General features: G+C 43.9%; 47 protein-coding genes and 1 riboswitch (2 of these 48 only partly in view). Of the genes, 14 read left to right on the top strand and 33 right to left on the bottom strand.

The annotated features are described in order from the left end of the window. From SRRS_RS03050 to SRRS_RS03030, 5 genes are all read left to right on the top strand, one after another. On the top strand, window positions 1–727 hold the 3' portion of the coding sequence (locus SRRS_RS03050) for a M20 family metallopeptidase (RefSeq protein WP_371366118.1). It extends 446 nt beyond the left edge of the window; the window shows 727 of its 1,173 coding nt (coding positions 447–1,173); its start codon lies beyond the left edge, outside the window; its stop codon occupies window positions 725–727. 24 nt (window positions 728–751) lie between these two features. Then, entirely contained in the window at window positions 752–949 is a 198-nt protein-coding gene (locus SRRS_RS03045; protein WP_371366117.1) for a DUF3311 domain-containing protein, read from the top strand. Continuing rightward, window positions 949–2,418, top strand: coding sequence for a sodium:solute symporter (locus tag SRRS_RS03040; protein ID WP_371366115.1), 1,470 nt, complete (start codon window positions 949–951; stop codon window positions 2,416–2,418). The genes SRRS_RS03045 and SRRS_RS03040 overlap by 1 nt, the downstream gene beginning before the upstream one ends. Window positions 2,419–2,498: 80 nt before the next feature. Beyond that, window positions 2,499–3,416: a glutaminase A gene (gene glsA / locus SRRS_RS03035; RefSeq protein WP_371366113.1), complete on the top strand. Its 918-nt coding sequence runs from the start codon at window positions 2,499–2,501 to the stop codon at window positions 3,414–3,416. A gap of 171 nt (window positions 3,417–3,587) precedes the next feature. Beyond that, complete coding sequence (locus SRRS_RS03030) at window positions 3,588–4,898, top strand: hypothetical protein (protein ID WP_371366112.1); 1,311 nt, start codon at window positions 3,588–3,590, stop codon at window positions 4,896–4,898. A gap of 85 nt (window positions 4,899–4,983) precedes the next feature. On the opposite strand, the gene SRRS_RS03025 is transcribed toward SRRS_RS03030, so the two are convergent. From SRRS_RS03025 to hutH, 5 genes are all read right to left on the bottom strand, one after another. Continuing rightward, window positions 4,984–7,263 carry a xanthine dehydrogenase family protein molybdopterin-binding subunit gene (locus SRRS_RS03025; protein ID WP_371366110.1) on the bottom strand — a complete coding sequence of 760 codons (2,280 nt, stop codon included), beginning with the start codon at window positions 7,261–7,263 and terminating at the stop codon, window positions 4,984–4,986. Between the two features lie 26 nt (window positions 7,264–7,289). Then, window positions 7,290–8,132, bottom strand: coding sequence for a xanthine dehydrogenase family protein subunit M (locus SRRS_RS03020; RefSeq protein ID WP_371366109.1), 843 nt, complete (start codon window positions 8,130–8,132; stop codon window positions 7,290–7,292). 5 nt (window positions 8,133–8,137) lie between these two features. After that, entirely contained in the window at window positions 8,138–8,605 is a 468-nt protein-coding gene (locus SRRS_RS03015; RefSeq protein ID WP_371366107.1) for a (2Fe-2S)-binding protein, read from the bottom strand. A 109-nt stretch (window positions 8,606–8,714) separates the two neighbouring features. Then, entirely contained in the window at window positions 8,715–10,355 is a 1,641-nt protein-coding gene (locus SRRS_RS03010; protein WP_371366105.1) for a BCCT family transporter, read from the bottom strand. Window positions 10,356–10,716: 361 nt separating this feature from the next. Then, window positions 10,717–12,234, bottom strand: coding sequence for a histidine ammonia-lyase (gene hutH, locus SRRS_RS03005; protein WP_371366103.1), 1,518 nt, complete (start codon window positions 12,232–12,234; stop codon window positions 10,717–10,719). Between the two features lie 335 nt (window positions 12,235–12,569). Between hutH and SRRS_RS03000 the strand changes: the two genes are divergently transcribed. Then, window positions 12,570–13,958, top strand: a complete 1,389-nt coding sequence (locus SRRS_RS03000) for a sigma-54 interaction domain-containing protein (RefSeq protein ID WP_371366101.1) — start codon at window positions 12,570–12,572, stop codon at window positions 13,956–13,958. Window positions 13,959–14,149: 191 nt separating this feature from the next. Here SRRS_RS03000 and SRRS_RS02995 read toward each other — a convergent pair whose 3' ends face one another. From SRRS_RS02995 to SRRS_RS02970, 6 genes are all read right to left on the bottom strand, one after another. After that, the gene (locus SRRS_RS02995) at window positions 14,150–14,524 is read right to left on the bottom strand and encodes a YmaF family protein (protein WP_371366099.1); all 375 of its coding nucleotides are present in this window, start codon (window positions 14,522–14,524) and stop codon (window positions 14,150–14,152) included. Window positions 14,525–14,657: 133 nt separating this feature from the next. After that, window positions 14,658–15,452 (bottom strand): sugar phosphate isomerase/epimerase family protein, encoded by a 795-nt coding sequence (locus tag SRRS_RS02990; protein WP_371366097.1) that lies wholly within the window; start codon window positions 15,450–15,452, stop codon window positions 14,658–14,660. Beyond that, window positions 15,421–16,539 (bottom strand): ABC transporter ATP-binding protein, encoded by a 1,119-nt coding sequence (locus SRRS_RS02985; RefSeq protein WP_371366095.1) that lies wholly within the window; start codon window positions 16,537–16,539, stop codon window positions 15,421–15,423. The genes SRRS_RS02990 and SRRS_RS02985 overlap by 32 nt, the downstream gene beginning before the upstream one ends. 34 nt (window positions 16,540–16,573) lie before the next feature. Continuing rightward, on the bottom strand, window positions 16,574–17,392 hold the full coding sequence (locus SRRS_RS02980) for a carbohydrate ABC transporter permease (RefSeq protein WP_371366093.1): 819 nt from the start codon (window positions 17,390–17,392) through the stop codon (window positions 16,574–16,576). Continuing rightward, window positions 17,382–18,299, bottom strand: coding sequence for a carbohydrate ABC transporter permease (locus tag SRRS_RS02975; protein WP_371366091.1), 918 nt, complete (start codon window positions 18,297–18,299; stop codon window positions 17,382–17,384). The genes SRRS_RS02980 and SRRS_RS02975 overlap by 11 nt, the downstream gene beginning before the upstream one ends. Before the next feature lie 141 nt (window positions 18,300–18,440). Further along, complete coding sequence (locus SRRS_RS02970; protein ID WP_371366089.1) at window positions 18,441–19,742, bottom strand: ABC transporter substrate-binding protein; 1,302 nt, start codon at window positions 19,740–19,742, stop codon at window positions 18,441–18,443. Window positions 19,743–20,375: 633 nt separating this feature from the next. Then, window positions 20,376–20,473, top strand: a riboswitch (SAM riboswitch). An 80-nt stretch (window positions 20,474–20,553) separates the two neighbouring features. Here SRRS_RS02970 and SRRS_RS02965 point away from each other — a divergent pair. Together SRRS_RS02965 and SRRS_RS02960 are read left to right on the top strand one after the other, a co-directional pair. Then, window positions 20,554–21,696 (top strand): PLP-dependent aspartate aminotransferase family protein, encoded by a 1,143-nt coding sequence (locus tag SRRS_RS02965; RefSeq protein ID WP_371366087.1) that lies wholly within the window; start codon window positions 20,554–20,556, stop codon window positions 21,694–21,696. A 305-nt stretch (window positions 21,697–22,001) separates the two neighbouring features. Beyond that, a complete protein-coding gene (locus SRRS_RS02960; protein WP_371366085.1) occupies window positions 22,002–22,802 on the top strand; it encodes an alpha/beta hydrolase in 801 nt (266 codons plus the stop codon). A 69-nt stretch (window positions 22,803–22,871) separates the two neighbouring features. Here the strand turns inward: SRRS_RS02960 and SRRS_RS02955 are convergent, their stop codons facing one another. From SRRS_RS02955 to SRRS_RS02945, 3 genes are all read right to left on the bottom strand, one after another. After that, complete coding sequence (locus SRRS_RS02955) at window positions 22,872–24,185, bottom strand: hemolysin family protein (protein ID WP_371366083.1); 1,314 nt, start codon at window positions 24,183–24,185, stop codon at window positions 22,872–22,874. Between the two features lie 519 nt (window positions 24,186–24,704). Continuing rightward, on the bottom strand, window positions 24,705–25,886 hold the full coding sequence (locus tag SRRS_RS02950) for a GGDEF domain-containing protein (protein ID WP_371366082.1): 1,182 nt from the start codon (window positions 25,884–25,886) through the stop codon (window positions 24,705–24,707). A gap of 293 nt (window positions 25,887–26,179) precedes the next feature. Beyond that, window positions 26,180–27,625 carry a sodium:solute symporter family protein gene (locus tag SRRS_RS02945; RefSeq protein ID WP_371366080.1) on the bottom strand — a complete coding sequence of 482 codons (1,446 nt, stop codon included), beginning with the start codon at window positions 27,623–27,625 and terminating at the stop codon, window positions 26,180–26,182. Window positions 27,626–27,968: 343 nt separating this feature from the next. Between SRRS_RS02945 and SRRS_RS02940 the strand changes: the two genes are divergently transcribed. After that, window positions 27,969–29,804 carry an APC family permease gene (locus SRRS_RS02940; protein WP_371366078.1) on the top strand — a complete coding sequence of 612 codons (1,836 nt, stop codon included), beginning with the start codon at window positions 27,969–27,971 and terminating at the stop codon, window positions 29,802–29,804. Window positions 29,805–30,007: 203 nt separating this feature from the next. Here the strand turns inward: SRRS_RS02940 and SRRS_RS02935 are convergent, their stop codons facing one another. From SRRS_RS02935 to SRRS_RS02850, 18 genes are all read right to left on the bottom strand, one after another. Further along, window positions 30,008–31,351 (bottom strand): SLC13 family permease, encoded by a 1,344-nt coding sequence (locus SRRS_RS02935; RefSeq protein ID WP_371366076.1) that lies wholly within the window; start codon window positions 31,349–31,351, stop codon window positions 30,008–30,010. A gap of 100 nt (window positions 31,352–31,451) precedes the next feature. After that, window positions 31,452–31,595 (bottom strand): hypothetical protein, encoded by a 144-nt coding sequence (locus SRRS_RS02930; RefSeq protein ID WP_371366074.1) that lies wholly within the window; start codon window positions 31,593–31,595, stop codon window positions 31,452–31,454. A gap of 14 nt (window positions 31,596–31,609) precedes the next feature. After that, window positions 31,610–32,767 carry a sodium ion-translocating decarboxylase subunit beta gene (locus SRRS_RS02925; RefSeq protein WP_371366072.1) on the bottom strand — a complete coding sequence of 386 codons (1,158 nt, stop codon included), beginning with the start codon at window positions 32,765–32,767 and terminating at the stop codon, window positions 31,610–31,612. 100 nt (window positions 32,768–32,867) lie between these two features. Next, complete coding sequence (locus SRRS_RS02920) at window positions 32,868–33,257, bottom strand: biotin/lipoyl-containing protein (RefSeq protein WP_371366071.1); 390 nt, start codon at window positions 33,255–33,257, stop codon at window positions 32,868–32,870. 28 nt (window positions 33,258–33,285) lie between these two features. Then, window positions 33,286–33,585: a hypothetical protein gene (locus tag SRRS_RS02915; protein ID WP_371366069.1), complete on the bottom strand. Its 300-nt coding sequence runs from the start codon at window positions 33,583–33,585 to the stop codon at window positions 33,286–33,288. 24 nt (window positions 33,586–33,609) lie between these two features. Further along, window positions 33,610–35,139, bottom strand: coding sequence for an acyl-CoA carboxylase subunit beta (locus SRRS_RS02910; RefSeq protein ID WP_371366067.1), 1,530 nt, complete (start codon window positions 35,137–35,139; stop codon window positions 33,610–33,612). A 106-nt stretch (window positions 35,140–35,245) separates the two neighbouring features. Further along, window positions 35,246–36,430, bottom strand: coding sequence for a CaiB/BaiF CoA transferase family protein (locus SRRS_RS02905; RefSeq protein WP_371366065.1), 1,185 nt, complete (start codon window positions 36,428–36,430; stop codon window positions 35,246–35,248). A 127-nt stretch (window positions 36,431–36,557) separates the two neighbouring features. Further along, on the bottom strand, window positions 36,558–37,316 hold the full coding sequence (locus tag SRRS_RS02900) for a LytR/AlgR family response regulator transcription factor (RefSeq protein WP_371366063.1): 759 nt from the start codon (window positions 37,314–37,316) through the stop codon (window positions 36,558–36,560). Between the two features lie 13 nt (window positions 37,317–37,329). After that, window positions 37,330–39,012: a LytS/YhcK type 5TM receptor domain-containing protein gene (locus SRRS_RS02895; protein WP_371366061.1), complete on the bottom strand. Its 1,683-nt coding sequence runs from the start codon at window positions 39,010–39,012 to the stop codon at window positions 37,330–37,332. A gap of 190 nt (window positions 39,013–39,202) precedes the next feature. After that, a complete protein-coding gene (locus SRRS_RS02890; RefSeq protein ID WP_371366059.1) occupies window positions 39,203–39,730 on the bottom strand; it encodes a 2-oxoacid:acceptor oxidoreductase family protein in 528 nt (175 codons plus the stop codon). Between the two features lies 1 nt (window position 39,731). After that, the gene (locus tag SRRS_RS02885; RefSeq protein WP_371369701.1) at window positions 39,732–40,553 is read right to left on the bottom strand and encodes a 2-oxoacid:ferredoxin oxidoreductase subunit beta; all 822 of its coding nucleotides are present in this window, start codon (window positions 40,551–40,553) and stop codon (window positions 39,732–39,734) included. A 28-nt stretch (window positions 40,554–40,581) separates the two neighbouring features. Further along, window positions 40,582–41,715 (bottom strand): 2-oxoacid:acceptor oxidoreductase subunit alpha, encoded by a 1,134-nt coding sequence (locus SRRS_RS02880; protein WP_371366057.1) that lies wholly within the window; start codon window positions 41,713–41,715, stop codon window positions 40,582–40,584. 16 nt (window positions 41,716–41,731) lie between these two features. Next, window positions 41,732–41,914, bottom strand: coding sequence for a 4Fe-4S binding protein (locus tag SRRS_RS02875; protein WP_371366055.1), 183 nt, complete (start codon window positions 41,912–41,914; stop codon window positions 41,732–41,734). Between the two features lie 101 nt (window positions 41,915–42,015). Beyond that, entirely contained in the window at window positions 42,016–43,437 is a 1,422-nt protein-coding gene (locus tag SRRS_RS02870) for a DASS family sodium-coupled anion symporter (RefSeq protein ID WP_371366053.1), read from the bottom strand. Between the two features lie 156 nt (window positions 43,438–43,593). Then, window positions 43,594–44,730, bottom strand: coding sequence for a metallo-dependent hydrolase (locus SRRS_RS02865; RefSeq protein ID WP_371366052.1), 1,137 nt, complete (start codon window positions 44,728–44,730; stop codon window positions 43,594–43,596). A 21-nt stretch (window positions 44,731–44,751) separates the two neighbouring features. Beyond that, the gene (locus SRRS_RS02860) at window positions 44,752–45,705 is read right to left on the bottom strand and encodes a hydroxymethylglutaryl-CoA lyase (protein ID WP_371366050.1); all 954 of its coding nucleotides are present in this window, start codon (window positions 45,703–45,705) and stop codon (window positions 44,752–44,754) included. Window positions 45,706–45,760: 55 nt separating this feature from the next. Further along, a complete protein-coding gene (locus SRRS_RS02855) occupies window positions 45,761–46,954 on the bottom strand; it encodes a CaiB/BaiF CoA transferase family protein (protein WP_371366048.1) in 1,194 nt (397 codons plus the stop codon). A gap of 34 nt (window positions 46,955–46,988) precedes the next feature. Next, on the bottom strand, window positions 46,989–48,428 hold the full coding sequence (locus tag SRRS_RS02850) for a DASS family sodium-coupled anion symporter (protein WP_371366047.1): 1,440 nt from the start codon (window positions 48,426–48,428) through the stop codon (window positions 46,989–46,991). A gap of 320 nt (window positions 48,429–48,748) precedes the next feature. Between SRRS_RS02850 and SRRS_RS02845 the strand changes: the two genes are divergently transcribed. Then, the gene (locus tag SRRS_RS02845) at window positions 48,749–50,617 is read left to right on the top strand and encodes a sigma 54-interacting transcriptional regulator (protein WP_371366045.1); all 1,869 of its coding nucleotides are present in this window, start codon (window positions 48,749–48,751) and stop codon (window positions 50,615–50,617) included. Window positions 50,618–50,698: 81 nt separating this feature from the next. On the opposite strand, the gene SRRS_RS02840 is transcribed toward SRRS_RS02845, so the two are convergent. Beyond that, window positions 50,699–51,115, bottom strand: a complete 417-nt coding sequence (locus SRRS_RS02840; RefSeq protein WP_371366044.1) for a cupin domain-containing protein — start codon at window positions 51,113–51,115, stop codon at window positions 50,699–50,701. A 512-nt stretch (window positions 51,116–51,627) separates the two neighbouring features. Here SRRS_RS02840 and SRRS_RS02835 point away from each other — a divergent pair. From SRRS_RS02835 to SRRS_RS02820, 4 genes are all read left to right on the top strand, one after another. Continuing rightward, the gene (locus SRRS_RS02835; protein WP_371366042.1) at window positions 51,628–52,254 is read left to right on the top strand and encodes a TetR/AcrR family transcriptional regulator; all 627 of its coding nucleotides are present in this window, start codon (window positions 51,628–51,630) and stop codon (window positions 52,252–52,254) included. Window positions 52,255–52,342: 88 nt separating this feature from the next. Next, complete coding sequence (locus SRRS_RS02830) at window positions 52,343–53,623, top strand: TolC family protein (protein WP_371366041.1); 1,281 nt, start codon at window positions 52,343–52,345, stop codon at window positions 53,621–53,623. A gap of 152 nt (window positions 53,624–53,775) precedes the next feature. Next, window positions 53,776–54,936 carry an efflux RND transporter periplasmic adaptor subunit gene (locus tag SRRS_RS02825; protein ID WP_371366039.1) on the top strand — a complete coding sequence of 387 codons (1,161 nt, stop codon included), beginning with the start codon at window positions 53,776–53,778 and terminating at the stop codon, window positions 54,934–54,936. Between the two features lie 14 nt (window positions 54,937–54,950). Next, window positions 54,951–57,671, top strand: the 5' portion of a protein-coding gene (locus SRRS_RS02820) for an efflux RND transporter permease subunit (RefSeq protein WP_371366037.1). Its footprint extends 423 nt past the window's final position; 2,721 of the gene's 3,144 nt are visible here — the first part of the coding sequence; the start codon lies at window positions 54,951–54,953; its stop codon lies off the right edge, out of view.

Here is a 57,671-nt window from a genome sequence, read left to right as displayed (position 1 = left end):
GGGCGCGCTGAAAGGCGTGGACCGGGTCATGGGTTTACATCTTATGAGCCATATTCCGGCTGGAAAAATTGGTGTGATTTATGGTCCGGCCATGGCTGCCTCCGATACCTTTGATGCAACAATTCAAGGAATAGGCGGGCACGCTTCCCAGCCGCAGTTAACCATTGATCCAATCGCTATCGGAGCCCAAGTTGTAACCAACCTGCAGCACATTGTAGCCAGAAGAACTGATCCGATGGAAAAATTAGTTATCTCTGTGACAAAGTTTCATAGTGGAACTGCTTATAATGTGATTCCGGACACAGTTAGCCTGAGTGGCTCTGTGCGAAGTTTCAGTAAGGAAATGCGTCAGGCTGTTCCCGATTTACTGGAAAAAATCATTCGCGGGATTACGGAAACGCATGGTGCTTCCTATAAATTTGAGTATCATCACGGGTATGATTGTGTCATCAATGATGAAAAAGTCACCGGGATCGTCGAAAAAACAATTGAAAATATCTGGGGCAAGGAGGCTGTTGCAACTGTTGCGCCTTTAATGGGCAGTGAAGACTTTTCTTTCTATGCCAATGAAGTCCCGGGATGTTATGTTTTTGTGGGAACAGGAAATCAGGAGAAAGGATTCGTTTATCCGATGCACCATCCCAAATTTACAGTTGATGAAGATTCGCTGGCCATGGGAGTAACATTGTTCGTACATACCGCATTTGCGCTTTTAGCTGACGATTGATCGATAAGGAGGATGCAATTAATTATGCAATGGATTCATTTATTATCATTGATACCTGTGATAGCTATTGTTGGGGGCATTTACTTTGTGAATCGAGTTACTCCCTATGTACTAGGGCTGCCATTTCTGCTGTTTTGGCAAGTGTTATGGGTTGTTCTTACCGCAGTTATAATGTCTATTGTGTACCGGTTTGATCCAGCAGTACGGAAGGAGAAGGACTAATGGATAAGATGCAAGCACTTATTATAATTTTTGCCTTCCTACTTTTCTCCTTGTACTTAGGGATCCGCTCCAAAAAAGGGAAAGAAATGAGTTTGGAACAATGGAGCGTGGGCGGCAGAGGATTCGGAACCATTTTTATCTTTTTGCTTATGGCGGGAGAAATATATACCACCTTTACTTTTCTCGGTGCCAGTGGCTGGGCTTACGGCCGCGGCGGTCCCACCTATTATATTCTCGGCTATGGTGCCCTCATGTATGTAATCGCGTATTATTTACTACCGCCCATCTGGCGCTATGCCAAAGAGCATAGCTTAGTTTCCCAATCCGATTTTTTCGTCAAAAAATACAACAGTCCCATGTTAGGTGTATTGGTAGCCTTCGTTGGCGTTGTCGCTATGGTGCCGTATTTAGTGCTCCAGTTAACAGGCTTAGGTATTATTGTTTCTGAAACCTCTTATGGCTTGATATCTTCCTCTACAGCCATCTGGCTTGGCGTATTTTCGGTAACCGTGTATGTTATGATTTCCGGGATTCACGCCTCGGCCTGGATTTCGGTAGTAAAAGATTCTCTCATCCTTGCTGTGGCACTCTTTTTAGGAATCTATCTTCCCTACCATTACTATGGAGGCATTCAGCCCATGTTCGAATCGGTGAATGCGGCAAAACCGGGATTCTTGGCGCTGCCGGAAAAAGGGCTAAGTACCCATTGGTTCGCCTCCACTGTGTTCTTAACAACTCTCGGAGCTTGGCTGTGGCCGCATTCCTTTGCCTCCGTTTTTTCTGCCAAAAATGCAAACGTGTTCCGCAAAAATGCGACTATTATGCCTGTGTATCAATTAATGTCTGTATTAATCTTTCTTGTGGGCTTTACGGCAATTGGTCAGATTCCGGGATTGACCGGCGCGGCTGCTGATCTTTCCTTAATTAAACTTTCGATGAAAACCTTCGATCCCTGGGTTGTCGGTATTATAGGTGCTGCCGGCTTATTGACCGCATTGGTTCCGGGTTCGATGATCCTCATGGCAGCGTCGACGTTGTTAGCGAAAAACGTGTATAAAGTTTTTGTACCTTCTGTTAGTGACGAACAAGTCGGGAAAATTGCCAAAGGCTTAGTTCCTTTTGTTGCCTTGATTGCCGTATATTTTACTCTGCAAGGCGGCAGCGCAATCATCGTATTGCTGCTGATGGGATATAGTTTTGTAACCCAGCTGGCGCCGGCGGTGTGTTGCAGTCTGTTAAAGAATAACCCGGTTTCGAAACAGGCGGCTATTGCCGGTATCCTGGCTGGTATCGCGGTCGTTGCGTATGTTACTATCACCAAAACGACGATGAGTACGCTGTTTCCGACTTGGCCGCAGGCAGTTCAGGACTGCAATGTGGGAATTATTGCCCTGATGGTAAATATTGGGGTTACTGTTTTGGTAAGTTTGGTGACAAAACGGCAACCAGCCACTGCTACCGAGAGTTAGCCAGACTTTCCTTTTCCGGGTGGAATACAGTCTGTTAAAGACGGATTTTAGCTTACTTACTGGCAGAGGAGGATATCGTAATGCAAGCGCTTTTGAGCAATCTGCTCGCCCAAAACAGAGCATTGACTGCACAGGGAATGGTAGCCAATTATATACCGGAGCTGGCAAAAGTTGACCCGCAGTTATTGGGAATTTGTGTAATGGATATTGATAACAATGAATATTCGGTAGGCGACTATGATGTTTCATTTACTATCCAAAGCATTTCTAAGATCATAACGTTTATTTGCGCGCTCATGGATTGTGATTTTGATAAAATATTCCAAACTATTAGTGTAGAGCCTACTGCAGACGGATTCAATTCTATCGCCAGCTTAGAAATAAAAAATATGCACAAACCGCTAAATCCAATGATTAATGCCGGAGCCATTGCTACTATCCCTTTTGTTCAAGGGGCGACCTATACGGAAAAGTTCAACCGAATTTTTGATTTTATGAAAACCATGACCGGTAATCCCGCCCTCTCCATAAATCAACAAGTGTATCGGTCGGAGTCTCTTACCGGTAATCGAAACCGTGCTTTGGCTTACTATATGAAAAGTACGGGTATTATTGATGGAGATGCAGAAGAACTGCTGGACGTATATTTTCGGCTTTGTTCTGTTAATGTTACTTGCAAAGATCTTGCTGCTATGGGGGTTGTCCTTGCTAATAATGGGATCGTACCGAAAAGTAATCATCGTATTGTCAGTAAAAAAATATGCCATATCGTCAAAGCCGTAATGTCTACTTGCGGTTTATATAATGAATCAGGTACCTTTGCCGCGCATGTTGGTATTCCTGCTAAAAGCGGGGTAGGCGGAGGAATAATAGCCGTCGTACCCAAAAGCATGGGTATCGGCGTGTTCAGCCCGGCGCTGGACGATAAGGGCAACAGTATTGCAGGAATGAAGATACTGGCCGATCTATCCCAAGAATTAGATTTGTATATTTATTGACACTTTTTACGTAGTGTGATGCTAGCAAAGGGATTTTGGCCAAGTGCCAAAATCCCTTTGTTGGTTAGTTAAAACAATAATTTTCCCATTTTTATGTTGTAAGAGGGTTATGTTTTAGTAAAATAGTATATGATAGACAAGTTATTATTACAAAACTGAGGGAGTAGTAGTATGGCGCATCGAATTGGCATAATCGGCCCAACCCAGTCGGTAGAACGTATTCTGGCAGTGGCCCAAAACTTTGACCATGGCATTCAATTTATTCCGTTTACTTTCGAGGACGAGAATGAAATTATACCTATTTTGCAAGAAAATCAGGCAAAGGTAAAGGGGTGGCTTTTTTCCGGGCCGGTTACCTACGTCATTGCTAAAAAGTTTTTGGCTTCTGACGATAATTTAGCTTATTGCCAGCCTACGGGAGCTGGATTTTATATGAGCTGTCTACAAGTAGCGTTTGACAATAAGGTAATTTTTCAGCGCCTCTCTGTAGATATTTTTGAATCTTTGATGGATATCGAACGCTACCTCGAGGAAACCGGTATTCCGTGGCATGATGTGTATATTAAGTATTATAATAGCCGCTACAATCCGGAAGATATCATTGATTTTCATCGGCGTTTATGGCAGGAAGGAAAGATCGATGGGGCCATCACCGCGCTGCGTACAGTTTTTCATGCACTTCAGAAACAAGGCGTGCCCGTTTATGTGCTTACCTTGACGGAACAGGAAATTTATCAGTCCCTGAAAATAATTACGGAAAAAGTAAAGGCATCCTATTTTAAAAATACTCAAGTGGGTTTGGTAATTATTGAAATTGGCCAGTATGATGAGATCATTGAGAAGGCTAAGACCCCGTATATTCTCCAAGAGTTAGAATTGAAGCTGAAGGGGGTTTTACTGCCTCTTTGTAAAGAATTGGACGGATATCTGTTAGATAAGGGAAATGGCGTGTATGAAATTTTTAGTTCGCGTGGAGCCGTTGAGCAAGAAATAAACATGTTGCAGGATACCATTCAACAACTTGATATAGCTATTGATTTTGATGTTCCGGTTACCGCCGGTATCGGGTATGGTGAAACCGTTTTTGCTGCTGAAATTAACGCCCATCGCGCACTTCGCAACTCCAGAGGAAAAGCCGGTGGCGGGATCGTCATTGTGCAAGATGACGGGATCATTATTGAAGCGGTTAACCAGGAAAATGAATTAAGCTACTCTTATTACTCTAATGACGCCGAGTTATTGGAAAAACTGCACCGGGCAGCGGTAGGAATCAAGACTTACAAAAAAATTGAGACAACCATACGGCGAATGGGGTGGGATACCTTTACGGTGGCCCAATTGGCCGGGCAATTATCGGTGACTCAACAGAATATCCGCAGGGTCATTACCGGTCTTTGTGACGCTGGTTTGGTGAAGTATGTTGGTGAAGAATTTGCCACAGCCAAAGGCAGACCGGGGAAATTATATCGGCTAATTTTATAACAGGAAAAAGACGGCATGTTTTGCATGCAAAGAGAAAGCTGCCTTAGCTATCGATAAAGCGATAAGCTAAGGCAGCTTTTTCTTGTTAATTGGCCTGCCGTATTCTAAGCGCGGCCATAATCTTCTCGGGAGTAACCGGCAATGCGGTCAGATTGGTGTCAAGCGCATGATTGATGGCATTTACTGTTGCGGCAGTAATCGGGATTGTTGCAATCTCACCCACACTTTTGGCGCCATAAGGCCCATACTCTCCACCATTTTCAATCAAGATAACTTTAACAGGCGGCATATCCGGCGCATTAATCAAATGATATTTGCTAAAGCGGCTGCCGCGGGCAATACCGGTTTTTTCATCATAATCAAGATCTTCGGAAATTGCCATACCTAATCCCATTTGTATGCCACCGTGGATCTGCCCCTCGACAAACCCCGTGTTAATTGCCTGACCGACATCATGTACCGCTACGACATCGGTAACTTTGACAAAACCGGTGAAGGTATCAACCGCGACTTCCACAAAATTGACGGCATAAGAGCCGGGGTTGGCCGGTGACTGATAGGTGACGGTCCGGATAAGCTCAACCTGATTTTTTTGCTGAATTGTGGCCGCCATTTGACCATAACTCATGCCTGTCTCCGGTTTACAGCCAGGCCAAATCCTGGCGTTTTCCAGCGTTACCTCATCCTCATGGCAGGTAAATATCTTCGCTGCTTCTTTGATAAATAATTCGCGCAGTTCCTCGGCCGCCCGCATGGCGTTAGCGCCGCAGACATGAATCACCCGGCTGGCTTGGCAGCCAATGTCGTACGGACTGATATCGGTATCGGCTTCCGGCGCTTCGATCATATCCAGCGAAATATCCAGGACTTCGGCGACAATCTGCTTCATGGCAGTTACCGTACCATTGCCCAAGTCATGTAAACCGGCGTTAAGCATAATGCTGCCGTCTTCCAGCATGCGAATCGTCATGGTACCAAATTCCTGATAAGCGCCGTAATAACCGTTAACATGGGTGGCGCAGGCCATCCCCACACCGGTTCGCCAGCGTCCTGTCTGCTTGGGTTTGTTCCATTTTCGGGTCCAGCCAAAAACCTCCGTACCTTTGCGCACACAATCAATAATTCTGGCATCTCCCAGATTTGGCCCGCCTGTCGGATCGTTATCATAGGGATGCACCAGGTTTCTCAGCCGAAGCTCAACAGGATCCATCTTCAATCGCCTTGCCGCATTATCCAGATTGATTTCCGTAATTGTCTGCACCTGTGGTGACCCATAGCCCCTGGCCGCACCCGCTATAGCCGTATTGGTGTGAACAGCAATGGCCTGGTAATGCTGATTAGGAATGCGATATAACCTAAACAATTTTTTCGCCATGGCATAACAAATAGCACGCCCATTGGATGTATAAGCGCCGGTGTCAACAATCTGGTTCATATCCCGCGCCAGAATCTTGCCTTCAGGAGTGACGACCGTTTTCACATAGCCGACCGTCTTAGTTCTGGTCCGGGTAGCTACTATGCTTGCCCACCGGTCAAATTCTATTTTTACCGGCCTATTCAAATCTTTAGCAAAATAAGCGCAGTAAGTTTCCAGGGTAATTTCCTGTTTGCCGCCAAAGGAACCGCCAATAGGAGTTTTAATAACCCGAACTTTATGGTAAGGCACGCCTAATACCTTGGCTACAATAAGGCGCACCGAATATACAATCTGACAGGGGCTGTATACCGTCATTCTTCCCCGATGGTCCGGTACGGCAATACACACATGGTTTTCCATAGCGGCATGATGAATTTTGGGCGTCTCTACCCGATCCTCAACCACAAGATTCTTACCACCACTATGCATAACAGGTTTAACATCACCACAGCCGGCTTCCATTGTAAAAAACGGATTGCCGCTGTCATGAAGCTTAACCTCTCCCCTAAGTGCCGCCTCCGGGTCTATAACGACAGGTAATGGATCAAACCTGGCTTTAATCAGACCGGCCGCTGTCCTGGCGGCCTCTTTCGTCTCGGCGACTACCGCCGCAACTGTGTCCCCCACATAACGTACCACTTCGGGAAAAAGTTCCTGGTCTTCGTTGGCGTTCTGTCCGGCAAACCATATTTGCGCGTTATATTTTATCCGGGTTGAGTTATCGCGTGTATATATTCTTACAACCCCGGGTACAGCCATAGCCTCTGCCGTGTCAATGCTCCTGATCCGGCCATGTGGAACCGGGCTGAATACTAATTGAGCATACAGCATTCCCTCCACAGCCCTGTCCCCGGTATACCGGATTTGCCCGCTTGCCTTTGCCGGACCATCATCGATGGGGATTGACCTGCCGACATATTTGAAATTGCGCGCAGGTTTTTCGTCCATCCTACTACCTCCTAACATGTTTAATTCTATTTACACGCATTAAACAGCGCTTCGGTCAGGTCATAAGCCAGCCCCTTTACTGCCGCCCGTTTATAAGGATGGGAAGCCCGGCCTGTTATCATCTCATCTACCGTTTGGATAAGCAATTTTGCTAAATCATCGGCAAAATATTCATCAACCACCCGTTGGCTAAAAAATTGCTGCAGAGCAAACGGACATACCGGTACTCTGCCGATAGCCCCCATGGCTGCCTTGCCGGCGATAATCACCTTCTCACTGCTGTGATAAGTAATACTCGCGGCCAGACTTAGCTTGGCAATCGTCACTTGTGACCGGCTGCCAATTTTCACAAAGGCGCTGCGGTGCTCAGGAGGAGTGGGAATCACAATTTCAGTGATAATTTCTTTTTCCTCAAGCCCTAGCAAGGTCTCCGCCAGTGTCAATTGGCGCGGCCCGTTTAGGCCGTCCGTTTGAATGATGGCATCCAGGGCGGCCAGCACCGGCAAACTGTCTCCTGCCGGCGAGCCGCTTGCAATATTGCCGCCGATGGTTGCCCGGTTCCTAATTTGTACGGAACCCACCCGTCCTGCCGCCTGTGCCAGAGCACTGGCTTTTTCTTGAATCACCGGACTTGCTGCAAGACAGGCAAACGGGGTACCGGCGCCAATCCGTATTTCTGTGCCCAAATTCTTGATATATCTTAAATCTGCGACTTGTGAAAGATCAACCACTAATTCCGCATTTCGTCCCGCATTATTATTGATAAAATCAGTGCCGCCGCTGATAAAAACAATTTTTGCACAGGTATGCCTGATTTCCTGTAAAACGTCCCTGAGCCTCAAAAAACCTGTAATCCTATAGCCGGACATCCGGGTTAGCCTCCATTCAATTCGTTAGCGGCAGCCTTAACTGCCTTGATAATATTTATATAACCGGTACACCGGCAAAGGTTCCCGGCAAGCGCTTCTTTGATTTCCGCTTCCGTCGGGTTGGTATTTTTCATCAGCAGCGCCTTGGTACTCATAATCATGCCGGGCGTGCAGTACCCACACTGTACCGCACCGTTATCGACAAAGGCTTGTTGTATAGTATCCAGTCCGCCGTCAGGCGCCAAGCCTTCAATTGTCAGTATTTCGGCATCTCTGGCCTGATACGCAAGTATCATACAGGAATTGACGGCTTCCCCGTTCATAATAACCGTGCAAGCACCGCATTCTCCTTCACCGCAGCCTTCTTTAGCACCTGTTAGCTTCAGTTTCAGCCGCAGCATATCAAGCAGTCTTTCCTGCGGTTCAACCTCAAGAATATGCATTTTTCCGTTTACAGTAACATTAATCAACATTTTTTCACCTCTTCCTTTGCCACTGCTGCTTCCTCCGGGATGTCCAACAACCGGAAAACAGCCCGGCAATCATGTATTTGATTGCCGGGCTACTCAGACAACGCTAGGGTTACGCCTTAACGTTACTGCCAGCAGAATCTTTCCTATCCTCCTCTTCCTGGAGATGAACCGGAACATTAATTTTTTCCGCAGTTTCCGGGTAATAGGTTACATCATACTTCTTATGGTTAATAAGGATCGAAATAATGGAATACACTTGGGCAATGGCATAGAACAGAATCGGTATGCCGGCTACGGTTGCAATCATTTTGGTTGCATCGATACCGGAAATTTTGCCACCGGAACCAGCAGTCAGGGTAATAAGCGCCATGCCACCCATCAGCACGCCCCATACAACCTTCATGTAGGAAGGGGGCTCCGGATCATCCTTGGTATTGCCGGTAGTGTTCATGGCAGCTACCGTGGTTGTCATGGAATCGGCCATGGTACTAAAGGAAGTAATAATAGTACCTAACATAACCCAGCTAAGCACCGTTGACAGCGGCAGGTTCTGCAAATAAGCAAAAAGGGAAGCTTCCAGACCGCCTTGCGGCTGATTAATAATTGTCCAAAGGCCTTTGTACTGCCATTCGAAGAATACGGCTGATCCGCCAAAAATCCAGAACCATACCATACCGAAAATCGAAGTAGCTACAAGGTTACAAAGTATAAACTCACGGATGGTCCGGCCATAAGCCACCCGGGCAAAAAACATCCCGCTCATTGGCGCGTAAGCAAGCCAGATTGCCCAGTAATATATAGTCCACCAACGCGGCCAGTCAGACTGGTCGATTGGACTGAGGAACAACGATTTGGTGAAAAAGTTCTGCAAATAATCACCCAGTGATGCTGTACCCAATTTTAGAATAAACGCTGTCGGGCCAAAGAAAAGTACAAATATCAGCAAAAAAATAAAGATACTTGTATTAATTTTAGCCATAATGCTAATGCCGCGTTTAATACCGCTAATACTTAACGCAACGGCGGCTATTGTCGCGATAACTATAACAATTGACCAGATCTGAGGCCCGGTAGTAATACCGGCCAGAATATGGAGACCACTGCCGATTTGCATGGCAAGAACACCCATAACGGCGGCCACACCGCCCACAATAGCAAACAGGCACAAATTATCAAGCAACGTACCAATAAAACCAAAGGAGCGCTTTTTGAAAATCGGATATAAAGTTGAACCCTGCGTATACGGAAGTTTGAGATTATAATGGACCAAACCTACTGCCAGTCCGGCCAGTGTATACATGGCATAAGGTGTCAGCGTCCAATGCAGCGTAGCGGTCGATAAGGAAAATATGGCTGCTTTTTCACTATAGGGATCAATCCCCAATACCTTCGGCGGCGTACAAAAGTGATAAAGCGGTTCAGCAATACCCCAAAATAAAATTCCAATGGCAATACCGCATTTCAATGTAAGCACAAACCAACTCCAGGTAGAATACTCGGGTTTGGCTTCCGGCCCGCCCAGTCGTATATCGCCATAGCGGGTAAACATTAGATAAAAGCAAAACAATACGGCACACATGCCGAACAGGTCAAACAGCCAGCCAAGATTTTGAATCGCGCCTTCAACCAGCGCGTTTTCGGCGTTATAGAATTGTTGCGGAATGGTAACTGCGGCAATAACGCAGGCAACAATAATCGCTGTCATCGGGCCAAAGATTTCCCAACGGATTTTTTTCTTTCCAGAAATCACAAATTGTTTACCTCCTTGTTTGATCTTCAAACATTATCGTGAACTTTTAAGCCTACCTAGGACAAAGGCTTCACAGGAACGCCAGCAAAAGGCTTAGCGGCCTCCTTGAAAATCTCATAGTAATTTGCTAAACTAATTTGGTTAACTATTATATTTTTGTTCCCGCATTGCTCTGTTGCCGCAGGGCAGGGCGGCTTTTTTTTATTTTCCCAACAATTCACCCCTCCTTACTACAAAAACACAACAAGTCAACATAGAACCGTCAAATCCCCCCCTTGTAGGTACTTTCCCGGACTTGCCGGTTGCCGTTAAAACTTTCGGCAACACATTGAAACCAGCCTTTCCAGGAGTTCCGGCATAATTAACTATTTAATGCGTGTAAAAGAACGCCGGATTTCAATAATTGATAGGCATTGGCAATATCAACGGTAAGATTGCGGTCTTCTGCTAAAAATGGAATAACCTCACGGATTTTTTGATGAACAACACGACCGGCAATACCCAGCTTGAATTCTTTTTCCTGCCGTAAATCACAGGCTTGTGCAGCATGAATGGCCTCAATGCCAAGAATGTAATATAAGTTATCCACAATCTTCCGTGTTTTTTGTACAACATACGGAGTGTTGCTGCAATGATCTTCAATATCGCCGGCAACAGCATAAAAATCCATACTCACCGGGTTGGCCAGGTGTCTGATCTCCGCGTCCAACGCAGTAAACGGCTTTTGGATCGTACCAAAAGCAATGATATGCTCCGGATCAGGTGTCAAAAAGCGCGGTAAACCGGTAAAATGCTCGCTGCTTAGCTTAATTGTCCGGAAACAAGCTGCCCGCGAAAGATGACTTAATGCTATTCCCAGCATTTCAAAGGCCACTGTCCAATTGACAACCTCAAAATTGCCGCAAGACATAATTGCGTTTTGATTGATCAGCACACAAGGGTTATCATCCGAGGAATTCATCTGAATATCCATAAGTTCCTCAAGATAATGCAGCGAATCACGGACAGCACCGTGAATATGACAGGCACAACGGAAACACAGCGGATCCTGCAGCGCATTGGCAATATGGGGAATCCAAAGGTAACTGTCTTGTAATAGTTTTCTTACATGAGCCGCACTTTCGTTCTGTCCCCGGAAGCGGCGTACCCGGTTAATCTCCTCATTAAGCGGACTTACATTCCCTTTAAACGCTTCCAGACTAAAACTATACACCATATCAGCAAGCTGAATCAGTTTTTTAAGTTCATATAAAACCAACGCCCCCTGGCCTGCAGCCAATGCATTCGAGCTGACCAACGCCAAACCGTCTTTGGGCCCTAACATAATCGGTTCAAGACCGGCTTTCGCCAGGGCCTCTTTAGCCGGCATCTTTTCTCCATGATAATAGGCATCCCCCTCACCAATCATGGTTAAGGCAATATGAGAAAGACAGGCGATATCAGCCTCACCAATTGAGCCGCGTTCAGGCACAACCGGCGTAATGTTATGATTAAGAAGATCACGGTACATGTAGGCAATCGCCGGACTCATACCGGTATAGCCTAACAGCAAGGTGTTCAGCCTTATGACAATCATAGCCCGTACTTCCGCCTGCGACGCCTCCGGGCCGACGGCTACGCAATGTGACCTGACCATATTGACATTAAACTGGTTATAGTAATCGGCCTCAACTTTTCTATCCTTATTGGCACCTACTCCGGTGTTAAACCCATATACCGGAACGTTACTGTTAACAAGCTCATAGACAAACTCTCTGGATTCTGTCAGTTTTTGCTGAGCTTCTGGAGCAATCCCCACCTTGGCGCCATTAATGGCAACTTGCGCCACTTCATCAATCGTAAGCTTACTGCCTGTTACTATCACTGTGTCATTGTTCAAAACATTCGCCTCTCTTCTTTGCTACTGCATGTATATTGTCATAATGAATTTATACGCATTTTTTGCTTACTGTTTTGATTGTTATTAATGAACCTTCAGACTATTCTAATCATTATTACTTTATCGCAAAATCCGTGCCAAAAATCACATATTTGTCATAAGTTATTTTCCCTTGAATTATTTGGCTTTTTCGTTACAATTGAACTACCCATTTTTTGTTGCAAGCATTATAATTAATCAATAGCAACATTTTTTTGCGCATTAATTTGTTGCACCAGATCTTTGTCTATCTAGTTTCCCGACAAAACATTACTAGCAGGCGGTGAACGAAACCAATGGCTGATTTTGATGCATTGCTATACTTACAAACGATTGCTAATCATATCCAGGATGCTGTCTACGTGATTAATAAACAGGGTGACGAATTGTTTTACAACAATAAAATTGAGCGTTTTGAACCTTCTCAGCGCCAACATCTGCTTGATGAATTGCGCGGTGTATTTCGTACAGGCAACCCTTCATTTGATAAATACACGAAATACATCACCGTAGACCGCCGTGAGGTACATATGCTTTCAACAATCATCCCTATTGAAAAACAAGGTGAAGTTGTGGCTGTTTGCTCCATTAATAAGAACATTACCGAAATGACGAATTTGCTTAACAAAATATATAAATTACAAGAACAATTGCATAACTACTGCCACTACAGCGATAATTTACAAAATGGTACAACTTATACCTTTGCTTGTTTAATTGGGGAAAGCCCCCAAATGTCCACAGCCATTGATAAGGCCAAAAAAGCGGCCTTCAACCTGGCTCCCATATTATTAACAGGTGAAACAGGTACCGGAAAAGAAATTTTCGCCCAAAGCATCCACAATTATGGTCCGGCTAAATCCCAGCCGTTTGTCGCTTTAAATTGTGCTGCCATTCCTGAGACATTACTGGAGAGTATGATTTTCGGCACAACAAAAGGCGCTTTTACCGGCGCGGAAAACAAATCCGGATTATTGGAGCAGGCGGGAAAAGGAACCTTGTTTTTAGACGAAATAAACAGCATGAGCTTAGTGCTGCAGGCCAAAATGCTGCGCGTTCTCGAAGAAAAAAAGTTCCGCCGCCTCGGCAGTAACCGGGAGGAACTTATGAATTGCCGGATCATTAGCTCCACCAATGTGGATTGCCGCGATTTGCTGGTTAAAAATAAAATGCGGGAAGATTTTTTTTATCGGGTAGCTGTTGTTAACTTGAATATTCCACCCTTACGTGAGCGGCAACAAGATATTCTACTGCTTGCCAAGTATTTCATCAACAAATTCAGCAAAATTTACAGCAAACAGCTAACCAAACTCTCGACTGATCTGGAAGAAACCTTTCTAAACTATTCCTGGCCGGGAAATGTCCGCGAGTTATGTCATGTACTCGAAAACGCCGTCAGTTTCTCTGAAAACGAAACCACCTTAACTGCAGCCTACCTTCCCGATTATTTTCACAAACATTCCCCGATACCTTCCCACACCGTCGAGTTAGCCAATATCCAAAACCAAACATTACCTCAGGCACTCGAGAAGTTCGAGGGCCAATTGATCATCAATGCCCTTACAGCAAGCAAGGGTAACATAACCAAAGCCGCTCTGTCGCTTGGCATTCACCGGCAAAATCTGCAAGTTCGCCTAAGAAAATTAGGTATTACCAAAAATGTACACTTTGTTGCTCAAGAATAGTGCATTTTATTTTGAAAAAGGCAAAGCCCCCGACACGCGTCAGGGGCTTTGCCATCTATTACCATCTTATCTTTTTCCTGTGTTTAGGTTTTTCTTGTTCTTTAATGGTTTTAAAATCACGGAAGACAGACAAGATGAAATTATAGTCCTTTGGTAAATAGCAAATCATTGCAAATTAATTAAACAAAGCTCTAATCCATTACTGGGCACTCTTCCCCAATTGGGTTTTGAATTAGGGTAGCAAATCGGAATTGGTGAGCATGCCCGTCGTCCATAGTGGTAGTTCCACTTGCGAAATGCACATGTCTGCCCTCACCTACTTCAACTGCAAGACCTGTCCGAATTCCAACTTCATGATGATGATTTTCATAAAAATCTGTACTTGTGAATATCTCATGCGCATGACAATTTCCCACTGGTATCAATTCACTGGAAACCCCGGCAAAACGGTGATTGTGCGGATCTGTAGCCGCTTCAGCAATCTGAGTACTTCCTTCAAATTCATGCACATGTGTCTGATATGTAGGACAATTACACTTATCCTGTTTCCTATCCTCTTCCGTCATTATTATACCTCCTCTCATTTACTACATCTTATTCAAACAGAATATAAACATTCCAGGAGGTAAATGTAAAATATTAGTTGGATAGTTTTATTCTTTTAGCTTGCCATAGGTAGAACTAAATAACTGCCAACCGCTAACTTACTATCTTTTTGATATAGTTAACATCCTTTACAATTATGTCTGGTTCTTGGGCACACTGCTTGCCGTATTCGATGACAATATCCGCCTGCGGTGTATACTGTCGATAACAGGCCATAAACTGCGTAAAATCCAGTGTTCCATTGAGAATGCTATTGTGATTATCATCATGTCCATCATTATTGTGCACGTGATAGGCAATAATCTTATGGGCCAGCTTTTTCATCACCCGGACCAAATCCCAACCGTTGGCATGAGCATGACCGATATCCAACAGAATATCATCAGGTATGCTATCAGCCATTTCTATAAACTGTTCTTCATTAAATAACATGTTGCCTCTGGCCAGCACACCTGCATTTTCGACTACAATCCGCGCACCGAAACGTTCCGCTTCGTATCTAAGTTTCGCGAGATTCTCTGTAGAAGATTTTACCATGCGCTGCCTGCTTTCCGCTTCCACCCGGCAATTATTGTGGTGATACACGATATACCGGCTTTTTAGCCGTTTAGACAGTCCCAGCGTTTGGCGAAAGTAATCCATCGATCTGGCATATTCCTCCGTTCCCTCGGCCTTGCTATGCTCGGTGCAATAATAGGGACCATGCAGCGAAATCGGATACTGCTGCAAATTTTTCATTTGTGCAGCAAGCTGTTGGCAAAACACTTCACTCTGCCACTCCGGAAACAATTCAATGCCTACTGAGCAGTCGTCAATTTTATTCATTAAGGTAAAAATCTCTGCCAATTGTTCCGGCTCATACAGATTGGTACTGATAAAAATGTTCACAATATACCTCCGGATAACCAATATTGATCGTAGTCTGCTTATCAAATACATGAATTTTATCGGCCGCAAGCCCAAAGCACACACGATTGCCTGGTTTAAGTTCAGTCCTATCACAGATCGCAACAACTTCGTTGCCCTCAATATCAAAATAAACGCCACAACGGTTGCCATACTCTTCAACATATTTAACAGTTCCAACAAACATGTTATCTGTCTTTTCCCGTTCCAATCGGATATGTTCCGGTCGAATTCCCAGATAAAACTCCCGGCAGCCATTTTTCCCAAGATGAGCACTCCAAAGTTCAGGCAATTTGACACTTTGTTTGCCGACGATAATCGACCGCTCAGCATAGTGCGCCTCGAAAATATTGGTTGACGGTGAACCGATAAACTTGGCGGTAAAAACGTTGGCCGGCCGGTTATACACATTGTAGGGAGTGTCAATCATTTGCAACTTACCTTCATGCATTAGTGCGATCCGCTCACCAACGGTCATGGCCTCAACCTGATCATGCGTTACATAAACAAAAGTTTGATGGTAGGTCTGATGAATCTTGACTAACTCTTTTCTGGCATGACCTCTAAGCTGGGCATCCAAATTAGAAAGCGGTTCGTCCAGCAGTAAGAAGTCGCTTCGTTTCACCACTGCCCGCGCTAATGCTACCCGCTGGCGTTGTCCTCCTGACAAATCTTTGGGCTTTCTCCCCTCAAATCCGTTAAGTTCCAGCATATCCAATGCAGATCTGAGTCTTTTGTTGATTTCCTCCTTCGGCAACTTTTGTATTCTCAGTCCATAGGTGATATTGTCGGCTACCGTCATATGCGGATATAGGGCATAATTCTGAAAAACCATGCTCACATTCCGCTCACCACTGGATACATCATTGACCCGTTGTCCATTCATATATAAGTTGCCGGAGGTAATTTCCTCCAATCCGGCAATTAACCGCAGAGTTGTCGATTTCCCACAGCCGGATGCACCCAAAAGAATCAGGCGCTCGCCAGGATTAATGTTAAGATTCAGGCTTTCTATGACTTTTGTTTTACCATACGCCTTACATACATTATCAAAAACAATTTCCTTCATATTTTACCTGCCCTCCTTTTGCAAGAGTTTCATACTATCCTTTAATACCGGAAGAAGTAAACGTGCTAATAATATACCGTTGGAAAATAATATAGAGCACCAAAGGAATGATCATAGTGATAACCGACACCGCCATGGCGATCGTGAAATCAGTACCGCCTTCAGAGCTGATAAAAAGCTGCAACGCCAGAGGCAGCGTGAAATTTGCCTTATCTTTTAGAATTAAGACCGGCCAAACATACTCATTCCAGGAATTAATAAAAAACATAATTCCACTGGAAACAACCGCAGGTTTAACTAATGGAAATACAATATCACCCAAAATCCTTAAGTGCCCTGTCTGATCCAGTCGTGCTGCCTCAATCAGTGATCGAGGTACAGTCCGCATCGCCTGCCTGATCAAAAAAATGCCGGTAGCATCACTGAGCTGTGGCAGAACGACACCGATGATATTGTTCCTGAAACCAAGTTGGGATATAGTCAGGTAGTTAGGGATCATTGTAACGGTGAAAGGAATGAAAATGGTGCTAATTAAAATAAAATACAGGACATTTTTTCCCCTGAAATCCAAATATACAAAAGAATAGGCCGCCAATGTACTGGTAACCGTTTTAAAAATCGTGACCGCTACGGCGATCAAAAACGTATTGGTGGTAATTTGCAGCAAAGGCAGCCGTGAGAACACCTGCACATAATTACTGAATGTCGGATGCTGCGGAAAGCCAAATACGTTGCTGTATGCCTCGCTTAGTTCCTTAAAGGAGCTTGAAAGAGCAAAAGCAATCGGCGCCAGAGACAAGACTAACGCGCAGCAGAGCAGTGTGTGCCATTTGATTTCTTTGTCAATTCTCATAATGAATGCCTTTCTCCACATACTTGAATTCCAAAATCAACAGAGTTATAAACAGAGCCATGGTAGCAATGGCAAAGGCGGAAGCATAACCGGTGTGATAGAGTGTAAATGCCTCTTGAAAAACATTGTAAATGGCATTGGAACTTGCATTATCAGGACCACCTTGCGTAACCACCTTGATAGGGGTAAAAACATATTGCAGACCCTGGACGATGGTCATGATGAATACATAGATGCCTGTGGCGCCGCTCATGGGTACTACAATATCAAAAAAAATCCGGTAGAGCGGTACATTATCAAGCCGGGCCGCCTCAATGACCTCCTGGGGCACACCGCCAATCCCGCCAAACAGGACAATAAAATTATAGCCAAACACTTTCCAGGTGGTAATGATACTTAGTACAGCGATGACCAGCCCCTGAGTCTTACTCCATATCGGTATGGTAATTCCAAAAAACTTGGCAACAATGGCAACCGGGCCTGAGACAGGATTTAATATCCATAAATATAAAATGGAGCCAACCACAAGAGAAATGACGCTGGGTAAGAAAAACGCACTTTTATAAAACGTTCGCCCCCGTTTAATCACAAATGATAGAATAAAAGCTAAGACATACGGAGCCGCCCAATTTAAGAGCAGCAAAATCACAATATAGGCCAGGGTATTTTTCAGCACCGTATAGGTTAAAGGATCCTGAAACAAGGCAATATAGTTCTGACTGCCAACAAAGGTTTTTACCGGTTTAATCATATTCCAATCAAACAAACTCAAGTAGATCGTATAAAAAAGCGGATAGAACATAAACACGGAAAAAACAAGTAAAGAAGGCAGAATTAACCCATAAGCGATCAAAGTGTTGCTGTTAATGAATTTATGCCATACTTGTTTTTTATCTATTTTCTTCACCCTCTTTATTGTCTTATCTCAACCATTAAAAAGAACGGTGGCTCGAGAATATATTCTTAGGCCACCGTTCTTTCCTCTATTCCCTGCGCTTTCATCGGGCCTATTCACCGATTACCCGGACTTGTTCTTCCCGATCTTCTTTTATTTCAGCAGTTCATTAATCTTTGCCTGCGTTTGCGTCAGCCCATCTCGCGCTGAAATGCTGCCGTTCAAAATCCGGTCCCTTACATCAAGAAGAAGTTGCTCGGCCTGAAGACCTGCATCTCCCGGAAAAGAAGTCCAGGATACTACGCCATCCATCTGTGTCGTTGCAGCGGCCATCATTTTATTTTCAACCAAAAAGTTCTTTAATCCGTTCTCAGCTGTGGCAACATCTTTACGCGGCGGCACATATCCCGTACCCTTAGTCCAGGCCGCCATGGATTCAACGCTATACAGGAATTTTTCAAATTTCCATGCTGCTTTCTGTTCTTCCTTCGTCTTAGCGGTAATAGCCAGGAAACAGCCGCCTGCCGGCAGTCTCTTCGGCTTGCCCTGCCATGCCGGCGAATTTATTGCTGCAACGTCAAAAGAAGCACCCTTTTGAATGTTTGCACGCTGGGCGATTGTTGTATATAACATGCCTACATTACCATTAATAAAAGACTGTACGCCCTCACCCCAGGAAATGTGTAATGCGGATTTCTTATTGGCGACCATATCTGCATAAGCCTCGTACGCTTGAATACCTTCTTCAGAAGCAAAACTTGCCTTGCCATTTGTCATCATTCTTGCACCGTTACTTTCCATAAGTGCCTGTTGCGCCCAGTTATCGGCAGGCTCCTGCATATAAAAACCGTATTTTCCTGTCTTCTCTTTAATGGTATTAGCAAATACAATCAACTCTTCCCACGTTTTTGGCCCGTTTTCATCCAGACCGGCCTGCCGCAAAAGATCTTTGTTAATATAAAGCACCGGAGTGCTCAAGGAGTAAGGAATACCTACCTGACTCCCTTTGCTGTTTTTAGCAAGCCCTAATACGTTGGGCAAAAAATTATCCTGCAAAAAGGTTTTATCCTCAGGAAAGTTCTCATCAATTACTTTCTGTGGTTCAACATAGCTGAAGTTATTAGAAAAGTAATCCAAAAATGCCCAGCCAATTTGTACTACGGCCGGTGATTTTCCGGTTGCAACCTCCGCCTGCAGATTCTGCATTAAGCCCTTGTACATATCAGGATTGTATCGTGCCACAACCTCTACGTCTTTGCTCTGGGCATTAAATTCGCTAACAAGTTGTTCTACTGTTTTTCCTCCCTGAGTCTCTGCATTACAATGCCAGTATTCAATCTTTACCTTTTTCCCATTCGGCGCCGAATTTCCTGTGGAACCAGGAGCTCCGCAGCCTGCCAGCAGCATGGTACTGAGCAATCCCATAGCTATTATCTTTAGGATATTTTTCTTCACCTTTATGTACTTCCTCCCCCTCTGGATTTTGCTTTCAGTATAGCACCCGGAAAAAACCTTAATGTTACAATTATGTAAAACCTATGTAAAGAATTACTATAATGGCTGCGATTACTTAGCTAATTCCCCTATCCTGCAATTAAAAAGGCTGAAACACTTGTTTTCCAAGTATTTCAGCCTTTTGCATAAAGATAAATGGGAGGATTTTCGTGTGGCTTACCCATTCTCACAGCCTATTGGAGTAAAGATAATTTGATACCTGTCTTTCCACCTTCAACCGCTATCGATTATATGATGCTTCCAGTAATCTATTCACTTATCTATCAATATTGCGCAACCTGGAGATCTTTCATCACAGCAATCTGCGTCTTATCGGGTATTTTTAGTTTTATTATGGAACCTATATTAGTTAAATCAGGCTTTTATGTCCCAATAAAGTGGACAAATCTCCATTCTTTCCCCGCTTACATCACTTTAGGCATTATAATTAAGTTACTTGTTGAACAAATGAAAGTAGTTAGTGCCCGGCATAAAAGTTAGAGGAACACAGGGGATAGGGCCTAGTAAATAATTATTGACAAACTTTATTGATTGTGTCAAAATAATATTCATTAAAAATTAAAAATAATATCGAACTTATCAAGAGTGGTCGAGGGACTGGCCCTATGACACCCAGCAACCAGCATTTATGCAAGGTGCTAAATCCAGCGGAGCAATCCGGAAGATGAGTGATTATGTTTAGCAGACGGCTCTTCTTACGGAAGAGCCGTTTTTGTCGTTATTGTCATAATAAATTAAGGAGTTGGGTTATATGAAATTAGCAACCAAAATTGTCCATGCCGGCCTGGTAACTGACAGGACTACCGGAGCCATCAGTACCCCTATCTATCAGACAGCAACCTTCCGTCATCCCGAGCTTGGCCGTAGTACCGGCTATGACTATTCCCGCACCCAAAATCCCACCCGCCAAGCAGTCGAAGAAGCTATAGCCGTTCTGGAAGAAGGACATGCCGGTTTTGCTTTTTCCTCAGGCATGGCCGCCATTACGGCAATACTTATGTTATACCGGCCAGGAGATCATCTTATTATCACCGAAGACTGCTATGGCGGGACATATCGCATTCTTGACAAGTTATTTAGCCAATTCGGCTTGACAGCTACTTTTGTCGATACCGGCAATCTTGAAGATGTGCGCCAATCGATACAGCCTGCCACTAAAGCTATATTGCTTGAAACACCTACCAACCCGCTGATGAAAATTGCCGATATCCGGGCTATTACGTCTATAGCCCGTAAGTATAGCTCCCATCCTATTCATACTATTGTTGATAACACCTTCTTATCCCCCTATTTCCAACAACCTTTGGCGCTTGGCGCCGATATTGTCGTTCATAGCGGCAGCAAATATTTAGCCGGGCACAATGATGTTATCTGCGGCCTAGCCGTTGCCAAAGATCCAGCTCTGTGCGAAAAAATCGGTTTTATCCAAAACGCCACCGGCGCGATTCTCGGACCTCAGGATAGCTGGCTACTGCTCCGCGGTCTCAAGACGCTGGCAGTTCGGTCGCGTCAACACGAAAAAAACGCATTATCTGTCGCCGAATGGCTTACCACCCATCCCAGTGTTAATAAAGTGTATTATCCCGGCCTGGCAGACCACCCCGGTAAAAAAATTCAAGACGCCCAGGCGTCCGGGTATGGCGGCATGCTGTCCTTTGTAATAAACCACCCCCTCCTGCCTGGTGAGATACTGCGCAAGGTAAAGGTCCTCCAATTTGCTGAAAGTTTGGGCGGTGTCGAATCCTTAATTACCTTCCCTGCAATACAGACCCACGCCGACATTCCGGCTGACATTAGAGAGCGGTTAGGCATTAGCGACTGTCTGCTGCGCTTGTCGGTCGGTATTGAAGATGTGGAAGATATTATTACCGATTTAGCACAAGCGCTTGCGTAAAATGAAAGAAGGTAAAATAATTTACCCCTGCTTGTTACTGGCCCAAGGACTTGAGTAAAATTGCCCAAGCAGTGTGGAAGCTGGGCTAAGATTTTTTTCTTGACAATACCCCCAGGTAGTGTTAGCATAATGAAAAATAGTAAATACCGGTAAAGCTGATCAGAGAACTGAAGGCTAAAGATAGTTTAAAATAACTATGCTCTAGCCTTTTTTTAAACTTAATATATAGCTGATTAGAGAACTAAAGGCTAAAAAGTGATACAAGTCGCTTTTTAGCCTTTAGTTATTTGAGGAGGAGATTATGAATGAAAAAACATGAATGGATAGTAAGCCAACACCGCAAATTGTCTGCTATGATCCAGACGCATAGTTTTACCGTAACACAGACCCCTGTCGTCATTTGCTGCCATGGTTTTACCAGTGAGAAAGTCGGCACCAATCAGCTAATGCTACATATAGCAAATGCCATTGAGGCCGCAGGTCTCATCGCCATTCGCTTTGACTTTAGCGGTTCCGGCGAAAGTGATGGTGAATTTGCCACAGATACTACAATAAAAAATTGGCAAACCGATTTGCGAAATGTCATAGCCTGGGTAAAAAGCTTGCCCGAATTTGAAGGCCTGCCAATCTATCTCTTAGGGCACAGCTTAGGCGGCTTGATTGTGCTTAGTCATGAAGACAGCGCTATTGCCGGCCGGGTAGCGTTAGCCCCAGTCACTCAGCCTGTCCAAAATTTTCAAAACATAATTTTTGGCCCCGACTTATGGCAGCGTTCTTTAAATGGCCGGACAATAGCCAACTTTTTAGGTAAAGGCTTTAGTATAAGTCCAAATTTTGTTAATGATTTAATAGAGAATCGTTATGATATTTTGTCCCAAACAGCATTGCACGGCATGCCTCTATTTATTGTGCACGGCTTACAAGATACTGTTGTGCCGCCATCCGGATCAGAGATTTTATATGATAACTATAAAGGGGATAAAGAGATTATCCGTATGAAGGCCGATCATGTCTTTACGGGAAAACATGATGAGCTTACTGCCTTGATAACTGGCTGGTTAACAAAACAGCAAAGTAAAGCGGTATCTTTATGCCGTTCCCACTAATTTATCTGCCGGGCAACTCCAAATAGCCACCCTTACTTTTCCTGACCTTAGGCTTAAACACAACAGCCGCTACTCCGGTTCACTTCCGGCGATTTTGCGTAGAAGAACCCGAATAACCCGCATATTATCCGCTTCCTCAACCTCAAATTCATAGTCGTTATGACTAATTTTTTCACCGATCCGGGGTGGCATCTCCACCCGGGCCGACATCCAGCCACCAAGCGTATCAACATCCTCGGCATCCAGGTCGAGTCCGAACACTTCGTTGACTTCTTCTAACAGCAGGCGTCCGTCTACAGAGTGAGCATCATTCCCTCGCAGCTCAACAACCGGCCGTTCTTCATCAAACTCATCCTGGATTTCACCAACGATTTCTTCCAGTATATCCTCAACTGTTACCAAACCGGCAGTACCACCAAACTCATCGATTACAATTGCGATTTGCGCCCGGTTTTTTTGCAAAAGTTTCAACAAATCACTAATTGGCATTGATTCAGGGACTGCCAGTACCTCTCGGACCATCTCCCGCAGGGCTGGCTTTTCTCCTTTCGCCAGTGCCGCAAGCAAATCCTTGATATGCACAAATCCGATAATGTTGTCTTTATCGGGAGCGCAGACAGGATAACGGGTAACCTGCTCGATCAAGGCCTTTTCCAGGTTTTGTTCGAACGGGTCCTCGGCATACAAGCACACCATATCTGTCCGCGGAATCATGACTTCTTTCGCATGTCTTTCGGCGAAATCAAAAATATTATCGACAAGCGTGAGTTCTGTTTTGTTAATATACCCTTGTTTGTGGCTCTCTTCCATCAGAATCCGGATTTCTTCTTCGGTATGGGCGGCTTCATGCTCATTCGCGGTCTGAATACCTACCACCTGGAGAATTGCATTCGCCATTGTATTTAAAATCCATATAAACGGATACATGATCTTATAAAAACCAATCAATGGCACCGACGTCCAGATCGTCACACTGTCGGCCTTCTGGATGGCCAGCGACTTGGGAGCCAGTTCACCCAGAACGATATGCAAAGCGGTAATAATTGAAAAAGCAATCGCAAAAGATACAGTCTGAATGACGGCTTGCGAAAAACCTAAGTCCAGTAGCACAGGCTCGATCATGTGGGCGATGGCGGGTTCACCAACCCAGCCTAACCCCAGCGAAGCCAGAGTAATCCCTAGCTGGCAAGCCGATAAATACGCATCCAGATGATCGACCAGTTTTTTCGCATACTTAGCTCTCGTATTCCCTTCTTGTACGAGTGTTTCAATACGAGTACTACGCACCTTGACCATAGCAAATTCAGCGGCGACGAAAAACCCATTTAACAATACCAGTAACATGACAAGAAACACATTAAATACCATAGACGCAGGGTCCAATAACTTCCTATCTCCCTAAAATAATAGAGAGAATCGGTTCACCTCCTCTGTTTGTTCACAGCGAAATTTATTCAAATATGCAGCCAAATGGCCTTACCATCAAAAACTTCAAGTTACCATTTGATTCCTTATTGATATACATTATATCGGTTTATGTGTCGCATCACAAACACGTAATCTGTGTAATGAAAGCGCCCTGAACCGCCCTGGCACAAAAAAAGCATACTAGAATACGCAGGTATCATTCAAGCTACCTCAGAACGGGCCGGACTTATTATTTCATTTTCCAGTGGCAAACCTATCGACAGGAAACCCGGATGTTGGCCACGCGGAAGATGCTCTAGCCAAAATGTCCATAAGCTAGGTGAAGTGTCTTAACTATACAATACACAAATTTGTGTTGACAAATACTACTAAGCAGTGTAAGTTGAGTAATGCAAATACCCGTACCGAAAAGGTACGGGCATTTTGCGCCCCTCATTCATGGCCGCGGCTGCCTGCTTTTTTAATAACTGGTTACTAAGATTTGGCCATAAAACAAACATTTCTATAAGGACTATACACTACTGATTTATTCCGACCGGTTCGCTTGGCAGAATACAAGGCGGCATCAGCCTTTTGAATCAATGTGTTTTTATCCGTTGAATCCCCTAAGTAACAGGCTATGCCAATGGAGATTGTAACTTTTCTTTTCGGCATCTTTTCCCGGCCATAAAAGGGATTTTGTTCGAATTTCTCCCGTATTCTTTCTGAAATTTTTACTGCTTCGTACTCAGAGCAATCCGGTAAAATAATTGCAAACTCTTCTCCCCCATAGCGAGCGGCAATATCCTTGGGACGAATACTTTCTAAAAATATTTTTGCTGCTTCTTTTAATAAAGCATCCCCGGCTTGATGTCCAAGGTTATCGTTGTATTCTTTGAAGTAGTCTAGGTCAAGCATGAGTAAACAAAGAGGACTTTTACTTTTTTGCGCACTATTTATGGCTTGGCCTATTTCATATTGAAATCGATTGTGATTATAAAGCCCCGTCATACCATCTGTATCCGCTTTCAATCTAAGTTCGTGATAATTCTGTTGTCGAATAAGAATGCTTTTGATAGCTCGATCATAAGCAACTGCCGCCATTGAATTACAAATGGCTAGCGCAAAAAAGATCTTGATAAAGTTATCTGGGTGAACCGCTGGAGAAAAGTACGAGAAAACATCTAGGTTATGGGACGCTACCGCTAGAATTGTCATGGAAACGGCCGTACAAGTTATACTAGCCATAATCATCCCGCCAGGACGCTTATTTACCCGTTTGATAACAGCAAATGCCACGGGGCCACTTAATAAAGCGGCCGGCACCCAGGGAATCCATCCCAATCCGCCCAATAAAATACGAAAAACAATGGTCGCAACGCCAACACAAAATGCGTTTAAGGGCCCCAAATAACTACTAGTTAAGATTATGATAGCGATTCTTAGGTCAATAGCAGCGTCAGGAATTTGGGTAAAGCGAATGGGCATCAGCATCGATACCAGAGCTAGTATGCTAAAGAAAAGTACGCCTTTCGTGTGTATCTTCAGAGGGTTGTACTCTAGACAACCTTTAGTAATCATGGGCATGAACAAAGAAATGAATGTATACAGAAGCGCTAGATTATGTAGTAATTCATATACGATTGGAAGTAAGCTTGTATCATTAAAGAAAGTCATTACTTAGGCTCCTTAAAATATATAAAAGTAACTTTATTTAATCATCGTAAATAAACCTGATTTACATTAGCGAAATTTGTCGATTATTATCTGCTAATATAATTAAGTAACCGTGAATAATAAATTAGCAACTTGGCCTAAATAAAAAGAAACTCCTACCACCGCATTGTGATAAAAGAGCTTCTTTTCTTCCTCTTGATTCCTATCTTGAATTTTTTTATTCTCGTTATCCCTTTAGTATAGTAAAACGGCTCTCTTATACAGATAAAAGAGCCGCTACAATTACATCTTTATTATCGTCCATCAACACTTGCTAAGTCATGAACTCGCATCTCGGCACATTGCCTCGCTTCATTGGTGGTAATTCTACTTCTATCAACCAGGGCGACTACAAGGAAGGTCAGGAAACATACTATCCATTCCATATAGATCGGATGAGCAAAAATTCGCACCTCCGGAAACGATTGCCAGACAAATAACGTAATTATTCCGGCTAACGTCGTATAAAAAGCTGAGTTACGCCGACAAAGCCCTGGAGCAAACATGGTAAATAAGAAAACAAGAGTAAAAGCGGTGGTAAGACTTAAACCTATAAGCATTGTTTTCACAATTCCCACAGCGTTAAACGCAAACCACAGTGTAGTAGCCCCTAAAATCAAAACAGCATACCGGTTGACTAGAGTATATTGTTTATCATCGATATCCGGCTTATAAAATCGTTTATATATATCCTGAGAAAATAATGTTCCTGCAGCCAGTAAAATGTGACAGGCGGTAGCAACATCGGCAGCCCAAAGCGCAGCTAACGTAAGTCCTGCCACTATCGGATCGAGCCCCATAATCATCTGAGGAAGAGCCATAGTTGCGTTCATTCCCGGATAAGCTACCCTTGCCGCCATTCCCATAAGAGCGCATGCAAATCCTACTGGAAACATCAAAAGAGCTCCCCATAAGAAGCCGTTTTTTGCTGCTTTTTTATCAACGGCAGCACAAGCTATCTGTACAGGTCCTTGTGCTGTAACAGTCTGTGTCATCATAACAACAAACCAGCCAACTATTGTCGCGGTACCAAACCCGCCTACCGGTCCAAACCAGTCAACTCCGGGAGGTAAAGAAGCAGCTATCGCGCTAATTCCTCCTTGCCTGGAAACAATAACAGTTGTGCTGATTAAAACACCAATGTAAATAAGTGTTGTACTAAGAATATTTGATAGGCCTGATGACCATAATCCCCCAAGAATAGTCGTACCAATAAATACAATAGCACTGACAATCATGCCACCCTTGAAAGAGAAAATATCAGGTAGTAAAGCAGACAAGATTGCTCCACCGGCAATATACTGCAGTGAAGTAATGACCAATTGAATAGTGATCATTCCTAAAACAGCAATCGCTCTGCCTTTCTTATCATAATACCGTTCAAATAATTCAGGGATTGTTGTACAGTTTAATTCCCGGTATCTGCTTGCAGCAACTAGTGCCATAGTAACTGCCCCGGCTGCCCAAGCTACGTTATACCATCCTGCAGCAATACCAAATTGAAAAGAGTTCTCAGCAACTCCAATAGTAGAAGCTGCTCCAATAGCGGTACCAGCAATGTTTGCTGCAACTAACGTGGTAGTTAGCTTACGTCCCGCAAACAAAAATCCGCTACTATTCGCAGCCCTTCGCTTTACATAAATACTAATTCCAAACAAAACTGCGATGTACAAAATAAGAATTACCAACTGAATACTCATTCCATCCTACCTTCCTACCTATTTTTATTGCTAACGGCAAATACTTCTACCTAGTAGGTAAATTTGCCAGCTATGCCATACTACTACATCTACAATAAAACTATTTTACAATGCTACAATTACTATAATAGTGTACATAAAGTAGCATGTCAATTGATCATCTTCCTTCTGATCCAGTGATGAGTAAGCCCTAATTTATCAATTTTTCGTTAAGTAAGAAGGTAATGAGAGGAGAATGTCAAAATAAACTAAATTCATTTTATTTATCTTTAAAATATAGAGCCGCTTCTACGGCTCGCTCCTACACTTGCTACACGACATGGCCAAGGAGGCTTACACATTCATGAATTTTCGTAGACTAATTATCGGCAAACCCCTCCGGACAGAAGAAGCTGCTCACGAGAGATTACCCAAATGGAAAGCATTATCTATTTTTTCCTCAGATGCACTGTCCTCAGTTGGCTATGGGCCTGAGCAAATTATGGTAACCCTGGCTGTTCCCGGCATGCTTATTTATGGATATTTTAGCTATGCGGCTTTAGCTGTAGTTGCTCTTTTGGCAATTGTGACATTGTCTTACGCCCAGGTTGCACGAGCTAATCCCGGTGGCGGTGGTTCCTATTCCATTGCGCTGCATAATTTAGGAGAATTGCCGGCTCTTACTGCAGCCGCAGCGCTGGTAGCAGACTATGTGCTTACTGTTGCAGTAAGTATTTCCTCGGGAACAGATGCACTTGTTTCAGCGTTCCCTTTCCTTATTGGCCGGGAAGTTACTATTGACCTGGCCGTTCTCTTCGTTATTCTGACTTTAATAAACCTAAGAGGTGTAAGGGAATCTTCAAACGTCTTTGTATGGCCTACCTACTTCTTCGTTTTAGGCATAATATGTATGATATTGGCTGGCGCGTATAATGCCTTTACCGGGACATCTCCGCTTATACCCGCCGAATCACTGGTACGCCAACAGGCAGACTGGGTCGTAATTTTGCTTGCTCTCCGGGCATTTTCCAATGGATGTAGTTCAATGACAGGGGTTGAGGCTATCTCAAATGGTGTTCCCATGTTTAAGGAACCCAGTGTAAATAATGCGATAAAAACTACTTACGTAATGTCCGCTTTACTTGGCACCATGATTACCGGAATATCTTTCTTATTTTTGCACTATCACCTGGTACCGGTAGAAAACGTAACTATGCTCTCGCAACTGGCCGAGGATGTCTTTGGCAGGGGATGGGGGTACTACTACATACAGTTGACAACAATGCTTGTCTTGTATTTAGCAGCCAACACTGCTTATAACGGCCTGCCACCCCTTTTGTCCATCATGGCACGAGATTCCTACGTCCCAAGATATCTTAGCGAAAGGGGCGAACGCTTAGGCTATAGTAAGGGCATAATACTGTTAAGTCTGGTATCCGCTGCCTTAATTATTGTATTTCAAGGTAATGTTGAGCACTTGATTTCGCTTTATGCTATCGGGGTATTTCTATCCTTTACCATTGCCCAAACCAGCCTGGTAGTAAAGTGGATAAGAGAAAAAGGCTCCGGCTGGATATCACGCACTCTCCTTAATAGCTTTGGCGCTTGTGTAACCGGTATTGTTGTGTTAGTAATTGCCCTAACGAAGTTTAGTCACGGCGCATGGATAGTCCTTATCTTTATTCCCGCAATGATTTTTTTCTTTAAAGCTATTCATCGCCACTATAAAACTACCGCCGAACAATTACGAATTTCATCGGCTGATTTTGCTGAGCAACTCGAGATACATAATCCAAGAAATCTTATCATTGTTCCGGTATCCGGTATTACTAAAGTAGTTGCTGCCTCAATTCGATACTCGAAAGCTATGGGTGGAGATGTTATCGCGCTATATATCTATACAGATGAGGAGGAACGGGAAAAGTTTGAAGAAAGATGGCACAGCCTGAACGTAGACGTGCCATTACGAGTACTCTATTCTCCTTATCGTTCCATTGTCCAACCTATTTTAGCGTATGTAAATGAAATTGAGATGCAGAGGAGTATCTACCATTACATAACAATTGTAATACCCGAATTTGAGACGGCAAAATTGTGGCACCGGATACTTCACAACCAGACTGGTTGGATTCTGCGAACTTTGCTAATATTACGTGAAAACGTCATTGTATCTACATTACCTTTTCATTTTAAAAAGTAACGAAATAGGGACACCACTATACTTAGTTCAAAGTGGTGCCCCTTTTTTTTGAATTTATGGCAAAATCGGCATATGCTACTCAAGGACGGCTTTATTGATGAAATTAGCCCTTGAGTTCCCTGAGCCCGATAACCTAAATCACATATTATCTTATATAAAAAAGGCCGAACAAAAAAATATTGTCCGGCTTATTATAGTATGATTTAAAGACCAAGAACTCCGAAGAACAACAAACAGACAATTCCACTGACAACAGCCATAGACAAGCCCCAAATGAGAAGGTTCCGGAACAGTTTTGCTTTGTCTTCGTGGTCGCCTGCACAAGCAATGCACAATGCACCCATAGTGGAGAGAGGAGCAGTATCAACAAGATGAGAACCAACGTTAATGGAGGTAATCATCGCAATTGGGCTGCCACCACCTATTTCATTGATCAAGCCTGGAACCATGGGCAGGAACATTGGCATAACTACACCGGAAGAGCTGGAATAGGCGGAAATGACCCCAGTGATTAGTCCTAACCAACCATTAACAGTCACAGGGCTAGAGATGGCGCCGATTACCTTAACCAGGAAGTTAAGACCACCAGACTGGTCCATTACGTCAATCAGGACAGACACACCGCAAACCATCATAATAACACCCCAAGGCATTACTTTGACAGCTGCCTTGCTGTCTCCGGCTCCTAACAGCATCATAACAGAAGACAAGATAAAGGCAACAGTACCGACATTCGCAAGCAAATTTAGCACTGCTTTAGAAAATAAACCATTAAAAGCTGGCAGCCCGGGAAGTACAACCAGTAAAATCAAAATAGCTACAGAAGTCAGAGTAATGATCTGATTGCGATTAAAGGGTTCCGGTTTAGGCGCTAGCTCATCAATATTAACAGATGTTCCCCGTTGTTTATTAATCCAAGCCCATCCGCCAAGAACAAAGAAGCCGCCAATATTTACTAAACCTTGCGCAAGCTCGGAGTTAAAATGAATTTTCCAAGCCAAGCTGTTTAGATCGGTAAGTCCTAATTGCGGCGCCATTTTAGCAATGATTCCGTTCGATATAATCCCGGTGGGGGCAAAGGGCGAGAAGGCTGCACCGTTAGCGGCCCCCACAACAATTAAAGTCATTAAGAACGCCGGCATTCCAACACGGGCTGCAATCGCCATAGCCACCGGAGCCATTAAGGCGCAACCGGCAATATTGCCTGGTCCAATCGTAGTAATAAAAGTGGTTAAAACATAGATAATCAGGGGAACTATGGCTGTATTGCCTTTACAGAGACGGACAGAATAGGCAGTTAGCTTTTCCATGGTGCCATTGGTCTGCGCCATACCGAACATAAAGGTAACACCCACAAGAATCATAAAAAGTCCGATAGGGAAAGCCGCCATAATTTTGGCGCCAGATACATCGGCCCAAATGCCCCCAACAAGGATTGCAAATCCGACACTCAGAAACCCAACATTCAAATCTTCATTGATGCAGCTGATTATAACAACAATTAAGAGGGCTACGATTGACATAATTGCTGCCAGCGAAATTTCCAATTTTTATTCCTCCTCTGACCAATTGCGATATACCTAATAAACACAGCAATGTCTTTTACCATACTGACATAGATGATTACAAATCATAGGAGGATTATTCTTAATCTTCCTCGTCTGTGTCTTCTATTGCAGGGAATGCGGCATGCAGAGCTTTAGTAGCTGCAATAAAGACGGCAATAACGGCAAACATTGTCGGCAGTGCTACTGCCATTAACGTAACTGCTTTTGAAAATGCGCTTTCCATCTATTTTACCTCCCCTATTTCGCCAGTGCCGGAATCAGGGCAAGTACTAAACCGCCAGCCACAACAGAAGCTACCTGTCCGGCAACATTTACCCCAATAGCATGCTGAATAATGAAGTTAGTGGGATCTTCTTTAAGAGCCATCTTAGCGATTACACGGCCAGACATTGGGAAGGCCGAAATTCCGCAAGCACCAATCATAGGATTAATCTTAGCTTTGCTGAACATGTTTAAAAGTTTGGCGAAAAGTACACCGCCAACCGTGTCAAACACGAACGCTACGGCACCCAGAGCCATAATTAAAAGTACGTCGAACGTCAGGAAACGTTCCGCGGTCATAGTCCCGCCGATGGTGATACCAAGCAGCAGGGTAACAAGGTTGGCAAGCTCGTTTTGTGCGCAGTTTGAGAGGTTCTCAACAACACCGCTTTCTTTCAAGAGGTTACCAAACATCAAGCTGCCGATAAGAGCGACAGAGATCGGAGCGACGATACCAGCAATAATCACAACCATGATTGGGAAAAGGAACTTAGTAGTCTGGGAAACAGCTTCTTCCCCCTCAAAGCCCATTTTAATCTTACGTTCACTTTCCGTGGTAATTGCTTTAATAACAGGCGGTTGAATTACCGGAACCAGTGACATGTAGCAATAGGCAGCAACAGATAGAGGTCCTAACAGTTCTTGAGCAAAACGGCTAGCTACATAAATCGTCGTCGGGCCATCAGCAGCACCAATGATACCAATGGAAGCGGCATGTTCAAAAGAGAACCCTACCAGAGTTGCACCGATAGCGGTAGCAAAAATACCAAACTGAGCAGCAGCAGCGAATAACATTACCGACGGACGGCGAATCAGCGGCGCAAAATCGCACATCGCACCAATCGCAACAAAGATAAGTACAGGGAACAGCTCGTTGGCAATACCTGCGTTATAGAGAACAATTAGGAATCCTTCCTCACCGGGGACGGTCGATACCGCTGAGGAGTGAGGAATATTGGCCAGAACTGCGCCAAAACCAATAGGGAGAAGAAGTGCCGGTTCATAGTCATGTTTTACTGCAAGATAAATCAGCAAAGCGCCGATACCCCACATAACCACATGCTTCCAGGAAAGACCAAGGAAGCCCATGAGAAGTTCGTCAAGCCAAGGATACTGGTGAATCAATGCTTCCATGTGTGTTTTTTACCTCCTAATAATATTTTTTACAAAAAGGGAAATAGTGTGGTGTTTTTTTACCGCACTACTTCCCGTAAAATTTGATAGTGCTATGAAATTAGCCCAGAACAGCCATAACCTCACCAGGTTTTACGTTTTGACCTGCGTTTACGTTGATAGACTTAACCGTTCCATCAGCCGGAGCGCCAATCTCGTTTTGCATTTTCATGGCTTCCAGAATGAGGATAACTTCCCCCTTTTTCACTGCTTGTCCGGCTTTAGCCACTACTTTGCTTACTTTGCCGGGCATTGGGGCAGTTACAGGAGTATCACCGGCAGCAACTTGTGCAGGAGCAGCGGCTTTAGGAGCCGTAACGGCAGCAGGTGCAGGTGCGGCGGCAACCGGAGCGGCGGCAGGTGCAGCAGCAGTTACAGAGGTAACAACGCCTTGTTCTTGTACTTCCACATCATAAGTTGCGCCATTGACAGTAACTTTAAATTTTCTCATTATTATTTTCCTCCAATCTAGATGTTGCTTATAGACGAGCATCCATTACTTTTTGGCGACCCGTTACTGACCATACATTACTGGTGCTGTTAATCTTAGCAGCCGTTACCCGGCCTTGCCTGTCATGCATAATCGCAGCTGTTACAGCGGCGGCAATAGCAGCATCTGATTCATCATCAAGCACCAACTTAATACTAGCACTAATAGCAGCTATCACATCCGGCGGTAAACCAACTGCCGGAGCCGTTGAAACAGCTTCCTCAACGACCTTCTTCTTCTTTGGGGTAGGCTTACTGCCACCGCCGAACAGTGATTCAAAAAATCCCATGATAAATCTCCTTTCATCAATGACTTATAACGGGATGTTACCGTGTTTTTTCGCCGGCCGGGATTCGCGTTTAGAAGCCAGCATATTGAGCGCGGTGATGATACGCGGCCTTGTTTCTTTCGGGTCGATAACTTGGTCTACATAGCCTCGCTCAGCCGCCTTATAAGGAGTGGCAAACTCTTCTACATATTGAGTAGTTTTTGCATTTGCGTCCGGATCGTTTTTGAAAATGATTTTAGCGGCACCGGCAGGTCCCATTACTGCAATCTCAGAGGTAGGCCATGCAAATACTTGGTCAGCACCAAGATGCTGTGAGCACATGGCTATATAGGCACCACCATAAGCTTTGCGGGTAATAACAGTCACTTTAGGAACGGTAGCTTCCGAGTAAGCATACAGCATTTTGGCACCATGACGAATAATACCGCCATGCTCCTGATTGGTACCAGGCAAAAAGCCGGGAACATCAACAAGACTTACTAGTGGAATATTAAAAGCGTCACAAAAACGAATAAAGCGGGCAGCCTTATCTGACGCATTAATGTCGAGGCAACCTGCCATAACAGAAGGCTGGTTGGCAATAATACCTACTGTTTTTCCATCAAAACGAGCAAAAGCAGTAATAATGTTTTGCGCGAAATGAGGCTGAACTTCGTAGTACTCCCCTTTGTCAACGATCATGTCTATAACGTTTTTCATGTTATAAGGCATATTGGGATTATCAGGTATAACTGTAGCTAAACCATCATCCATCCTGTCAGGATTGTCCCCATTATCGAATAGTGGAGCTTCTTCCAGATTGTTACTTGGCAGAAAATCTAAGAGATACCGAATTTGACTGATACAATCATCCTCGTTTTCTGCCGCAAAGTGAGCAACACCCGACACAGAACTATGAGTCATGGCACCACCCAAATCCTCGGCCGTTACCTCTTCTGCCGTAACAGATTTAATAACCGCAGGACCAGTAATAAACATTTGGCTTGTGTTTTTCACCATATACACAAAATCTGTAATGGCAGGGGAATATACGGCGCCACCGGCACATGGTCCCATAATAACGGAAATCTGAGGAATAACTCCTGAAGCTAATGTATTTCTATAAAAAATATCCCCAAATCCGGATAATGCATCAATGCCTTCCTGAATACGGGCACCGCCGGAATCATTAAGTCCAATAATAGGAGCGCCCATTTTCAGAGCTAAATCTTGTACTTTTGTAATTTTTGCCGCATGCATTTCTCCCAAAGATCCACCTACGACCGTAAAATCTTGGGCAAATACATAGACTAATCGGCCGTTAACGGTTCCGTAACCGGTAACAACACCTTCACCGGGAGCCGCTTCTTTTTCCATGCCGAAATTAACACAGCGATGTTTAACAAACTGGTCTAATTCTGTAAACGAACCAGGATCAAGCAATTTTTCGATCCGCTCCCGCGCAGTTAACTTACCACTTTTATGTTGCTTCTCAATTCTTTGGGCGCCACCACCAAGCCTAATTTTTTGTTGTTTTTGCAAAAGCTCTTGGTTTTTTTCCTGAACAGTTCCCATTGTGCACCTCACTAATGCGACTCCCTGCCTTTCGTGACGAAAATTCACCACGAAAAGTAGGGAATCCATAAATATGTTTTATGATTTATAGAGTCGATGAATCAACCTATAACACATTCTGAGCCTTAAGCTGAGCAACTTCTTCGCTGGAAATTCCTAATACTTCTGACAGAATCTCTTCCGTATGCTGCCCTAATAGCGGAGCCGGCCGTTCGATAGTTCCAGGGGTTTCGGACATTTTAATCGGAACTCCCGCCATTTTAACCTTACCTGCGGTTGGATGATCGGTTTCCACAATCATGTCACGCGCGATAATTTGCTCGTTGTTCATTACTCGATCTATTGTATTGATAGGTCCACAAGGAATACCCGCGTTGTCAAGAGCTGCAATCCATTCATCTACTGCTTTTTCAGGGAAGACTGTATCGAGAATAGCCTTCAACGCTTTTTGGTTTTCTGTGCGTTTCGGATTTGTTACAAAACGTTCATCCTGAATCAGGTCCGGTCTGTTAATCAAATTGCAAAAATCGCTCCACAGCCGGTCATTGCCAACAGCGATAATAATGTATCCATCTTTCGCTTTAAACGCTTCAAACGGAGTAATTGAAGGATGGCGATTGCCGATCGGCTGGGGCGCCACACCTGAGGTCACATACCGCGCAATGGCGTTTTCCAGAATAGCCACCTGGCAGTCTAACATGGCAACATCCACTTTTTGACCAATCTCAGTTACTTCCCTGGTATATAAAGCCGTCAGTGTACCAATGACAGCAAACAAACCTGCGGTAACATCGCCGACAGAGGCACCAACCCGGGTCGGCTCGCCACCTTCCTGGCCAGTGATACTCATGATGCCGCCCATCCCCTGAACAATTACATCATAGGCCGGTTTGGAGCTATAGGGTCCTGTATGACCGAAGCCTGAACAGGCTGTGTAAATAATCTTGGGATTGATTTCTTTAAGTACGTCATATCCCAAACCAAGCTTTTCCATAGTACCAGGGCGATAGTTTTCAAGCACGACGTCAGCCTTCTTGACCATTTCCTTGAATATCTCCTTGGCCTTGGCTTCCTTAAGATTCAGAGTCATAGAACGTTTACCCCGGTTCAGACTCATAAAATAAGCGCTCTCTTTGCCAACAAACGGACCAAAAGCACGGGAATCGTCCCCGCCTTTCGGGGCTTCAATCTTAATAACATTTGCGCCAAAATCCGCAAACATCATAGATGCATAAGGGCCGGCTAGTACCCTGGTTAAATCGAGCACTACAACATTCTCTAACGATTTCATTGCTATCCCTCCTAGCTATCATTGACACCTCGCTTCTATTGTAATGAATATTCGACAATTTAGATTAAATTTTGCATGACATAACAAAAACAGGGCATAACAGCCCTGTTTTTGTTCCTAAGATTCATTATGCAATTCCCATAATTCGATTGAACTCTTTTATATAATGACGAGCAACCGGTATATTGGTCTCCCGACAATTTTCCAACACTAATACATAGGTATTATTAAACCACGGAATCACTTCCCGTACTTTATTTAAATTGACGAGATAGCTTTTATGAGTTCGCAAAAACCCCTGATCAGTAAGCATGTTTTCTAAGTCCTTGAGGGCTAATTTGGTAAACATGGCTCCTTGTTCTGTCTGTAGTAAAGTTTGTCGGTTTTCATCCGCTTTAGCAAAAAATATCTCCGACGGACGCAAAATTATCATACGATCCTTAGACCAAACGCATAGATTCGGAGATAGCGTCCGGGCGGCTTTATTTGACTCCGGTATTGATGGCTGGATTGGCTGTTGTGCTTTGGTCCGGATTAGTCTAGATACGCTCTTAGCCACCCGCTCATAAGAATACGGTTTAAGTATATAGTCAACCGCATTCAGTTCAAATGCCTGAGCGGCAAAATGGTTAAAGCCTGTGGTAAATACAACATTGGGCGAGTATGTCAATTCCATAATTTCGCCGGCAGCTGCCAGGCCATCCTTGTTACGCATTTGGATATCCAAAAATACTACATCCGGACGTCGGGCATTAATCATTTCCATAACTTCGTCGCCATCTTCGCATTCCCCAATAATATCAATATCACCAATTTCTTCAAGTATTGACTTCAATTCCGCCCGGGCTGGAAATTCATCATCCACAATAATAGCCGTTAGTTTCATCACAGATCCTCCTTTATACCGGGAAGGCAAGAGATACACTGGTACCTTTTCCTAATTCACTCGTTATTTTCAGTCCATATTCCGAACCATACATGGTTTGTAACCGTTGATGCACATTTAGAAGTCCAATTCGCGTTCCGGCTTCTCTATGCACCGGATTCTCGTCTAATAACACCTTCAATTTATCTTCAGGAATACCCACGCCATTATCAGCAATAGTTATTATATAAAACCCTGCAACAGTGCGCCCGGAGATAATTATACTTCCCCCTGTTTTTTTAGGATACAGCCCGTGTTTAATCGCATTTTCGACGATCGGCTGTAATATAAGTGCTGGAAGCTTTTTATAATACGGTTCCGGAAACTCATAATTAACCTGTAGTTTTCCCTGAAACCGGGCTGATTCAATCTGCACATAAGCATCAACATGGTGAAGCTCGGTCTTGAGATCCACCCATTCACCAGCTTGTGACAAGTTATTGCGGTAAAAGTCAGCCAAGTTCAGCAGTAAGCCGCGAGCCGTTTCAGGCTGACTCCGGCAATAATACACAATCGTGTTTATGGCATTAAAGAGAAAGTGAGGATTAATCTGAGCCTGCAGCGCCTTTATTTCTGCTGCAGCCCGTAATGCCGAATACTTCTCAACTTTACTTACTTCCAATTGCGTAGAAATTAACTGAGACAAGCCTTTTATCAATTCAATCTCAAAAGGTGTTATACTGTCTGGCTTCAATTTGTAAAACCCGAGTGAACCAATAATAGCATCCTGATCTTTTAGCGCTACGACAATTTTAGACTGCAGCGGACAATCCGGATCTTTACAGCCGATCTCCTTTTTGCTTCTCGCTAGAACATAATTACCGGCAGTAAGTACTTTCATCGTACTTGACGTTTGGATAACCCCTTTGTGATGATCGGCCCCGGTTCCTACAAACGCCAATACATTATCCAAGGAGGTTATGACTACTGCATCTAGATTACCTACCGATTGAAAAATCGTAGCCGCTGTTTGATACGCATTTTTTTCGTTTAGCCCTTTTCTAAGATAATTTAACGTCTTTCCGGCGATTTGCAAAGCCAGTTGCGCTGCCTTCCCTTCGACCTTTTCCTTTTCTTCATAGATACTGTCTAGTATTGCTATAAACATGGCGATGCCCAGGGGGTTAATCAATAGCATGGACGGACTGATGTCCTGTACCATCACCCAAGCCTGGCTATAGGGCTCTGAAAATAAGAGCAAAACTATCATGTGTACAACTTCCAAGATAAAGCCAACTAGCAATGCATATGGCCAACGTATATTAAATGTATTAAAGTGTGAATAATAAAGTCCTGCCAAAATACCTTGCAGAATAGTCGAACCGGAGCTAGACAATACAGTAATTCCTCCCAGAAAGTACCGTTCCAGCCCAGCAATAAAACCGGCACCAAGACCAACCCAGGGCCCTCCTACCAAACCCGCGGTAATTACAGCAACCGATCGCGTATTTGCAATCGCATATGTTGTTTGTATACCAGTATGGGTTCCTAAAATACCAACTATCCCAAAGAAAATGGCGTATGCTATTTTCTCCCGAAACGATAGACTCCTTTTCAGTATCAGATTACGAAAACTTTGTGCTTTCGAAAGTAGAAAAATACAACCTAATACGACAGTCAATATCATGATTAAATGTTGAAATATATATTGAACCAAATTATTGTCCCCTCTTTTACATCGCTTGTATAAACCATACGCAACGTGTCCGCACCGATCATATTTACGATTATACCACGATCCGTAGCATACACCGTAAAAAAACGGGGTATATGCCTGTGGAAGGCATTACCCCGTTTTACTGCATCTTTTTTTATTAAACAACCACGACCGCTTTTTCTCACAAAGGTTACTTAACTAATTCCATACCCAGTTTAATAGCTTTTTCGTTAAGTTCTTCGGTTCCCTTAGGAACCCGGTTTAACACGGCCTTAGTAAGGGATTCAATAGATACTACTCCTGTAATCTTCGCAATTGCACCTAATGCTACAATATTTGCAAATAATGCTTTTCCCAATCCTTCTTGTGCAGTATGGGTAATAGCAAGTTCATAGATTTTCTTAAACTTCTTTTCCGGCAGGGTTCCTACAAATTGATTATCGATAATTAATATGCCTTCTTCCGGAAGATCAGTGGTGTATTTTTTACACGCCTCTTGACTCATGGCCAACACCACATTCGGCACAGTTATTTTCGGATAGTGGATCACTGATTTGGAGATCAGTACTTCCGATTTGCTGGAGCCGCCACGGGCTTCCGGTCCATATGATTGGGATTGTATGGCATTTTTTCCATCCAATAGCGCAGCTTCCGCCAGAATAATGCCTGCTAGTATTAGTCCTTGTCCGCCAGTGCCGGATAAACGCAATTGCTGCATGTTATTTCGCTCCTTTCTGAGCTTTAGCTACCACCTTATCATACTCGGCCGTATATTCCGGCGCTTGGGCTTTGTACAAAACACCAATGGGGAATTTGTCAGCCTTTTCTTCTTCGATTAATTTGTCATAAGCCGCCAGCATAACGCCATGATCTCTTTGCAGTTTCATCATGTTAGCCGCAGAACCTTTCTTGTTCTGACGTCCAAATGAAATCGGGCAGGCACTGATCGCTTCGATAACGCTGAATCCTTCATGGTTTATCCCCTGGGCGATAACGTCTGTCAGCAGTTGCGTATGGAAGGTTGTAGCACGGGCAATAAAAGTTGCCCCCGTTCCTTTCGCTAAGTCATAGATGTCAAACGGACGGTCTACTGTACCAAATGGTGCCGTAGTGGCTTTGGAGTTAGTTGGGGTTAGCGGCGAATACTGTCCGCCTGTCATACCGTAAATGTTATTGTTATAAACGATCACGGTCAGGTCGATATTGCGTCTGGCAGCATGGATGAAGTGATTACCACCAATGGCGGTAGCATCGCCATCACCACTTACTACGATTACTTTAAGGCGGGGTTCGGCAAGTTTAACACCGGTTGCTACCGGCAACGCCCTTCCGTGGGCCGAGTGCACGGTATTAAAGTCAAGATAACCGGATGCTCTGCTTGAACAGCCTATACCGGATACTACTACCACATCATCTTTTGCCAATGACAATTTATCAATGGCTTTTACAAGCGCACCGGTCACAATCCCGTTGCCGCAGCCTGGGCACCAAATATGGGGCAGTCGGCCGGCTCGAAAATATTTATCAATTATTTGTTCCATTTCCATCTAGAATCCTCCTCACTGTCCCTTATTTCAAATTTTCAATAGCCTCTAAAAGTTCATCGGGTGTAATTGCTTCATTGTTATATTTTGCATGCAATGTTACCGGAACTTTTCCGGCAACTGCACGTTCTACTTCCAGAACATATTGTCCGAAATTCATTTCGGCAACCAGTATATTTTTTACTTGACTTGCTATTTCTTTTACCTGTTTTTCCGGGAATGGCCACATGGTGATTGGGCGGAAGAGACCTACTTTTATGCCTTTTGCCCGGGCGGCATTGACAGCAGCATAGGCAGTCCGTGCGGTACCGCCGTATGCGATCACCGCAATCTCGGCATCGTCCATACAATAGTTTTCATAAAGAACAATATCATCAAGATTATTGTTTACTTTGGCATGCAATCGATCAAGGCATTCTTTGGTGGCAGAGGGTGAACCGTCAGGGAACCCATATTCATCATGCACTAATCCCGTTACATGCCAGCGATAGCCGGTACCAAAGGGAGCCATTGCCGGTACCAAATCCTCATCCGGTTTATAGGCTTTGTACTCTTCCGGACTTACCTTCGGCAATTTACGCTCTGGTTTTACAATCTCGTCGTAGGAATCGGGAAGCTCTATTTTTTCCCGCATATGGCCAATGACTTCGTCGAGCAATAAAATAACGGGAGTACGATATTTTTCCGATAGTTCATAAGCTTTAATGGTTAAATCAAAGCATTCCGGAACACTGCCGGGCGTAAGGGCAATCATCGGATGATCACCATGAGTACCCCAGCGGGCCTGCATAACATCGCCTTGTGCCGGTGACGTAGGTTGTCCGGTCGAAGGACCCACCCGTTGTACATTGACAATAACCATAGGGATTTCAGCGATACAGGCATAACCGAGAAGTTCTTGTTTCAGTGAAAACCCCGGACCGCTTGTCGCCGTCAACACTTTTTTTCCGGTGAGAGCCGCCCCTATGATAACACCGATACCGGCAATTTCATCTTCCATTTGAATAAACTTACCGCCGACAGCCGGCAGCATTTTGGCTAATGATTCGGCAACTTCTGTAGAAGGTGTAATCGGATAACCGCCAAAAAACTTTACACCAGCGGCAATAGCGCCTTCTGCCACTGCCTGATTGCCTTGCATAAGACTAACTTTTGACACTCTATTCAACTCCTTTTTACTTTTTTACAAAAATCGCAAAGTCCGGGCAGCGCATTTCACACTGGCGGCACAAAATACAGTCTTTTTCATTAACAACTTCTACCTTCTCAAGCTGGTTAACACTCAACACTTTCTTGGGGCAAAACTCCACACAAATACCGCAACCTTTGCAACGATTGATGTGTACTTTCAAACTCATTAATTATTTCACCTCATTCTTATTTGCTAGCATTTTATATAAAAATCAGTGCCCGCGGAAACAGACACTGATTTCCATCGATATTTACTACTAAGTCCGCCTTACCACAAGCCGATTAGTTTCCAATACGGTAATCCAATTAAAAAATAAATCAGCACATTATATACCGCATATATACCACCGATTTTCCACCAGGTGGATTGTTGTACAAAGCCGGTACCATACAAAACCGGTCCCAAAGCACCGCCGTAATGTGTTAATGCACAACCATAAGCCGTACAAGCCGCTACCATATACGTAATTACAGCCGGTGGCAGCTTTGCCGCTATGCCAATGGTAAAAGCGACCGGCACAAAAGCGGTAACGAACGCCCCCATTGATGCAAATAAATATCTTGTTATCACGCAGACGCCAACAATTATGGTCAGCACAGATACCATACCCATGGTATCTAAAGCTAAATAACCTTGTACAAACTTTGCTAACCATACGAAGAATTTTTCATTGGCAAGCGAAGCGGACAAGCCAACAATAAATCCGAACCACAATAGTGTATTCCAGGCACTTTTATTTTCCAGCACGTCTTCAATGGTAAATAATTTAAATAATAAGGCTAGCGCCAGAAAGGCCAATGCCACACAAGTAGCGTCTATCTTTAGAATATCACCTAAGGCCCAGCCACCAATTGCCAGCACAAACAGCATAATCAATATTTTTTCAGTTTTTTTCATAGGCCCTAACTTTTGTAACCCTTGCGCGGCAATTTCTTTCGCATTTGGAATGACTTTCAACTCTGGCGGATAAATCTTATACAGCAATAATGGAATCGTAAATAAAACAATAAGCCCTGGTATTGCCATCGCCATAGCCCAGCCGGCCCAGGTAATGTTCGCTCCAAGAATTTTTTTTGCAAAATCAAGCGTTACCAAGTTTGGTGAACACGCTGTTATAAATAATCCCGCGGTAGTAAAACTCACTAGCCCCTGCAGCATTGTAAAATAAGATCCTATCTTCCTTCCTGTCGGACCGGGTTCGCTGCCCAAAGTAGTAGTGATACTTCTAAACACCGGATATACAATACCGCCAGATCTTGCCGTATTCGACGGCGTAGCCGGACTTATGATTAAGTCCACAATAGCCATGACATATCCCAATCCCAAGGTGGTCTGACCAAATTTACCAATTAGATAGTAAGATATCCGAGTACCAATTCCAGTTTTTACAAAGGCCATACTAATCAAAAATGCGATAAAAACTAACCAAACTGTCGTTGTAGAGAAACCATTCAACACGTTTGCCGGTTTGGTAAACAAACTGCCTAACCCTGCGACAACAATCAACACTACCGACTCCCCGGCAGGACGAATAATGAGTCCTGCAATGGATGCGATATAGATACCTAAGATAACCATAGTGTCTTGTTTGAGTCCCGTTGGTGCAGGTATTTGACTTATAGCGAAAACAATGACTGCCAGTATAGCCCATTTTACAATGGCCCCATAGTTTGTTTTGTCAGCTTGCATATTGCATCCTCCAAGATTTTATTTTTAAACGGGAAGCCAATCTACCGATCAGCCGTTTAGGGGGATGAATGAAGGAAAAGTTTAATGCCTTTTCTGTAAAGCGGCTTCCCTTTATTAAGGTCTTGCCGCTTTACAAAATTTATGGCTCATATTCTATTACAAAAAATCAAGTTGGCGAAATAGGATCTGACCATTTACTACTGTCATCTGCGGTAACAGCATTTTGTCCCCTTGTCTGGTTTGTTTGAACGTGTCAATGAAAGTTACTTTTTGCTCTGCCAATTTAAATATAGCGATATCCGCATAGGCGCCATATGCAAGTGTACCGATTTTACCTTCCATCCCCATAAGACGCGCAGGAACATGAGTAGCCGCAGAAATTACGTCGCTAAGACTACATCCCAATGCCAGATATTTAGCAAGAGTATACGGTAGACTGTAAACAGGTGGTTTAAACAGGGTTTTTACTGTCAGGTCTGTACTGATAACATCCGGGAAAAAACCTTCGGCTAAAGCAGCCTCCGCCGTGGCAAAAGCAAAATGGTTAGAGCCGTTAGCGGCGTCGAAGATTATACCTCGTTCCCGTGCTTCTTTGACAGCTTCCTTGAGTTTGCCGTCTTTAAGCACGGTTTCTCCCGTACCATGGAATACATGACAGAATATATCTCCCGGACGCAGCATCGCTAATAAGTCTTCGACCGGCGTTGGCCCCTCCGTGGTATGCACACATACCGGACAGCCTATTTCATTAGCAATTTCAATCGTTTTTTGTACCGGTCCAAGCCCCAAACTGCCTACTATAGATTTACTGGTGCGAATCTTAAGGCCGATTAAAAAGTCTTTATATTTTTCGAACAAAGCAATTATTTTGTGCTTGTCCCAGGCTTCCGGTTTTAGGACCTCGTGAAATTGCGTAGTACCTAAACCGGTAGGACAAACATGGAGAAAACTCTTAAAGCGGATTTTCTGCATAAGCATATTTGCCAGAAACAGCTCGTAATTTGCACTTCCTGCACTTCCAGCGTCAACGCCTGCAGTTACACCTGAAGGCAAAAGAGCCGCATCAGCAGATATGCAGAGATCAGAGCCACCGCCAAAAATATGATTGTGAAAGTCAATCAGACCAGGAGTAACAATACACCCTGCAGCATCAATTTCCTGAGCGGCCTCAACCACTTCACCGGCTGGCGAGGGTATGATTTTTCCGTTCAAGACCAACACATCCTGGATTCTGTCTAAATTCTGATAAGGATCTACAACGCGTCCATTTTTTATGAGCATATCTACTTTCATAAAAAATTCCTCCTTACCTGCCTATTTATTATTTTGGCGGCTAACATGCTGTTTGGTTAAATCTTCGCAGCGCCCGGCTTTGAGAACAGCACTGCTGGCCTGATGCCCTGCCAATTGCTCAGCAAGGCGGGCAGTAGCCATGGCTTTTTCCAAATTAATACCGGTATCTATACCCATTTCATGCAGCATATGAATAACATCTTCGGTAGACACATTGCCTGAGGCACCAGGCGCAAAGGGACAACCGCCGAGACCGGCAAAAGCTCCGTCAAATGTGGTAATGCCAGATTGAATACCGGCTACAATATTCGCCAGCGCCATATCACGTGTGTTATGGAAATGCATAACCCACTTTACCTGCGGGAATGTTTTTCTCATATGGGTTCCCAGTTCAAACACCTGACGCGGGTTGGCCATCCCTGTTGTGTCCGACAGGGACAGTTCCGTAATCCCCAGTTTCAAAAATTCCCGCACAACATTTTTTACCTGCGCTACCGGCACTTTACCTTGAAAGGGGCAGCCAAAGGAGGTGGAAATTGCGCCTGACACTTCCATATTGTTTTTGGCAACAAAGTCGACACACTCATGAAAGCTTTCCATCATTTCCAAAGGCTTCTTATTAAAATTGTTGATGCAATGCGCTTCACTGGCAGAAACAGTAAGTTTCACCTTATTAATACCTGAAGCATGAGCGCGTTCGACACCTTTGAGATTCGGTACTAAAACCCGGTATTCAACTCCACCCACTTTTTCCATCGCCTGTACCAGTTTATCCGTATCGGCCATTGCAGGTACTGCTTTCGGATGAACAAAAGAACCAACTTCGATAATTTTTACGCCTGACCCGACAACAGCGTTGAGAAGCTGTAATTTTTCTTCTACACTAAATATTCTTTTTTCATTCTGCAAACCATCACGCAGACCAACTTCGCAAATAGTAACTTTATCCGGCCATACTAAGGCTCCGTTTACCATACCAATCCCGTCCTTTAGTTATAACTTTCTTTTGCTTGCGAACTGCCGGCAAGCTTTAAATAATCCCTTTTTCCTTCAAAGTATCAAGTTCCGCGTCATTAACGCCCAACAATTCCTGGTAGATTTCTTGATTATGTGCTCCCATCTTAGGTCCAATCCATTTAATTTCTCCCGGAGTTTCACTAAGCTTCGGAACAATACCAGGCATTTTGATCTTGCCAAAATCAGGATGGTCAATTTCAATAATATTTTCGCGGGCTGCATAGTGAGGATCTTCAAAAATATCTTCCATACTGTAAACAAGACTGACTGGTGCTCCCGCTTCATCCAAAGTTGATTTTATTTCTTTATAATCATGCTTGCTCATCCAATCGATGACAAGCTTTTCAACTAGATCGTTATTTTTAACGCGGGCACCATTGGTGTTAAAGCGGTCATCTTCCAGAAGATCACTTCTGCCAATCCCTTTAGCAAAATATTCAAAGGTCCGGTCGGTACTGCATACCAATACAACCCACTTGCCATCTTTGGTTTTAAAAGTACCGGACGGACTGGCCGATCCACTAATGCTTGGTCTTCTTTCGGTGATTTTACCGGCTACGGCATAATTGGCAATGGCGCCTTCCAGCATACGGAAAATACCTTCATACAGACTCAAGTCCACTTCCTGACCGTTTCCATTCTTAACATCCCGGTGATATACGCAAACCATAGCAGCAAAGGCACTATAAAGCCCTGCAAGGTAGTCGCAGAGGGAAATAGGCGGATTTACCGGTGCCCTGTCAGGATATCCGGTCATATAAGTCAAACCGGAAAATGCGGTAGCGGGTGTGCCAAAACCAGCCAAGTGGGCATTTGGGCCTGTCTGTCCATAACCGGTAATGCGGATAACTATGATCTTAGGATTCGCTTTTTTTAGCGTTTCATAGTCTAGCCCCCATTTATCAAAGGTCCCTGTCCTGAAGTTTTCAAAAATTATATCGCTCTTTTCCACAAGCTTAAGGAATAGATTTTTCCCTTCTTCTTTTCGAAGATCAAGCGTAATACTTTTCTTATTTCTGGCAAAAGTCGCCCAACGCAAGGATTTCCCCTGATGTAAGGGCCCCATATTACGTCCGGAATCTCCGATTCCAGGCATTTCCACCTTTATAACGTCTGCTCCAAAATCACCAAGCATAGCAGCTCCAAAAGGTCCTGCAATTACCGTAGAAGTATCAAGCACGCGAATTCCATTTAATGCACCAGACATATTACCACTCCTATTCCTTATCTAAAAAAAGTTTTTAAAATAATCCTAGCCAGTGCCAGTAAGTAGTTGCGCACAAAGCATACACAATGACCGCAACAAAACAAATTACAAAACCCACTTTCGGGAAATCCTCTACTTTCAGCAAACCGGTACTATACACGGCAATGTTAGGCGTTGTACCATAAAACATCAGTAACGGATATCCTCCAATAATCATTACAGCAGGTAATGTAAATATCATAGGATTAACCCCAGCCGTTTCAGCCATAGCCATCACAATAGGGATAAATGAAGTTGCCATAGCGGTTGTACCAACAAATAGCAAATGCATGTACTGAATAATAAACATAATCACAATTAGCATAAATAAAACGGATGTACCAGCCAAACCCAGCATGGCAAAAATGGTAGTGGCAAACCATTTGGCAGCCCCTGTTACCATTAAAATATTACCTAGACCAATGCCACCACCAGCTACAAATATCAGCTGCCATGACATATTTTTGTTTACATCCGACCAAGTCATAAAGCCAAATTTGGGAAGGAAAAAGAGAAGAATACCCGCTAAAGCAGCAATTGTCGGATCAATTTTGGTCCAGCCACCTGTTGCCCACAGGATAACGACTACAGCGAAAACTACCATAGCGCGTTTTTCCACTGAAGTCACTGGCCCCATTTCAGCCAGTTTTTGTTTTACGTATTCATCACCATTGGGAAGTTCCTTAATTTCCGGTGGAAATACCTTAAGAATGAACCACCAGGCGAAAAAAGTCATCAATAATGCCGGAGGAAAACCATACACAAACCAACTACCATAGCTAACTGTTTGTCCAACTTTTGCCAGATAATCGACAGCAATGGGATTTGGTACTGTAGCAGTAAGTATCCCAGCTCCCATAGTCGCATTTGTCATGGTTAGAATCAGTAATAAACTCGTCGAAAAGTTCGTTCTGCCTTTTTGTCCAAAAACATGGAAAATTCCCATACATACAGGAATAAGAATAGCTGTTCTGGCAAGTGATGAAGGAACTAAAAAAGCCATAACTATATTTACCAAAACAATTCCTAAGCTTATGGCCTTGGTACTTGTACCAATGTAATTCATAATGACGTAGGTCAAGCGATCGGCAAGTCCCGACTTAGTCATTGCATTGGCTAAAATAAATGCACCAACCATTAAATACACCGATGTGGACGCAAAACTCTCTAAAGCAACCGAAGTCTTTACGACTCCCCCCAATACCGCTAATGGAACTACCGCAAGGCTGGTTATCGGAAGGGGTACCGATTCTGTTAAATAGAGAACAAATATAAAGGTAAACAAAACAAGTGTTTTATGCCCTTGTACCGTCAGTCCCTGAGGAGTCCCCATAAACCACACGGCAACAGCAAGAATAATAGCTATTAATAAACCATAACTTTTTCTGAACTTTTCCAGTGAGAAATTTTCTTGGGTAACAGTCGCAGTCTCCATACAATCCTCCTATATGATTTTTTGGTGTTCCGCCTTAGCTCTTCAGCAATAAGCAAATTTTATTTGATTGAAAATGCCCCCTCCTCTTCGATTTATATTCCTCTCATTTTTTACATCTCTCTATAAAGCAATATCCATGCCAAACCCGAACAACAGCTAAAATAATGAAATAAAATGGGCCACAACGTAGACTTTCTCGATGTTAAGTAAGCAATATAAGAATTTGAAAATACTAAAAGCATTGAATAGTCCTATCTTTTTTGCTATACTTGTTGCAAAAATATTTGCAAATTGTTGCGTAATGTTGCGGAGCGATGCATATGAAAAAAATTCTATTTTTGATTCCTCACGAAGATTTTGTACCGTACACCAAAGAAATTCTTGCACCCGATTACCCACAGATCGAAGTAGTTCTGGTTAATCCAAGGACGGCAATCCCGCTTGTGAAACAGTATATTGCCCAAGGAATTGAGATTATCGCCGCCAGGCAAGTAACCGGAACCTTTATAAAACAAGCGAATTTAGGCGTAAATGTTGTAACCATTCCCATCACCAGTTTTGATATTATTCGCGCCATAAATGAAGCGAAGATGCAAGGAAAAAAAATTGCGGTCGTGGCACATGCAACCATGGTGCTGGGTATCGATTTTCTTGCCAAGGAATTAGGGGTTGAAATACATCACTATTCCACCAATGCAGGCCAAAACTATGAAGAACCTATCTTAGAGGCCGTAGCTAATGGAGCCGAAGTAATTTTAGGAGGGGTTTTAGCTATCACAGCCGCCAAACGGCACAACATTCCCTGCGCTTTATTAAAGATTGGCAAAGAAAGCATCTTACAAGCAGCACAAGAAGCAGTACAAATTCAAATCGCGTTGGAGAACGAAGCAGCAAAACGCGGCTTCTTAAATACCATTTTGGATCATACCAACCAGGGTATACTCACGATTGATATGGACCAAAACATTACCGCTTTTAACCCAATTGCAGAAAAACTCGTTAAAGTTAATAAAACCAATGCTCTTGGACAACCCATAAAAAAAATTCTGCCCCAGCTTACTTTGCAAACCGGTCAGAAAAAAAAAGCTGCCGCTCACAGCATTATTGATGTAAGCGGCAATAAAGTAATGGTTAACAGCGTACTTATTATAATTAGTAATAAATCGTATGGAGCCGTTATTACTTTGCAGGAAATTCAAAAAATCCAGCAAATGGAAGCTATGATACGTAAAGAAATTTACGCGCGTGGTCATGTGGCGAAATTTCATTTTGAAAATATCGTCGGGAAAAGTCCGGCGATACTGAATACAATTGAAGCTGCCAAAGATTTTGCAGCCACCAATTCCAACATATTAATTCTTGGTGAAACAGGAACAGGCAAGGAAATATTTGCGCAAAGTATCCATAATGACAGCAGCCGGGCCAAAGGACCCTTTGTCGCTATAAATTGTGCGTCTTTGCCGGCACAGCTTTTGGAAAGCGAATTATTCGGCTATGTAAAGGGCGCTTTTACCGGTGCCAGTGCAGAAGGTAAACCCGGACTGTTTGAAGTTGCCCATGGCGGAACAATTTTTTTGGATGAACTGGCCGAGATGGATTTTGTTAATCAAGGGCGCCTGTTACGCGTTCTGCAGGAAAAGACGGTGGTACGGTTAGGGAGTTATAAAGTAACTCCTGTTGATGTACGCATAATCGCCGCCACCAATAAGGACTTAGAAGAATTAGTAAATGAACATAAATTTCGGGCTGATTTGTATTATCGGCTTAACGTTTTAAGGCTGGAACTTCCTCCTCTCAGAGAAAGAATACAGGATATTTGTTTATTTGCCGAAACTTTTTTACAAGAATTTGCGGCAAATACGGGTAAGACTTTCAAATTAACAACAGATGCAAGGCAATCGCTTTTAAAATACTCTTGGCCGGGCAATATTCGCGAATGCCGCAATCTTATGGAAAGAATTGCGGCAACGGCGAAAACAGATGTGATAAACCAAGCCCTGTTGGCAGGTATGATTAAACCCGAACAGCAAAGGATGCCTTCACGTTCTCCTAAAGAAGAACGATTAATCAAAGAACTAATGAAAGCACTGAAGGATGCTAACGGAAACCATACCACTGCCGCAGAAATATTAGGAATCAACCGTACAACTCTTTACCGGCGAATGCAAAAGTTCAACATAGAATATTAACAGCGCCGGTTAATTTCCTGGCAAATGGGTGCTTTGACTGAGTTTTAGGCCTGTACTATTTCAGACAAAAATAGCGATGATTTATTTTAATTTGTTATACACATCATCGGCAACAGGTTCCAACCATTCTGCCGGACCTGCCTGGCTATTTGTTTCAACGGAAAGATGTACGAACCAACTGTCTTTCGCCGCTCCGTGCCAATGTTTTACGTTTGCCGGAATCTTTACAACGTCACCTGACTTGAGCTCGCGCGCCGGTTTTCCTTCTTCCTGATACCAGCCTCTGCCACCTGTGACTAAGAGAATCTGTCCCCCCGGATGCTTATGCCAGTTATTGCGGCAGCCCGGCTCAAACGTTACGTTGCCTATTGGGCAGTTGAATTCCTTGTCGCCAGACACTAGCATGTCAAGATATGCCTGCCCGATAAAGTATTTATTGAACGGTTCCGGCATTTTGTTTCCTTGGGGAAAAACTACACTATTGCTTACATCGTTCATTTGAATTTCTCCTTTTTATTTTTTTATAGGCTTTGTCATTTTCACTCGAATCAGCTTATTTACGCCAATCTTTTTCAGCCAAAACGCTACTTGTAAATCCTTTGCTGTAAAATCGCTGTGCATCTTTGCCAGTGTCTCAAGTCCAGACATTGGATTTGTCTTCGGTCACAGGTTATCACTTTGAGTTAACTCAAAGTCAAGAGCTTTTTTACTTTACGAAAATTTTAGGATGAAACAATTTGAAATAACGTCACTGTTAAAAATGAATCTATCAGTAAAATGCCGGAACCATCATATGGTTGTGGCTTTTGAACTTTTTTTGGAATAATATCCAAATTTTAGAGAATGGCAAATATAAAGGGTGGGTGAAATGACAAACCATTACTTATCTTTTCTCTTGACAATGTAATACCATTTTTTATAAAATTATATTGACCTAGGTCAGTTACAATGCTGTTACTATACTTTTTCCGCATCGCTTTGACAGGAGGAACGGAATTACTGGCTAAGAGGTGATTAGCATTACGAGAATCAGAAAAGATCCTGAAGTACGGCGGACAGAGTTAATTGATGTGGCCTTGGAGCTATTTAGTTCAGACGGCTACGAAAAAACAATGATTATTGACATTGTAAAAAAGGCCGGCGTAGCCAAAGGAACCTTCTTCTACTACTTTCCCACTAAGGATGCCGTTTTGGAAGCAATTTGCACCCGCTGGGCCTCTGAACTGGCCACTTCCTTCAAATTGGAAAGTCGTCTTTTCTCCGCATTAAACAAACTGCAGTTTTTTATTGCACAGTTGTTCCTTCCCAGTCAACTTGATACTCTTTTTGACAGACTATTGGCGGAGAATCAATTTAACTTACTTTGTAAACTCTGGCAACAGCAGGCGGAAAATGTCTTTAACCCGTTGCTTGCTGACATGATTCAGCAAGGAAATCAGGAAGGAACCATGCATGTGGATTTCATAAACGAAACCATTGCTTTTTTCTGGAGTACGCTAGATTGCTTGTGGGAAGCTGCTTACTACAAAGAGTCTTCCGAAGTTTTAGTAAACAAAATAAACGTTGCCGAATCGATATTGGAACGAATCCTGGGGATCGAGGAAGGAATACTCGAATTATCCATTGCTCAACTGTAGAGTTGCGTAGGAACTGCGCATCTTTTTTTGTTCAATAACTGACCAAAGTCAGTATGGTAATCATTTTATTACATAGAAAGGATGAATCATGAACTTGAACAAAACTTTGATTTTATGTGGCATGGCCCTCATTTGCGGCATGCCAATCCTAACGTATGCCCAGCCGGCTCAGTTGACGATAGCAGACAGTGTCCGCCTGGCACTCGCGCATAGTCCGGCGGTAAAAGCCACCGAGGCAGAAACAGCTAGAAGATCTTGGCTAATCAAAGATAACCAATCTACCAATCTGCCTACCCTCAGCGCCAATCACCGCCAAACCCAAAATCACCCAGGTACCGCTGCTTCACCGTCCAATTCCCGCTCTACATCATTAGAAGCAAGGACGACCTTATACAGCGGCGGTCTCAATGAAGGCCTTGTCGCCCAAGCCAAAGAGCTTTATACCGGCGCACAGTATAATCTTGCGTATACCAAACAGCAAGTCATCACCAATACATATCTGACCTATTACAATATCCTGCAGGCCGAAAAAAATGTGGCCCTGGCTGATGAGGCGGTTCAGCGCTTGACCCAACATTTATCTGTCGTTAAAGCACAATACGCCGAAGGAGTTTCCATCAAAAGCGATGTGCTTCGGACCGAAGTCGAGCTAGCCCAGGCAAAACAAAACCACAGTAGCGCCCAAAATGCCTATAAGCTGGCCAACAGCCGGTTTATTACCCTGTTAGGACTTCCCGATAATCAGGATATTGCCTTAGCTGACAGTGGAGAAATATCAGCTTATGACGGCTCCATAGCCCAGGCCGTCCAAACCGCATTAGCCAACCGAACTGACCTCAAACAAACCTACCAGGAAGAAAAAGCCGCCCAGCAGGGCATTCAAATAGCCAAAAGCGGTCACTCACCCACGGTAAGCCTGTCACTTATAAAAGAATGGCAAAACCAGGAATCCTCCGTTGATCCGTGGTCTGCCCAGATATCCGTGTCATTCAACTTATTTGACGGCAGTAAAACCAACGCCAGAATCAAGCAAGCCGAATGGGAACTCACAAGAAACAACGAGCTCATTCAGCAAAAAATTGAACAAGTTACATTAGAAACCAAAGAAGCTTATTTCAATCTGCATAATGCCCGTACGGCTGTAGATATTGCGTCTCAGGTTGTCGCCAAAGCGGAAGAAGATTATGCGATTGCCCAGGTCCGTTACCAGGCGGGCGTCGGTGACAACCTGGATGTCATCGACTCGCAGGTTGCGCTTACCGAGGCTAAGCTCAACTACACCAACGCCCGCTATGACTGCAGCAAATACAGCGTACAATTAGCGCAGGCGATGGGAACTGTCACGGCGGACGGTACCCAGGGTAAGTAATGAACTATGTATTTCACTATGGCTGAAATACTGATATCTGGTGCGATTTTCTAGAACGTCACCTAGCCGGATATCAACTCACAAGAAGTGGTGCAACAATCCGAAATGCAAAAATAAGAACACATTCCGTTACAATTAGGAGGTTGTAAATCGTGCTTTCAGTAAAAGGTATGAAACGCTGCTATGCAAGTTTATGGGCTATCCTGTTCATTTTTATCCTTGCAGGGTGCGGCAACACAAAAGAAACGGCACAGACAAAAGCAGTACCGGTCAAGGCGGTAAAGGTCATACAGCAGAATGTAACTCTTGCCAATGAATATGCGGGCCAGGTACAGGCGAAAAGCGAAGTAAGAATTCAGGCACGCGTGTCCGGCAATATTGTTGAAAAAATGGTTTCCGGCGGTGATATCGTCAAAGCGGGCCAGCCGCTATTTCGAATTGACAACACCCAATACGAAAGCGCATTGCTTTCTGCCGAGGCGCAATTGGCGCAAGCCGAAGTAAACTTGGAAAATTCACGTATCGATACTCAGCGATATCAAAACCTGCTAAACGCTAACGCCATCACGGAACAGAGGGTGACTACCCAGAAAGCTACCGAGCGGCAAAATGAGGCTTTAGTATCTTCTTACCGTGCATTAGTAAGAAGAGCGCAGGATGATGTGAACAGCACTCTGGTTGTTTCTCCCATCAGCGGACGAATTGATGTAAATGACGTCAGTGTAGGAACCTATGCCCAGGCCGGTAGTACCACCTTAGTCACCGTTGGCGGTCTGGATCCGGTATTTGTGCAATTTAATATGAGTGAAAACGAATACTTGAATCTTAGACAAATTTCGCAAAACAACATTACCAACAGCGGCTGGGGTGAAAATGTAACCATTACCTTAAGCAATGGTACCGTCTACCCGTTAAGCGGCAAAGTCACGCAAGCAGACAGAGGCTTGGCCAATAATAGCGGCACCCTGACGTTAAAAGCTGCTTTTTCTAACCCGGATGGAATTTTAATCCCTGGTATGTTCGCTAGGATTAAAATTCCCGGCATACCCATAAAAAATGCCATTTTAGTTCCAGCGCGAGCTGTACAGCAGGTATTGGATAAATCACTTGTCACAGTTGTCAGCGCCGACAATAAAGCAGAGCCCCGCCCAGTAATCCTCGGCGAAAAAATAGGCAGTTATTACCTTATAAAGGAAGGGCTGACTGTAAATGATACTGTTGTTGTAGAAGGACTGGCAAAAGTTCAGGAGGATATGGCGCTTGAGGTGACCATCGTTACTCCGGAAGAGTTAGGGCTTTCTATTAACTCGTAGGAGGTATAATCAACATGGCAAGATTTTTTATCGAGCGTCCCATTTTTGCAATTGTAATTTCCATCATGATTTTAGTAGCAGGAACTATTGCCGGACTTTCTCTGCCTATCGCCCAGTATCCGCAAATCCAGCCTCCTACAGTATCGGTATCGGCAGCGTATACTGGAGCAAACGCCGAAGTAATCAACCAGACGGTAGCCCAGGTTTTAGAAGAGCAGGTTAACGGGGTACAAGGAATGAACTACATGAGTTCAAATTCCGACGATTCCGGTGCTTACAGTTTGGAAGTGGTTTTTGATCTGGGAGTCGATGGTGATATTGCTGCCGTTAAGGTGCAAAACAGTATTGCGCAAGCCAATGCGTCATTACCTTCCGAGGTAACCGCAGCTGGTGTTACGACAAGGAAAGCATCTTCTGATATGGTTGCTTTACTAAGTTTCTACTCCCCTAAAGGAACCTATGACAGCATGTTTTTAACAAACTATTTTAATGTTTATCTAAAAGATGCCATTAAAAGGGTTAATGGTGTCGGTGATGTCATGGTCCTGGGAACAGAACCCTCTCGGCGTATCTGGATTAATCCGGACCGCATGGCAGAACAAGGCTTAACCGTTAGTGACGTGGTTCAAGCTGTCAGAGAACAGAATATACAGGCACCAGCAGGCATAATCGGCGCCATGCCTGTACCCAAAAACCAGGAATTTCAATATACGGCAAAAGTACAGGGGCGTTTAACAAGTGTAGCCGATTTTGAGAATATTGTTGTAAAAGCCCAACCAAACGGCGCTTTTATTTACCTGAAAGATATTGCTCGTGTCGAGACTGCCGGGAAAGAATTAAATTACTCCACAAAGCAGGATGGGGCTAACGCGATGGCCGTGGGTATTCAATTAACCAGTGATGCCAACGCTATGAATACTATGAAAGGCGTAAATGAGGCAGTAGCGGCAGCAGCAGCAAATTTTCCGCCGGATATGAAATATAAAGCTGTTTTTGATAACACGAATTTTATTTCAGAATCCATGAAAGAGGTAATTAAAACCTTTTTGGAAGCGATGGCTCTCGTTATGCTTATTGTTTTTATTTTTTTACAAAGCTGGCGGGCAACACTGATTCCGATGCTGGCCGTTCCCGTATCACTAATTGGTACGTTTGGCGCCTTCGTGCTGCTTGGATTTTCGATTAACACCCTGACCTTGTTTGCGATGGTACTGGCAATCGGCTTGGTGGTCGATGATGCCATTGTCGTTATCGAAGCAGTTGAGCACCATATTCGCTACAGCAAATTAACACCCGTCGAAGCCACCAAGCGAGCCATGTCTGAGGTATCAGGTCCGGTTATTGCCATCGCGTTTGTATTAGCCGCCGTGTTTGTCCCGGTCGCTTTTATCGGCGATATGGTAGGTGTGCTCTATCGTCAGTTCGCCTTAACCATCGCAGTATCGATGGCTTTATCTGCATTTGTTGCCTTGTCCCTAACCCCGGCACTGTGCGCCTTGTTATTAAAGCCCTATGAAAAACAAACAAAGAACAGTAGGTTGGGCAGATTCTTTGATCGTTTTAATGACTGGTTTGACCGCACTACCAGTACTTATAGCCAAACGATACAATCATTAATCTCCAAAGCAAAATATTGTTGCATTTTCTTGTTGATTATTTTAGTGGGGACGGTATACTTATTCAAAGTTGTTCCAACAACCTTCGTACCAGATGAAGACCAAGGCTTTTTTGTGACAGCTGTCACTCTGCCGGAAGGTGCAAGCATGAACCGGACACAAGCAGTAGTTGACCGGCTGGATAAAGAAATTAAAGAACTTCCTGGGGTCAATCAGGCTATTTCCGTCGTTGGTTTTGACATTTTGTCCAACGGAGCTAAACCTAACACGGCTGCCATTTTTGTCGGACTTGAGCCATGGAGCAAGCGAAAAGATCCCGCGGCGCAAATTGATTCTCTTATCGGTCAGGTTCAGAATAAAGCCGATCTCTTCCCGGAAGCTTCCATCATGGCCTTCAACATGCCTTCATTACCCGGCCTGGGTATGGTCGGCGGTTTTACAATGGTATTGCAGGATATGTCCGGTCACAGCAAGGAAGAGCTGGATGAAATTACGAAAAAATTTGTGTCCGCTGCCAATCAGCACCCGGAAGTAACTGCCGTATACTCTACCTATAAAAGTGATTCTCCCGGTTATGATTTTGAAGTTGACCGGGAGAAAGTAAAAACGCTTGGTATTTCATTAAATGATGTATTCACAGCTTTGCAAGTCAATTTCGGTGGTTTCCAGGTGAATGATTTCAATATGTTTAACCGTACCTATAAAGTGGTTATGCAGGCTGATACCCTATTCCGCCACGAAGCCGACATGACGCGTTTTATCTATGTCCGATCCGCAAATGGTTCTATGATTCCGCTGAATACCTTATTAAAACCCAAGCTAACTACCGGTCCGTCCAGTATCTCGCGGTTCAACGCTGCGCGCAGCATTCAAATCAACGGCTCTGTAGGCGAAGGATACAGTTCTGGGCAAGCCATTGCTGCTATGGAAAAGTTAGCTAAAGAAACACTGCCGACCGGGTTTAACATAGAATGGTCAGGACAAAGCCGGCAGGAAAAAAAGGCAAGCAGTACAACCATGCAGATTTTGGCCCTATCACTGGTATTTGTCTTTTTATGCCTGGCAGCCCTATATGAGAGTTGGAGCATTCCCTATGCCGTCATGCTTTCGGTGCCAACC

This window comes from Sporomusa rhizae, from assembly GCF_041428845.1.
In the GTDB taxonomy this organism is placed as follows: Bacteria; Bacillota; Negativicutes; order Sporomusales; family Sporomusaceae; genus Sporomusa; species Sporomusa rhizae.
Note: the sequence above shows the minus strand (reverse complement) of the source record. Positions and strands in the feature narration are given on the sequence as shown.

Coding starts and splice junctions, on each gene's coding strand:
- SRRS_RS03045 (WP_371366117.1), top strand. CDS start 752: ATGCAATGGATTCATTTATTATCATTGATACCTGTGATAGCTATTGTT.
- SRRS_RS02905 (WP_371366065.1), bottom strand. CDS start 36,430: ATGAAATCGTTAGAGAATGTTGTAGTGCTCGATTTAACCAGGGTACTA.
- SRRS_RS03020 (WP_371366109.1), bottom strand. CDS start 8,132: ATGTCCGGCTATAGGATTACAGGTTTTTTGAGGCTCAGGGACGTTTTA.
- SRRS_RS02965 (WP_371366087.1), top strand. CDS start 20,554: ATGAAATTAGCAACCAAAATTGTCCATGCCGGCCTGGTAACTGACAGG.
- SRRS_RS02980 (WP_371366093.1), bottom strand. CDS start 17,392: ATGAGAATTGACAAAGAAATCAAATGGCACACACTGCTCTGCTGCGCG.
- SRRS_RS02830 (WP_371366041.1), top strand. CDS start 52,343: ATGAACTTGAACAAAACTTTGATTTTATGTGGCATGGCCCTCATTTGC.
- SRRS_RS02870 (WP_371366053.1), bottom strand. CDS start 43,437: ATGCAAGCTGACAAAACAAACTATGGGGCCATTGTAAAATGGGCTATA.
- SRRS_RS02985 (WP_371366095.1), bottom strand. CDS start 16,539: ATGAAGGAAATTGTTTTTGATAATGTATGTAAGGCGTATGGTAAAACA.
- SRRS_RS03030 (WP_371366112.1), top strand. CDS start 3,588: ATGGCGCATCGAATTGGCATAATCGGCCCAACCCAGTCGGTAGAACGT.
- SRRS_RS02950 (WP_371366082.1), bottom strand. CDS start 25,886: ATGACTTTCTTTAATGATACAAGCTTACTTCCAATCGTATATGAATTA.
- SRRS_RS02995 (WP_371366099.1), bottom strand. CDS start 14,524: ATGACGGAAGAGGATAGGAAACAGGATAAGTGTAATTGTCCTACATAT.
- glsA (WP_371366113.1), top strand. CDS start 2,499: ATGCAAGCGCTTTTGAGCAATCTGCTCGCCCAAAACAGAGCATTGACT.
- SRRS_RS02900 (WP_371366063.1), bottom strand. CDS start 37,316: ATGAAACTAACGGCTATTATTGTGGATGATGAATTTCCAGCCCGGGCG.
- SRRS_RS02920 (WP_371366071.1), bottom strand. CDS start 33,257: ATGAGAAAATTTAAAGTTACTGTCAATGGCGCAACTTATGATGTGGAA.
- SRRS_RS02960 (WP_371366085.1), top strand. CDS start 22,002: ATGAAAAAACATGAATGGATAGTAAGCCAACACCGCAAATTGTCTGCT.
- SRRS_RS03025 (WP_371366110.1), bottom strand. CDS start 7,263: ATGGACGAAAAACCTGCGCGCAATTTCAAATATGTCGGCAGGTCAATC.
- SRRS_RS02885 (WP_371369701.1), bottom strand. CDS start 40,553: ATGGAACAAATAATTGATAAATATTTTCGAGCCGGCCGACTGCCCCAT.
- SRRS_RS03040 (WP_371366115.1), top strand. CDS start 949: ATGGATAAGATGCAAGCACTTATTATAATTTTTGCCTTCCTACTTTTC.
- SRRS_RS02860 (WP_371366050.1), bottom strand. CDS start 45,705: ATGGTAAACGGAGCCTTAGTATGGCCGGATAAAGTTACTATTTGCGAA.
- SRRS_RS02940 (WP_371366078.1), top strand. CDS start 27,969: ATGAATTTTCGTAGACTAATTATCGGCAAACCCCTCCGGACAGAAGAA.
- SRRS_RS03000 (WP_371366101.1), top strand. CDS start 12,570: ATGGCTGATTTTGATGCATTGCTATACTTACAAACGATTGCTAATCAT.
- SRRS_RS02910 (WP_371366067.1), bottom strand. CDS start 35,139: ATGGGAACTGTTCAGGAAAAAAACCAAGAGCTTTTGCAAAAACAACAA.
- SRRS_RS02840 (WP_371366044.1), bottom strand. CDS start 51,115: ATGAACGATGTAAGCAATAGTGTAGTTTTTCCCCAAGGAAACAAAATG.
- SRRS_RS02850 (WP_371366047.1), bottom strand. CDS start 48,428: ATGGAGACTGCGACTGTTACCCAAGAAAATTTCTCACTGGAAAAGTTC.
- SRRS_RS02865 (WP_371366052.1), bottom strand. CDS start 44,730: ATGAAAGTAGATATGCTCATAAAAAATGGACGCGTTGTAGATCCTTAT.
- SRRS_RS03015 (WP_371366107.1), bottom strand. CDS start 8,605: ATGTTGATTAATGTTACTGTAAACGGAAAAATGCATATTCTTGAGGTT.
- SRRS_RS02925 (WP_371366072.1), bottom strand. CDS start 32,767: ATGGAAGCATTGATTCACCAGTATCCTTGGCTTGACGAACTTCTCATG.
- SRRS_RS02915 (WP_371366069.1), bottom strand. CDS start 33,585: ATGGGATTTTTTGAATCACTGTTCGGCGGTGGCAGTAAGCCTACCCCA.
- SRRS_RS02875 (WP_371366055.1), bottom strand. CDS start 41,914: ATGAGTTTGAAAGTACACATCAATCGTTGCAAAGGTTGCGGTATTTGT.
- SRRS_RS02930 (WP_371366074.1), bottom strand. CDS start 31,595: ATGGAAAGCGCATTTTCAAAAGCAGTTACGTTAATGGCAGTAGCACTG.
- SRRS_RS02945 (WP_371366080.1), bottom strand. CDS start 27,625: ATGAGTATTCAGTTGGTAATTCTTATTTTGTACATCGCAGTTTTGTTT.
- SRRS_RS02855 (WP_371366048.1), bottom strand. CDS start 46,954: ATGTCTGGTGCATTAAATGGAATTCGCGTGCTTGATACTTCTACGGTA.
- SRRS_RS02845 (WP_371366045.1), top strand. CDS start 48,749: ATGAAAAAAATTCTATTTTTGATTCCTCACGAAGATTTTGTACCGTAC.
- SRRS_RS02890 (WP_371366059.1), bottom strand. CDS start 39,730: ATGCAGCAATTGCGTTTATCCGGCACTGGCGGACAAGGACTAATACTA.